56 protein-coding genes and 1 pseudogene (1 of these 57 running past the window's edge) are annotated in these 56666 nt (G+C 68.4%); 24 read left to right on the top strand and 33 right to left on the bottom strand.

The window, feature by feature from the left end; genetic code table 11:
• The 3 genes from M4D77_RS06255 to M4D77_RS06245 form a co-directional block, all read left to right on the top strand.
• Positions 1–24, top strand: the final stretch of a protein-coding gene (locus tag M4D77_RS06255) for a LytR C-terminal domain-containing protein (RefSeq protein ID WP_065630470.1). 462 nt of this gene lie to the left of the window's left edge; only the last 24 of its 486 coding nucleotides appear in the window; the start codon falls outside the window, past its left edge; its stop codon occupies positions 22–24.
• 84 nt (positions 25–108) lie between these two features.
• Positions 109–789 carry a superoxide dismutase family protein gene (locus M4D77_RS06250; RefSeq protein WP_259935783.1) on the top strand — a complete coding sequence of 227 codons (681 nt, stop codon included), beginning with the start codon at positions 109–111 and terminating at the stop codon, positions 787–789.
• Positions 790–822: 33 nt separating this feature from the next.
• Positions 823–1950, top strand: a complete 1128-nt coding sequence (locus M4D77_RS06245) for a glutamate--cysteine ligase (RefSeq protein ID WP_058251353.1) — start codon at positions 823–825, stop codon at positions 1948–1950.
• 38 nt (positions 1951–1988) lie between these two features.
• Here M4D77_RS06245 and M4D77_RS06240 read toward each other — a convergent pair whose 3' ends face one another.
• Positions 1989–2378 (bottom strand): DUF1304 domain-containing protein, encoded by a 390-nt coding sequence (locus M4D77_RS06240; RefSeq protein ID WP_058251352.1) that lies wholly within the window; start codon positions 2376–2378, stop codon positions 1989–1991.
• Between the two features lie 96 nt (positions 2379–2474).
• Between M4D77_RS06240 and M4D77_RS06235 the strand changes: the two genes are divergently transcribed.
• Positions 2475–3119: a TetR/AcrR family transcriptional regulator gene (locus M4D77_RS06235; RefSeq protein ID WP_065630104.1), complete on the top strand. Its 645-nt coding sequence runs from the start codon at positions 2475–2477 to the stop codon at positions 3117–3119.
• Here M4D77_RS06235 and mnhG read toward each other — a convergent pair.
• The 6 genes from mnhG to M4D77_RS06205 are packed head-to-tail and all read right to left on the bottom strand — an operon-like array spanning position 3079 to position 9892.
• Positions 3079–3411, bottom strand: a complete 333-nt coding sequence (gene mnhG, locus M4D77_RS06230) for a monovalent cation/H(+) antiporter subunit G (RefSeq protein WP_068970673.1) — start codon at positions 3409–3411, stop codon at positions 3079–3081. The two genes, M4D77_RS06235 and mnhG, sit on opposite strands and share 41 nt — an antisense overlap.
• A complete protein-coding gene (locus tag M4D77_RS06225; protein ID WP_058251350.1) occupies positions 3408–3671 on the bottom strand; it encodes a monovalent cation/H+ antiporter complex subunit F in 264 nt (87 codons plus the stop codon). Before M4D77_RS06225 ends, mnhG begins: the two co-directional genes overlap by 4 nt.
• A complete protein-coding gene (locus tag M4D77_RS06220; RefSeq protein WP_259935782.1) occupies positions 3668–4525 on the bottom strand; it encodes a Na+/H+ antiporter subunit E in 858 nt (285 codons plus the stop codon). Before M4D77_RS06220 ends, M4D77_RS06225 begins: the two co-directional genes overlap by 4 nt.
• A complete protein-coding gene (locus M4D77_RS06215; RefSeq protein ID WP_137808587.1) occupies positions 4522–6138 on the bottom strand; it encodes a Na+/H+ antiporter subunit D in 1617 nt (538 codons plus the stop codon). The genes M4D77_RS06220 and M4D77_RS06215 overlap by 4 nt, the downstream gene beginning before the upstream one ends.
• On the bottom strand, positions 6135–6950 hold the full coding sequence (locus M4D77_RS06210; protein ID WP_259935781.1) for a Na(+)/H(+) antiporter subunit C: 816 nt from the start codon (positions 6948–6950) through the stop codon (positions 6135–6137). The genes M4D77_RS06215 and M4D77_RS06210 overlap by 4 nt, the downstream gene beginning before the upstream one ends.
• Positions 6947–9892: a Na+/H+ antiporter subunit A gene (locus M4D77_RS06205; protein ID WP_259935780.1), complete on the bottom strand. Its 2946-nt coding sequence runs from the start codon at positions 9890–9892 to the stop codon at positions 6947–6949. Before M4D77_RS06205 ends, M4D77_RS06210 begins: the two co-directional genes overlap by 4 nt.
• 73 nt (positions 9893–9965) lie before the next feature.
• Between M4D77_RS06205 and M4D77_RS06200 the strand changes: the two genes are divergently transcribed.
• On the top strand, positions 9966–10394 hold the full coding sequence (locus tag M4D77_RS06200) for a hypothetical protein (RefSeq protein WP_137808584.1): 429 nt from the start codon (positions 9966–9968) through the stop codon (positions 10392–10394).
• A gap of 8 nt (positions 10395–10402) precedes the next feature.
• Here M4D77_RS06200 and M4D77_RS06195 read toward each other — a convergent pair whose 3' ends face one another.
• The 6 genes from M4D77_RS06195 to glp all read right to left on the bottom strand — a co-directional run bounded on the left by M4D77_RS06195 (position 10403) and on the right by glp (position 18571).
• Positions 10403–11260, bottom strand: a complete 858-nt coding sequence (locus M4D77_RS06195) for a universal stress protein (RefSeq protein ID WP_259935779.1) — start codon at positions 11258–11260, stop codon at positions 10403–10405.
• Complete coding sequence (locus tag M4D77_RS06190) at positions 11257–12936, bottom strand: MDR family MFS transporter (protein WP_259935778.1); 1680 nt, start codon at positions 12934–12936, stop codon at positions 11257–11259. Before M4D77_RS06190 ends, M4D77_RS06195 begins: the two co-directional genes overlap by 4 nt.
• Positions 12937–13129: 193 nt before the next feature.
• A complete protein-coding gene (locus M4D77_RS06185; RefSeq protein WP_259935777.1) occupies positions 13130–15424 on the bottom strand; it encodes an AAA family ATPase in 2295 nt (764 codons plus the stop codon).
• Positions 15421–16467: a phosphatidylcholine/phosphatidylserine synthase gene (locus M4D77_RS06180; protein ID WP_259935776.1), complete on the bottom strand. Its 1047-nt coding sequence runs from the start codon at positions 16465–16467 to the stop codon at positions 15421–15423. The genes M4D77_RS06185 and M4D77_RS06180 overlap by 4 nt, the downstream gene beginning before the upstream one ends.
• A gap of 26 nt (positions 16468–16493) precedes the next feature.
• Entirely contained in the window at positions 16494–17225 is a 732-nt protein-coding gene (locus tag M4D77_RS06175; RefSeq protein ID WP_058251340.1) for a phosphatidylserine decarboxylase, read from the bottom strand.
• A 104-nt stretch (positions 17226–17329) separates the two neighbouring features.
• Complete coding sequence (gene glp, locus M4D77_RS06170) at positions 17330–18571, bottom strand: gephyrin-like molybdotransferase Glp (protein WP_259935775.1); 1242 nt, start codon at positions 18569–18571, stop codon at positions 17330–17332.
• A gap of 99 nt (positions 18572–18670) precedes the next feature.
• Here glp and M4D77_RS06165 point away from each other — a divergent pair, with 99 nt between their 5' ends.
• Positions 18671–19471, top strand: a complete 801-nt coding sequence (locus M4D77_RS06165) for an HAD-IIA family hydrolase (protein WP_259935787.1) — start codon at positions 18671–18673, stop codon at positions 19469–19471.
• A gap of 201 nt (positions 19472–19672) precedes the next feature.
• Here the strand turns inward: M4D77_RS06165 and M4D77_RS06160 are convergent, their stop codons facing one another.
• The 4 genes from M4D77_RS06160 to M4D77_RS06145 form a co-directional block, all read right to left on the bottom strand.
• On the bottom strand, positions 19673–20131 hold the full coding sequence (locus M4D77_RS06160; protein ID WP_058251338.1) for an SRPBCC family protein: 459 nt from the start codon (positions 20129–20131) through the stop codon (positions 19673–19675).
• Positions 20132–20232: 101 nt separating this feature from the next.
• Positions 20233–20718 (bottom strand): DUF350 domain-containing protein, encoded by a 486-nt coding sequence (locus tag M4D77_RS06155; protein ID WP_226512364.1) that lies wholly within the window; start codon positions 20716–20718, stop codon positions 20233–20235.
• A gap of 113 nt (positions 20719–20831) precedes the next feature.
• Entirely contained in the window at positions 20832–21944 is a 1113-nt protein-coding gene (locus M4D77_RS06150) for an acyl-CoA dehydrogenase family protein (protein WP_137808576.1), read from the bottom strand.
• 41 nt (positions 21945–21985) lie between these two features.
• Positions 21986–23179, bottom strand: coding sequence for an acyl-CoA dehydrogenase family protein (locus M4D77_RS06145; RefSeq protein ID WP_058251335.1), 1194 nt, complete (start codon positions 23177–23179; stop codon positions 21986–21988).
• Positions 23180–23386: 207 nt separating this feature from the next.
• Between M4D77_RS06145 and M4D77_RS06140 the strand changes: the two genes are divergently transcribed.
• On the top strand, positions 23387–24013 hold the full coding sequence (locus tag M4D77_RS06140; protein ID WP_226512365.1) for a TetR/AcrR family transcriptional regulator: 627 nt from the start codon (positions 23387–23389) through the stop codon (positions 24011–24013).
• Position 24014: 1 nt separating this feature from the next.
• On the opposite strand, the gene M4D77_RS06135 is transcribed toward M4D77_RS06140, so the two are convergent.
• Complete coding sequence (locus tag M4D77_RS06135; RefSeq protein WP_226512366.1) at positions 24015–25268, bottom strand: MFS transporter; 1254 nt, start codon at positions 25266–25268, stop codon at positions 24015–24017.
• Positions 25269–25355: 87 nt separating this feature from the next.
• Between M4D77_RS06135 and M4D77_RS06130 the strand changes: the two genes are divergently transcribed.
• The 3 genes from M4D77_RS06130 to M4D77_RS06120 all read left to right on the top strand — a co-directional run bounded on the left by M4D77_RS06130 (position 25356) and on the right by M4D77_RS06120 (position 29377).
• Positions 25356–25970 carry a TetR/AcrR family transcriptional regulator gene (locus M4D77_RS06130; RefSeq protein ID WP_259935774.1) on the top strand — a complete coding sequence of 205 codons (615 nt, stop codon included), beginning with the start codon at positions 25356–25358 and terminating at the stop codon, positions 25968–25970.
• Between the two features lie 23 nt (positions 25971–25993).
• Positions 25994–27406, top strand: coding sequence for an amidase (locus M4D77_RS06125; RefSeq protein ID WP_259935773.1), 1413 nt, complete (start codon positions 25994–25996; stop codon positions 27404–27406).
• A 441-nt stretch (positions 27407–27847) separates the two neighbouring features.
• A complete protein-coding gene (locus M4D77_RS06120; protein WP_259935786.1) occupies positions 27848–29377 on the top strand; it encodes a PQQ-like beta-propeller repeat protein in 1530 nt (509 codons plus the stop codon).
• An 89-nt stretch (positions 29378–29466) separates the two neighbouring features.
• Here M4D77_RS06120 and M4D77_RS06115 read toward each other — a convergent pair whose 3' ends face one another.
• From M4D77_RS06115 to M4D77_RS06055, 13 genes are all read right to left on the bottom strand, one after another.
• Positions 29467–31092, bottom strand: coding sequence for a cation acetate symporter (locus M4D77_RS06115; protein WP_065630162.1), 1626 nt, complete (start codon positions 31090–31092; stop codon positions 29467–29469).
• Between the two features lie 26 nt (positions 31093–31118).
• On the bottom strand, positions 31119–31475 hold the full coding sequence (locus tag M4D77_RS06110) for a DUF485 domain-containing protein (RefSeq protein WP_058251329.1): 357 nt from the start codon (positions 31473–31475) through the stop codon (positions 31119–31121).
• Positions 31476–31648: 173 nt separating this feature from the next.
• The gene (locus M4D77_RS06105; protein WP_259935772.1) at positions 31649–33412 is read right to left on the bottom strand and encodes a cation acetate symporter; all 1764 of its coding nucleotides are present in this window, start codon (positions 33410–33412) and stop codon (positions 31649–31651) included.
• Entirely contained in the window at positions 33409–33807 is a 399-nt protein-coding gene (locus M4D77_RS06100; protein ID WP_259935771.1) for a hypothetical protein, read from the bottom strand. The genes M4D77_RS06105 and M4D77_RS06100 overlap by 4 nt, the downstream gene beginning before the upstream one ends.
• Positions 33800–34615: a LytTR family DNA-binding domain-containing protein gene (locus M4D77_RS06095; protein WP_259935770.1), complete on the bottom strand. Its 816-nt coding sequence runs from the start codon at positions 34613–34615 to the stop codon at positions 33800–33802. Before M4D77_RS06095 ends, M4D77_RS06100 begins: the two co-directional genes overlap by 8 nt.
• Positions 34616–34694: 79 nt before the next feature.
• Positions 34695–35885 carry a sensor histidine kinase gene (locus M4D77_RS06090; protein ID WP_165630639.1) on the bottom strand — a complete coding sequence of 397 codons (1191 nt, stop codon included), beginning with the start codon at positions 35883–35885 and terminating at the stop codon, positions 34695–34697.
• A 103-nt stretch (positions 35886–35988) separates the two neighbouring features.
• The gene (locus M4D77_RS06085; protein ID WP_165630638.1) at positions 35989–36126 is read right to left on the bottom strand and encodes a hypothetical protein; all 138 of its coding nucleotides are present in this window, start codon (positions 36124–36126) and stop codon (positions 35989–35991) included.
• 40 nt (positions 36127–36166) lie between these two features.
• Entirely contained in the window at positions 36167–37696 is a 1530-nt protein-coding gene (locus M4D77_RS06080; RefSeq protein WP_159371808.1) for a polyamine aminopropyltransferase, read from the bottom strand.
• Between the two features lie 100 nt (positions 37697–37796).
• Positions 37797–38222 (bottom strand): DUF350 domain-containing protein, encoded by a 426-nt coding sequence (locus M4D77_RS06075; RefSeq protein WP_068970523.1) that lies wholly within the window; start codon positions 38220–38222, stop codon positions 37797–37799.
• 57 nt (positions 38223–38279) lie between these two features.
• Positions 38280–38813 carry a DUF4247 domain-containing protein gene (locus M4D77_RS06070; RefSeq protein WP_065630125.1) on the bottom strand — a complete coding sequence of 178 codons (534 nt, stop codon included), beginning with the start codon at positions 38811–38813 and terminating at the stop codon, positions 38280–38282.
• Positions 38810–39358 (bottom strand): DUF2617 family protein, encoded by a 549-nt coding sequence (locus tag M4D77_RS06065; protein WP_226512373.1) that lies wholly within the window; start codon positions 39356–39358, stop codon positions 38810–38812. Before M4D77_RS06065 ends, M4D77_RS06070 begins: the two co-directional genes overlap by 4 nt.
• 59 nt (positions 39359–39417) lie before the next feature.
• Positions 39418–40053, bottom strand: coding sequence for a DUF4178 domain-containing protein (locus M4D77_RS06060; protein WP_068970516.1), 636 nt, complete (start codon positions 40051–40053; stop codon positions 39418–39420).
• A 70-nt stretch (positions 40054–40123) separates the two neighbouring features.
• Complete coding sequence (locus M4D77_RS06055) at positions 40124–41029, bottom strand: TIGR03621 family F420-dependent LLM class oxidoreductase (RefSeq protein WP_259935769.1); 906 nt, start codon at positions 41027–41029, stop codon at positions 40124–40126.
• A gap of 232 nt (positions 41030–41261) precedes the next feature.
• Here M4D77_RS06055 and groL point away from each other — a divergent pair, with 232 nt between their 5' ends.
• Positions 41262–42887 carry a chaperonin GroEL gene (groL, locus tag M4D77_RS06050; RefSeq protein ID WP_065630128.1) on the top strand — a complete coding sequence of 542 codons (1626 nt, stop codon included), beginning with the start codon at positions 41262–41264 and terminating at the stop codon, positions 42885–42887.
• Between the two features lie 51 nt (positions 42888–42938).
• Here the strand turns inward: groL and M4D77_RS06045 are convergent, their stop codons facing one another.
• A complete protein-coding gene (locus M4D77_RS06045; protein ID WP_259935768.1) occupies positions 42939–43322 on the bottom strand; it encodes a VOC family protein in 384 nt (127 codons plus the stop codon).
• A 111-nt stretch (positions 43323–43433) separates the two neighbouring features.
• Here M4D77_RS06045 and M4D77_RS06040 point away from each other — a divergent pair, with 111 nt between their 5' ends.
• The 7 genes and pseudogenes from M4D77_RS06040 (at position 43434) to M4D77_RS06010 (ending at position 50899) form a co-directional block, all read left to right on the top strand.
• Positions 43434–43745 carry a helix-turn-helix domain-containing protein gene (locus tag M4D77_RS06040; RefSeq protein WP_259935767.1) on the top strand — a complete coding sequence of 104 codons (312 nt, stop codon included), beginning with the start codon at positions 43434–43436 and terminating at the stop codon, positions 43743–43745.
• Between the two features lie 44 nt (positions 43746–43789).
• Positions 43790–44449: pseudogene (locus M4D77_RS06035) on the top strand (DsbA family protein).
• A gap of 401 nt (positions 44450–44850) precedes the next feature.
• The gene (locus M4D77_RS06030) at positions 44851–45777 is read left to right on the top strand and encodes an MSMEG_6728 family protein (protein ID WP_259935766.1); all 927 of its coding nucleotides are present in this window, start codon (positions 44851–44853) and stop codon (positions 45775–45777) included.
• Positions 45778–46139: 362 nt separating this feature from the next.
• Complete coding sequence (locus tag M4D77_RS06025; protein ID WP_259935765.1) at positions 46140–47165, top strand: alpha/beta hydrolase family protein; 1026 nt, start codon at positions 46140–46142, stop codon at positions 47163–47165.
• 28 nt (positions 47166–47193) lie between these two features.
• Positions 47194–47997, top strand: a complete 804-nt coding sequence (locus M4D77_RS06020) for a tyrosine-protein phosphatase (RefSeq protein WP_065630167.1) — start codon at positions 47194–47196, stop codon at positions 47995–47997.
• Positions 47998–48148: 151 nt separating this feature from the next.
• Positions 48149–48670 carry a hypothetical protein gene (locus M4D77_RS06015; RefSeq protein ID WP_259935764.1) on the top strand — a complete coding sequence of 174 codons (522 nt, stop codon included), beginning with the start codon at positions 48149–48151 and terminating at the stop codon, positions 48668–48670.
• A 30-nt stretch (positions 48671–48700) separates the two neighbouring features.
• On the top strand, positions 48701–50899 hold the full coding sequence (locus tag M4D77_RS06010; protein WP_065630133.1) for a glycoside hydrolase family 3 C-terminal domain-containing protein: 2199 nt from the start codon (positions 48701–48703) through the stop codon (positions 50897–50899).
• Positions 50900–50904: 5 nt separating this feature from the next.
• On the opposite strand, the gene M4D77_RS06005 is transcribed toward M4D77_RS06010, so the two are convergent.
• Entirely contained in the window at positions 50905–51387 is a 483-nt protein-coding gene (locus tag M4D77_RS06005) for a PaaI family thioesterase (protein WP_058251304.1), read from the bottom strand.
• 123 nt (positions 51388–51510) lie between these two features.
• Here M4D77_RS06005 and M4D77_RS06000 point away from each other — a divergent pair, with 123 nt between their 5' ends.
• The 6 genes from M4D77_RS06000 to M4D77_RS05975 all read left to right on the top strand — a co-directional run bounded on the left by M4D77_RS06000 (position 51511) and on the right by M4D77_RS05975 (position 56013).
• Entirely contained in the window at positions 51511–52119 is a 609-nt protein-coding gene (locus M4D77_RS06000; RefSeq protein ID WP_058251303.1) for a TetR/AcrR family transcriptional regulator, read from the top strand.
• Positions 52120–52257: 138 nt separating this feature from the next.
• Positions 52258–52935: a DUF4166 domain-containing protein gene (locus M4D77_RS05995; RefSeq protein ID WP_058251302.1), complete on the top strand. Its 678-nt coding sequence runs from the start codon at positions 52258–52260 to the stop codon at positions 52933–52935.
• Positions 52936–53049: 114 nt separating this feature from the next.
• Complete coding sequence (locus tag M4D77_RS05990; protein WP_058251301.1) at positions 53050–53490, top strand: SRPBCC family protein; 441 nt, start codon at positions 53050–53052, stop codon at positions 53488–53490.
• 109 nt (positions 53491–53599) lie between these two features.
• A complete protein-coding gene (locus M4D77_RS05985; RefSeq protein ID WP_058251300.1) occupies positions 53600–54121 on the top strand; it encodes a DUF6764 family protein in 522 nt (173 codons plus the stop codon).
• A gap of 102 nt (positions 54122–54223) precedes the next feature.
• Positions 54224–55174, top strand: a complete 951-nt coding sequence (gene ppk2 / locus M4D77_RS05980) for a polyphosphate kinase 2 (RefSeq protein ID WP_058251299.1) — start codon at positions 54224–54226, stop codon at positions 55172–55174.
• 26 nt (positions 55175–55200) lie between these two features.
• Positions 55201–56013 carry a hypothetical protein gene (locus M4D77_RS05975; RefSeq protein WP_058251298.1) on the top strand — a complete coding sequence of 271 codons (813 nt, stop codon included), beginning with the start codon at positions 55201–55203 and terminating at the stop codon, positions 56011–56013.
• Positions 56014–56666: the final 653 nt, after the last annotated feature.

Genomic DNA, 56666 nt, shown 5'->3' with positions numbered 1-56666 from the left:
GTGACCGCGGTCAGCGGCGCATGACCCGGGCCGAGCCGCGAACCTCTGAATCACGAAACAGCTGAACCGAGAATAACGAAAACCACTGTCCGCCAACCAAGGAGTGACATGTCCGGACGTTCCACACTCGCCGCGCCCCGCGCTCTCGCCGCGTTGTTCTCCGCAGGACTGATCGGCGTGACACTGGCCGGGTGCAGCCCCGACCAGGAGCCCACGGACGTCCCGGGCACGACGCCGCCCGTCGTCAGCGATGCGCCGCTCCCGCCGGGCGCCGAGGACGACGTCGACGGCGAGCCCAGCGGCCAGATCGCCGTCGCCGAGATCAAGGACACCTCCGGCGACGTCGTCGGCCAAGCAACCTTCACCGCGGCCACCGAAACCGCCGAGCCGGTCACCATCAACGTGCGCGTCACCGCCGGTGAGCTGCCGGCCGGGTTCCACGGCATGCACATCCACGAGACCGGCACCTGTGACGCGGGCGCCGGCGGCTCGCAGGCGTTCACCTCGGCGGGCGGACACCTGCAGGTGGACGGCAACACCGACCATCCCTCGAGCGGGGATCTGATCTCGATCAACATCCTCGAGGACCACACCGGCCGGACGGTCACCACGACCGACGCGGTGACGATCCAGCAGCTGATCGGCAAGTCGATCATGATCCATGAGAAGCCCGACAACTTCGGGAACATCCCGGCCGACAAGTACCCGGGCGGACCGAACCCCGACACCCTGCGGACCGGCGACGCCGGCGCACGCATCGCGTGCGGTGTCATCGAAGAGGAGAGCTAGGGGTTCTGGCGCCGTCCGACGCCACCTGAGCACATGACACCGATCGAGTTCGACGGGTCACCGACCCCCACCCTCGGGGTCGAATGGGAGTTCGCCCTGACCGACAAGGGAACCGGCGACCTGTCGAACTCGGCGGCGGCGCTCTTCGCCGCCGTCGGCGAACACCATCCCGACTTCGCGGGCAGAATCCACAAGGAGCTGCTGCGGAACACCGTCGAGTTGGTGACCGGCATCTGCCGGACCGCGGGCGAGGCGATCGCCGACCTCACGGGCACGCTCGGCGTGGTGCGGGGGCTGACCGAGGACCTCGGCGTCGATCTGTACGGCGCCGGTACGCATCCGTTCGCGGAGTACTCGACCCAACTGCTCACCGAGGGGCACCGATACGCGGAGCTGATCGAGCGCACCCAGTGGTGGGGGCGGCAGATGCTGATCTGGGGCGTTCACGTCCACGTCGGGATCAGCCACCGCGACAAGGTGTTACCCGTTCTCGACGCGCTCCTGAACTACTATCCGCACCTGCTCGCGCTGTCTTCGTCGTCGCCGATGTGGGCCGGTCAGGACACCGGATACGCGAGCAATCGAGCCATGATGTTCCAGCAACTCCCGACCGCCGGGCTGCCGTTCCAGTTCGAGACCTGGGAGCAGTTCGAGGCCTTCGTCGCAGACCAGAAGACGACCGGGATCATCGACCATCTCAACGAGATCCGCTGGGACATCCGGCCTTCCCCGCATCTGGGGACCATCGAGGTCCGCGTGTGCGACGGCATGACCAACCTCGGCGAGCTGTCGGCGATCGTCGCGCTCATCCACTGCCTGGTCGTCGACCTGGACCGGCGGTTCTCGGCGGGCGAGAAGCTGCCGACGATGGCGCCCTGGCTCGTCCAGGAGAACAAATGGCGGGCAGCCCGCTACGGACTCGACGCCATCGTCATCCTCGACTCCGACTGCACCGAGAAACTCGTGACCGAGGACCTCACCGCTCTGCTCGAACGACTCGAACCGATTGCGCGCGAACTCGATTGCGTCGACGAGCTGGCCGGCGTCGAGCGCATCATCGCCCAGGGCGCGAGCTATCAGCGGCAGCGTGACGTGCATCGTCGCACCGGTTCGCTACGCGAGGTGGTCGCGTCGGTGGTCGCCGAGCTGGACGCTCCCTGATCTCAGTCGGCGCGAGATCCGGGAGGCAGGGCCCGGGCTCAGAGGGCCAGACCAATGGCGAGCACGACGATTCCGAGAGCGGGAACCACACCCTGCTTCAGTGCGGCCGCGATCTTGTCGGGGCTCGACAGCGCCAGCACAAGTGCCGCGGCCGCCATCGAGGCCGTGCCGGTGATGACGAGTGTTGCACCGATCGCGATGGATCCGCCGATGACAAAGGCGATCCCGACGAACACGGCGATCGCGAGGAACAGGTTGTAGAACCCCTGGTTGAACGCCAGTTCCTTTTGTGCGCTCGCCTGTTCCACCGTTCCGGTGCCGAACGTCGCGCGTGCGCGCGCGCTCGTCCATGCGATGGACTCCAGATAGAAGATGAAGACGTGGACGAGCGCCGCGATCGCGGCGAGCACCAGACCTGCGATGACCATTTCGTACTCCTCGTTGTCGACGGGCCCGTCGGAGAATAGTGTTCCGATCGGTCTAAAATACCGGAGGGCGACGACAGAGAGGTGGGCGGCCGGCGAATGGGACGGATTCAGGAGTTCGACACGACCGAGGTCGTCCGGGCCGCCCGCGGGATCTTCTGGCAGCGGGGATACGAGAGCGCGTCGCTTCCCGACCTGGAACGGGCGACCGGAATCGGGCGATCGAGTCTCTACCATGCCTTCGGATCGAAGCGGGGTCTCTTCGACGCCGCCGTACAGAGCTATCTCGACGAGGTGGTCCGCCCGCGGCTGCGTCCCCTGACCGGCGGCACCGTTGCGCCTGACGCCGTCGAGAACTACCTGAGCGGGCTGCGATCGGCGCTGACCGATGACACCTCCCCGGCGTGCGAGGGCTGTCTGCTCATCAACACCGCCGGTGCCCCCATCGGCCGCGACGCCGCCGTCGCTCGGACCATCGCCGACTATCGCGACGAGCTGCGGGGGGCGGTGGGGTCCGGTGTGCGGGCCAGCTCGCCCGAGCTTGATGACGATCGACAGGCAGTCCTCGCCGACGCCGTGACGGCCCTGGTCATCGCCGCACTTGCGCTCGTGCGGGTCGTTCCCGGGGAAGCCGCCCGGGGCATCGACACCGCGCTCGCGCTGGTCCGTGAGGCGCGAGGGGCGTCGGACGATCGGTCCGCAGTCAGTCCCGGTCCGGTGACTCCATGTCCCGCTGATCCATGAGCCCGTCGCGGGCCCGTTGCTCCTGGTATGCGAGCCGGCCGATCCGATGCGCCACGACGGGCGCGGTGATCAGGGCGAAGAGCCCGGCGAGAATCAGCATCCCGCTGTCGACGTTGTCGCCGAGCCGGAGCACGGCGCCCAGCAGGATGAGGAGCAGGCCGAAGGTCTGCGGTTTGGTGGCCGCGTGCATCCGGCTCAGGGTGTCCGGGAACCGGACGAGTCCGATGGCGGCGGTGACCGCCATCAGGCATCCGAGGAGCAGCAGCGTCGCGCTGACGATGTCGATGATCATGTCTGGTCGTCCCGGACTCGGAACCGCGCGATCGACACCGACCCGACGAAGCTGAGGAGGGCCAGGGCCACGATCGCCGGGACCACCGTCGAATCACGGCTGAACGCCGCCCAGGTCCCCAGGCCGCACATGCACAGCGCGATGAGCACGTCGAGTGCGACGAGTCGGTCGAGCGTCGTCGGGCCGCGCAGGATGCGGATCATCGTCAGCACCGCGGCGACGAGCAGCATGGCGGCGGCGATCGTCCAGACGTAGCTCATGAGTCACCTCGTTCCCGCTCGGGCTCGCCCTGTCGACGTTCCGGTTCGGTGTCGTCGATCGACCGGGCGTTGTCCACCGACCGGTCCACCGTGCGGACGTGGTGGAAGTCCTCGTCGATGCCGTGGAACGGACTCGGATGCCATTCGCTGTCCCGCTCGAACGCCTTGATGAACATCCGCTCGACATAGGCGACCTGATCGTAGAAGGCCCGCACCTTCTTCTCCGAACGGACGTCGAAGACGTGCACGTAGAGCATCCGGCGTCGATGGTCGATCTCCAGGACCATGGTGCCCGGCACCAGGTTGAGGTAGTCGACGGCCAGGGTCAGCACCATGTCGGACTTGATCGCGACGCGCACCCGTACCACGGCGCCCAGCGGTGGCCGGCCGGGACGGATGGCCATCCAGCCGATCTGCACACTCGACACGAAGAAGTCGACGATCAGACGGCCGACGAGCTGCAGTACCGACAGGGGATGGATACGGCCCTCGACCGGGACCCGCGGCAACGGCAGCACCGTCAGCACCAGGATCGCCAGCACGATCCCTGCGATCACATTGGCCCAGGACAGCGTGCCCCACAGCAGGACCCAGACGAACGTCAGCCACGCGATGGTCCACAACCGGACCGCGACCTCGCGGCCGTCGCTGCCCAGCCACCTGGGCACACGGGTGTGCGTGCGCAACCACACCAGCGCGGCGACGAAGTGCCAGAAGACGAACAGCAGCGACACGCGCCACACGTTGATGATCAGGGACAGGACCGGTCCCTTGGTCGAGACGACCGGCGGCCGCCGTTTGGGCGTCGCGGATGCTCCGCGGGCGCGGTCGTCGGCTCGATCCTGCGCGCTCATCGGGTACCACCCACTCCCAGCACGGCGTCGACGTAGACGGCGCGGTCGACGACGTCGGTCGCCGCGTGGTCGGTGAAGTCGAAGATGGGCCCGGCCCAGAGGGTGAGCACGAGTCCCGCGGCCACCATCGCCATCGTCGGCAGCACCATCATCACGGGCATCCGACCGACGTCCTCACGGTCGGAGAACGCGGCGTCGTCGGCGCTCTCGTCGATGAGCGCGGACGGGCCCTTGTCGGCGAGATCGCCTTCGGGGGCGTCGGCGCGCGGTCGCCAGAACCCCTTGGTCCAGATGCGGGCCATGACGTAGAGGGTGAGCAGGCTGGTGACCACCGACCCGGCGACGAGGATCCAGGCCAGCACGGACCCGTCCTGGGTGCCCGCCTCGAGGAGGGCGACCTTGCCGATGAAACCGGAGAACGGTGGGATGCCGCTGAGATTTAGCGCGGGCACCAGGAACAGGACGGCCAGCAGGGGGCTGGCGATGAGCCCGCCCAGGCGGCGGAGCGAGGCCGAACCGGCTTGACGTTCGATCAGGCCGACGACCAGGAACAGCGTCGTCTGCACGAGGATGTGGTGGGCGACGTAGTAGATCGCCGCCGACATCCCGAGGTCCGACGACAGCGCGATGCCGAAGATCATGTAGCCGATGTGGCTGACGAGGGTGAACGACAGCAGTCGCTTGATGTCGGCCTGGGCGATCGCGCCGAAGATGCCCACGAGCATCGTCAACAGGCCGGCGACCAGCAGCACCGCGTCCATCGTGCCGCCGGGGAACAGCAGCGAGTGGGCGCGCACGATCGCGTACACACCGACCTTGGTGAGCAGGCCGGCGAACACCGCCGTGACGGGTGCCGGCGCGGTGGGGTAGGAGTCGGGTAGCCACGTCGACAGCGGGAACACCGCGGCCTTGATGCCGAACGCCACGAGCAGCACCGCGAACAGCGCGTTGCGGGTCCCGTCGGGGACGTCGTCGAGGCGCACGGCCATCTCGGCGAGGTTGAGGGTGCCGGTCGTCGCGTACGCGAACGCGATGCCCGCGAGGAAGATCAGCGACGACACCATCGACACCATCACGTACGACGCACCGGCGCGGACGCGTTCGGCACTGGCCCCCAGGGTGAGCAGCACGTAACTCGCGGTCAGCAGGATCTCGAACGAGACGTACAGGTTGAACAGGTCGCCGGCGAGGAACGCGTTGCAGACACCCGCGGTCAGGATGAGGTAGGTCGGCAGGAAGATCGACGTCGGCTGCTGGGCCGTGCCGTCACGGATACCCTGCCCGATCGCGTACACGACGACGCACAGCAGCACGATCGTCGAGACGACGAGCATCAGGGCCGCGAGCTGGTCGACGACCAGCGTGATCCCGAGCGGTCCGTTCGGGTAGCCCTTGTCTCCCCAGCCGCCGATCGCGACCGCGAAGGTCCCGTGGCGGTCGGTCAGGTACAGCATCAGGCACGACGCGACGAACGCGACGGTGATGGCGACGATCGACACCGCCCGCTGGATCTTGGGGCTGCGGCCGAGCAGCAGCGACACGGCGGCAGCGCCCAGCGGCACCAGCGTCGGCAGCGTGATCAGGACGGGGATCCATGACTCCTGCGGGGTCATCGGTCACCCCCGTCCTCGTCGGCGTGCTTCTTGTCGTGGTCTGCGCGGTTCTTCTTGTCCGGCCCGACCACGTCGCGGTCCGGCATCTCACGCTGGTCGATGACGTCGGGGTCGGCGTCGTCCTCGCCGGACCCGTCGGGAGGTGCGACGGCCGACTTGGGACCGACCTCGTCGGGACCGAGTTCGCCCGGCCCGTACACGTCCGGCCCGTCCTCGCGGGCGGCGGTCTGCGCCGAGGTCTCGGGATCGGGCTCCTCCTCCGCGCCGCCGATCTCGTCGACGACGTCGGAGTCCGTCGGCATGATGTCGGTCTCGTAGAGCGCGGCGTGCCGGGCGGCGGCCTCCTCCGCGGTGAGCGGATTGCCCTTGTCGTCGAAGTGATCGCCGGTCGGGGTGTCGGAGTGGGTCAGTGGATCGTCGCTGCGATCGCGGTCGGGTGCCGTCCCCAGCGATCCGCTCAAGATCTTGACGTCCTCCTCGTCGTCCTCGACGTCGTCGTCGTCCCGATTGATCACGAACAGCCGGTAGACCAGCGCCAGGACGAACGCGGCGACGCCCATCATGATCACGATCGCGGTCAGGACCATGCCCTGCGCGAGGGGATCGGCGTCGGACGCCCGGTTCTCCGACGACCGGCCCATGATCGGCGGGTTCCCCATGCCGCCCGACACGACGATGATCATCAGGTTGAGCGCATTGCCGACGAGCAGGAGCCCGAAGAGCATCCGGACCAGACTGCGTTCCATCAGCAGGTACACGCCGCACGCCGCCATCGCGCCGACGACCAGCATCAGCGAGAGATTCGTGGTCATCGGCTCACCTGCTCGCCGGTGGTACTCGCGGCGTCGTCCGCCGCGGTGTCGCCACGCGAGTTCTCGATGCGCGCCGCGGTGCGGGCGATCGTGGTCTCCACATCGAGACGCGCGCCGAGACTTCGCAGCACGTCCAGGACGAGCCCGACAACGATCAGGTAGATGCCGAGGTCGAAGAACAGGGCGGTCACGAACTTGATGTCGCCGAGGACCGGGACGGTGACCTCGAAGACCGCCGACGAGAGTGCGGGGGCGCCGAGGAACATCGAGACGATCGCCGTGGTCGCCGAGACGGCCAGGCCGGCGCCCAGGATGCGGCCGGGCTCGATCGGCAGCGCCTCACCGAGTTCGTAGCGTCCGCCCGCCAGGTAGCGGAGGACGAGCGCGAGACCCATCGTCAGGCCGCCGGCGAAGCCACCGCCCGGCGCATTGTGGCCGGCGTAGAAGAAGTAGATCGACAGCACGACCATCGTCGGGAACAGCAATCGCGTCGTGGCCTCGAGAACCATCGACCGGTGGCGCGGGTCGCGCAGTCCGGAACCGAGGAGCCACGTGGTGCGGTCCGGTGGGACGTGATCGTCGTCGTCCCCGTTGTCGCCGGCCTGCAGCCGGGCGGCGTCGGCCACGCGTGGTGCCGCACCGAAGCGGCGGTTGCGGAAGACCATCGACGCGACGCCGGTGGCGGCCGCGATGAGCACCGACACCTCGCCGAGGGTGTCCCAGGCGCGGATGTCGACGAGCAGGACGTTGACGGCGTTGGCGCCGTGGCCGTAGTCGTAGGCGGCCTCGGGCAGGTCGACGTGGAGCGGTTCGGTCGAGCGCGCGGACGCCGCGAACAACCCGATCAGGACCAGCATGGCGCCGAAGGCGAGCCCGATGAGGGCGCGCAGCGGCTTGAAGCCGGTTGCGTGCCGCTTCTCCGGTTCGGCGGGCAGCTTGCGCAGCACCAGCACGAAGATGACCAGGGTGAGCGTCTCGACGAGGAACTGGGTGAGCGCGAGGTCGGGGGCGCCGTACAGCGCGAACAGCATCGCGCAGCCGTAACCGGTGATCCCGACGACGAGGGTCGCCGCGAGGCGGTTGCGGAGCAGCACGGCGGCCAACGACGCGGCGACGATGCACCCGCCGATCACTAGCTGGACCGGCTTGGCGTCGTAGTCGATGCTCAGTCGGTCGCGAGCGCCGGCGAACAGCACGATGGTCGGCAGCAGGATCGCGGTGCACAGGATGACGCCCTGCGTCACCGGCAGTGACCCGCGCTGGGTGTTGCGCGTCAGCAGCAGCGACAGGGTGTCGGCTCCGCGCAGCGTCGCGTCGTAGATGCGGTCGGCGTTCACCAGCGGGCGGAAGCCGAAGACGCGGTCGCGGACCCGGCGGATACCGAGGAACAGCAGGGCGCCGCCGACGATGACGATGATCGAGAACACGACGGGAAGGCCGAACCCGTGCCACAGCGCGAGATGCTCGAGTTCGTGCCCGTACCCGTCGAGGGTCTCGGCGTACGGCTCGAAGAGAGCGCCGAGCTGCGGGCTGAACACACCGGCCGCCACACCGGCCGCGGCGAGCGCCACGGGCGAGAAGTAGAAGGGCCACTTCGGCGGGTGCATCTTGGCGACCGCCGGACTCGGGGTGCTGCGCACCTTGCGGCCGAACGCGCCCCACAGGAAGCGGAGCGTGTAGGCACAGGTGATGATCGAGCCGACCAGCAAGATGATGTCGACGGCGTGGGCCTGCCACGAGACGAACGCCCCGGTCTCCCACACCGAGGCGAAAGCTGTTTCCTTGCCGACGAATCCGAGGGTGACGGGGATGCCGGCCATGCTCGCCCCGGCGACCGCGGCGGTGATCGCCAGCCCCGGGAGACGATGGCCGAGCCGGGCGAGTTTGCGGACATCGCGGGTACCGGTGGAGTGGTCGATGATGCCGACGACCATGAACAGCGACGCTTTGAACAACGCGTGCGCGACGAGCATCGCGATGCCCGCCATGGCGACGTTCGCGTCACCGATGCCGACCAGCACGGCCATGAAGCCGAGCTGGGACACCGTGCCGAACGCGAGGATGAGTTTGAGGTCGAGCTCGCGCAGCGAGCGCCATCCGCCGAGCACCATCGTCACCAGGCCGAGCCCCACCACGGCGATCTGCCAACTGATCGTCACCGAGAAAGCAGGGGCCAGACGGGCGATGAGGTAGATGCCGGCCTTGACCATCGCGGCCGCGTGCAGGTACGCGCTGACCGGGGTCGGTGCGGCCATGGCGCCGGGCAGCCAGAAGTGGAACGGGACGATGGCCGATTTGGTGAGCGCGCCGATCAGCAGCAGGACCACCGCGATGTCGACGTACACACCGGTCGGCGGTGCCGAGACGATCTCCGACAGCAGGTAGGTGCCCGACCGCTCGCCCAGCATGATGATGCCGACGAGCATGGCCAGACCGCCGAACGTGGTGACCAGCAGCGCCTGGGTGGCCGACCGTCGAGCCGTCGCGCGCACCCCGTAGAACCCGACCAGCATGAACGAGAGCACGGTCGTGAGCTCCCAGAACACGTACAGCACCAGCATGTTGTCGGAGATGACGAGGCCGAACATGGCCGCGGCGAACGCGACCATCTCGCCGCCGAACACGGCGACGCGGGGACGGGCGTCGTCGAAGTAGTGGGCGCAGTAGCAGAGGACGAGCGCACCGACCCCGAGGATCAGCACCGACAGGATGGCGGTCAGGGTGTCGAAGCGGGTGGCGATGTCCATCTGGAGTGATGGGACCCAGCTGACGGTCTCGACCCGGGCGGCAGCCGCATCGGCCGGCGGCCAGTTGAGCACGACCCAGATCAGCGCGCCGAGGGGCGCCAGTGCGAGAACGTAGAAACCGCGCGTACCCATCCAATGGATGACTGCGGGCGCGACGAGTGCGCACACTGCCAACGCAGCCAACACAGAGATCAAAAGGGCACTCCGTCTTTCTCCCGGCGGGGTGTCACGGGCGAACACCCGCGGTGGCTACTTTACCGTTGCCCGTATGTTCCGGTTCGACTGGCTCCGGCGTACCGCCGTCAGCATCGCCGCTGTCCTGCTGGTGTTCGGCCTCGTGGCGGGTTGTGCGGACGAGGAGCAGGCCGGCCCCGACGGCGTCCCGTTGCCGTCGGATTTCCCGGCTGCGCAGGTCCCGCTCATCGACGGTCACGTGCTCTCGGCGAGCGGCAGTCGCTCCGACGGTTGGGAGGTCGCGGTGCAGGGCCCGGCCAACGCGGGCAATCAGCTCGAGGCCGCGACCGAGACGCTCACCGAGGCCGGCTACGTCGAATCGCACCGTTCGACCGAGGGCGGACAGTCGGTCGTCGTGCTGTCGGCGACCAAGGAGGGTTCGACCTACTGGGTCCAGATCGGCGCGTCCCCGCAGGCCGCGGGCGGTGGGTCGTCGGTCTTCTATCTGGTCAACGTGGAGTAGGCATCGCACTAGCTCGTCGACCCGCGGTCGAGGTGACCGGACCGACTGTGATCGACGATCGCGATCGGGCATCGCGTGTGGTGCTGAGCGGCGCGCGCCACCGACCCCGCCCAGGTCGCGAAGGTGCTCCCGGCCCGGGGGCGGGTCACGACCAGAAGCGAGGCCTGCGGAACCGCCTCGCCGACGGCCCTCGACGGGTTGCCGTTCACCAACTGCAGCGTCGTGTCGCGGTCGGGGAAGCGTCGGCGCCAGGGGTCGAGCAGCGCGTCGGCTCGCGCGTACAGCGCTTCGATCCGAGCGGGCGGGGCGTCGTCGGGGATCGCGCACACGATCGCCACGGGGTTGCCGGTGGCATCGGCGTACTCGAAGGCGGTCGACAGCGCGAGGTCGGACGGGGCGTCGGCATCGATGGCCGCGACGACCGGACCGCCCGTCGCGAGGTTGCCGTACGGAACCGTCACGACCGGGCATCGCGACCGGGCCGAGAGCGCGGAGCTGATGCTCCCGGTGGTGAGGCGTTCGATGAGGCCGGGTCGATGATGGCCGAGGACCATCAGATCGACCTGACCCGACAGCCTGGTGAGCAGGGGTATCGCGAAGTCGTGTTCGACGACGGTCTCGATGCGCAGGCCCGGACGCCGGGTGCCGAGACGGCCGGCCAGCGCGGTCAGGTGGGCGGCCGCTGCCTGCCGCGTGGCGGTGACGTCGAAGTCGAGTTCGAACTCGCTGAGTGGTTGCAGCGCAACGGCTGCCGCGAATCCGTGAATCAGTAGCAGGCGGTCCCCGTCGCGGGCCGAAGCGGCCGCCCAGTGAGCGGCCGCCTCGGATTCGGGACTCAGATCGACCCCGACGGCGATGGTGTTCATCGGGCGCGGGTGGCGTCGCCCGTCCGCGTCTCGCCGGCGATGGCGTCGTCCGCGACGGGACCGACCGCCGACGGTGCCACGGCTGCGGGCACGGCGACGTCGGCGACCGCCGCCTCCTGCGCGCGGCGCTCCTCGTCGCTGCTCATCGTCTTCAGCGCAACCTCCTTGATGAACGCGATGGCGATGAAGCTCAGGGCCGCCATGACCGCCGCGACCAGGAACACCCGGGCGGTGCCGTCGCCGTACGCGCCGCGCACGATGGCCGCGATCGGGGCGGGCAGTTCGTTCAGGTTCGCCAGCCCGGCACTGCCGCCGCTCGACGCACCGGCGCCGATGCCCAGCGCGCCGAGCCCCTTCGCGATGAGGTTGGTGACGTGGTTGGACAGGACCGCGCCGAGCACCGACACACCCGCGGCGCCGCCGAGTGAGCGGAAGAAGGTGACCGTCGAGGTCGCCGCACCGAGGTTGTCCGGGCTGACGTTGTTCTGTACCGCCAGCACGAGGTTCTGCATCGTCATGCCCATGCCGCAGCCCAGGATGAAGAGGAACACGCCGACCACGACCATGTCCGTGTGTGCGTCGATGGTCGCGAGCAGTCCGAAGCCGATCGTCATCATCGCGGCACCGGCCACGAGGAATCGCTTCCACCGCCCGTACCGGGTGATCAGGTTGCCCGACACGGTCGCCGACAGCATCGAACCGATGACCATCGGCAGCGTCAGCAGGCCGGCCGCGGTGGGGGAGTAGCCACGTGCGATCTGGAAGTACTGGCCGAGGAAGACCGCACCGCCGAACAGCGCGACGCCGACGCCGACGCTGGCGAGGGTGGCCAGGGTGGTGGTGCGGTCGCGGAAGATGTGCAGCGGGATGATCGGGCTGGAGACCTTCGACTCGACGAAGATCGCCAGGGCGAGGAGCACGACACCGAGTGCGACGAGTCCGTACGAGGTCAGCGAGGCCCAGTCGAAGTTCTTACCGGCCAGCGTCACCCAGATGAGCAGGGTGCTGACGCCCGAGGCGATGAGGGCGGCACCGAGGTAGTCGATGCTGACCTTCTTGCGGACCACCGGGACGTTCAGCGTGCGCTGGATGACAAGAAGGGCGATGACGGCGAGCGGGACGCAGACGTAGAACGTCCAGCGCCAGCCGAGCCAGCTGGTGTCGACGATGACGCCGCCGATGAGCGGACCGGCGACGGTCGCGACGGACATCACCGCGGCCATCGGGCCCTGGTAGCGGCCGCGTTCGCGCGGGCTGAACATCGTCGCCACGACGATCACCACCAGCGCCTGCAGGCCGCCGAGGCCCAGGCCCTGGATGACGCGGAAGCCGATCAGCATGTCGACCGAGGTGGAGAGCCCGGCGAGGACCGAACCCAGGGTGAACAGGAACAGCGCGCCCTGCACCAGGAGTTTCTTGCTGACCAGGTCGGCGAACTTGCCCCAGATGGGCGTGGTCGCGGTGGACGCGAGCAGGGTCGCGGTGATGACCCAGGTGTACTGGTCCTGGGTGCCGTGCAGGTCGGTGATGATCGTCGGCAGGGCGTTGGACACCACGGTCGACGACAGGAACGCGACGAACATGCCGAGCAGGAGGCCGATGAGGGCCTCGATCTTCTGACGATGCGTCATCGGCACCTCTTCGGCCGGCGCCATCGCGGACGCGGGTGCACTCATATGGCAAACCTCCGAGAAAGAGAGCTGCCCGCGACGAGGAGACGGGCGGGCGGCGAAACGGCGCGCGCGGTGGCGCACCCGATTGGTTGATCGATGCAACTATAAGTCGTGATGGTTGCAACCAACAACTATCGGAGGTTATTCCGGGTGTGTTCCGGGACTCATTCAGACGCAGCGGGGAGCGCGGCGGTGCTCAGTCGAGCCGACGCTCGGCGTAAGCCTTGAGGTCGGCGACCTGCGCGGGATCGAGCGACGGCCGAACCCGCTTGCGGGCCTCCTCGACGTCGGCCACGGTCACCGCGGCGGCGTCGATGTCCCGGCGCATCGCCGACAGGGCGGCCTCGCGCAGCAGGGCCGAACAGTCGGCCGCCGAGTAGCCCTCGAGGTCGCCGGCCAACTCATCGAGGTCGACTCCGTCGAGTGGGACGTCGCGCCCGGTGGCGCGCAGGATGTCCCCGCGGGCGTCGGCGTCCGGCGGCGGCACGAAAACGAGCCGTTCCAGCCGCCCGGGCCGCAGCAGCGCCGGGTCGATGAGGTCGGGTCGGTTCGTCGCACCGAGCACCACGACGTCCTGGAGCGGTTCGACGCCGTCCAGTTCGGTCAGCAGCGCGGCGACCACCCGGTCGCCGACACCGGAGTCGGTGGACTGACCGCGGCGCGGTGCCAGCGCGTCGACCTCGTCGAGGAAGATCAGCGAGGGCGCCGACTCGCGGGCACGGGCGAACAGATCCCGCACCGCCTTCTCCGACGACCCGACCCACTTGTCCATCAGCTCGGCGCCCTTGACCGTGTGCACCGACAACTGACCCGACGCCGCGAGCGCGCGGACGACGAAGGTCTTGCCGCAGCCCGGCGGGCCGAACAGAAGCACTCCACGCGGCGGGTCGACGCCTAGCCGGGCGAAGGTGTCGGGGTGCTGCAGCGGCCACAGGACCGCTTCGGTCAGAGCCTGTTTCGTCTCGACCATGTCGCCGACGTCGGCGAGGGTGATCGAGCCCAGCGCAACTTCGGGGGAATCCGAGCGGGACACCGGCCGGATGACGTCGAGGGCGCCGACGAGATCCTCGGTGCGCAGCGACGGCGCGGACTTCTCGGCACTCGCGCGCGTCGCGGCGCGCAGCGCGGCCTCGCGGGCCAGCGCGGCGAGATCCCCGGCGACGAAACCGGGGGTGCGCGAGGCGACCGACGTGAGGTCGAGGTCGCCGTCGGTCGGGACGTTCGACAGGATCGCCGAGAGCAACCGCGCCCGGGTCGCGGCGTCGGGGAGGCCGATGACCAGTTCCCGGTCGCAGAGCGACGGGTCGCGCAACCGGGCGTCGAGGCGTACCGGTTCGGCGGTGGTCGCGATGAGTGCGATGCGGCCGTCGGCGATGCCGGAACGCAGTTCGTCGAGGATCAGTGCGGCGACGGGCTCGGGTTCGGCGGGTAACAGCGCGTCGACGTCGGTGATCAGCAGGACCCCGGCCGCCGCCCGGGTGCGGGCCACCGCGTCGGCGACCGTCCGCAGGCGGGTGTTGGCCTCCGTCGCGCCGACCGTCGGGCCGTCGATGGTCACCAGCGTGCGCGACGCGCACACCGAACGCACGAAGGTCGCCTTGCCGCCGCCGGCCGGGCCGCTGACCAGGACGCCGAGACGCGGTGTCGCACCGAGGGTGCGCAGCACCTCCGGCTCGTCGAGGGTGATGGTGAGCCACTCGGTGAGCTTGGTGATCTGGGAGTCCACGCCGACCAGCTCCGACACCGGCCGGACCGGGATCTCGGGCTCCCGGGCGGGCTCGCGGACCGGGCTGGGCGCGGCGGCCGGCCGCGGGCGGGAGTCGGACTCCGACACCATGCCGAGGGCGCCGGGGATCCGGGGTGAACCGGGACCGGTCCGATCGCCCAGCGGTGCCACCTCGCCCGCGGTGGTCGACCACAGCACGGCGGTGTTGGTCTGCACGCTGACCGGCGCCGACACCCGGCCACCCGCCGGCGGGCCGGGCTCGGTTGCCGTGACGGTGAGCAATTCGGTGGTCCAGGTGATCCCGACCGACCTGGCCAGCGCACGCGTGGCCTCGGTGGCGGCGAGCTCGGGACCGAGGTCGCGGGGGAGGAGCGAGACGGCGTCACCGACGGACAAGACCTTCCCCAGCAGCGCGCGGCGCAGCGTCGACTCGGTGATCGACTGGGTGGCCAGCGCCGAACCGCTCACCACCACCCGGCTCGCGCCCTGCACCTCAACGGGCGCCAGCACGACCGTCGAGTTCTCGCGGACACCGGCGTTGGAGAAGGCGATCTCGTCGAGGAGGGCGACGCCGGTCGGCGCGGAGGCCTCGGTCGAGGCCACCACGGCCGCCGTGACCCGTGCGCCGGTGATCGACACCGCGTCCCATTCCCGCAGCGAGAGGGCCGTCAACACCTCGGGATGCACGCGGATGATGCCGCGCCGCGCCTCGGCCGCCGAGGGATTGTGCCGCGCGGTCAGCGTGAGGGAGGCCGGTGTGCTCATTCGGGCTCGCTTTCGGTCGTCTCGCCGGGCGCGCCGACCACGGACCGGCCGGGGCCGGTGGGACGGTTCAGGCCCATACGGCCGAGGGAGTTGATGACCGGCCGACGGCGTCGACCTCCGGGCGACGTGGCACGCAGGGCCCGACGCTGTGCCCGACGTTCGGCCGGCTTGTCGTCCCAGTGCTCGGGCCGGGAGGCGACCCAGCGGCGCGCGCGCCACGCATACGGGATGTGCAGGACGTATCCGGCGATGGCGATCATCATCAGCACGTACGGGAAGGTCACCAGCAGTGCCGCGGCCGCGGCGACCAGCACCAGCAGGCCGGCCACCGCGCGTGCCGGGATCGACGCGGTCTTCAGCGAGGACGTCGGGACGCGACTGACGGCCAGGAAGGCGACGAAGATCAGCCACCCGCCGACGGCCGGCAACGACGTCCACCACCCGTCGCCGAACTGTTGCTCCAGCCCGATCGGCAGGAGCGCGCAGATCGCCGCGGCGGGCGCGGGGACACCGACGAAGAAATCCTTGGTGTACGCGGGTGCCTCGTCGTCGTCGAGCAGGGTGTTGAACCTCGCGAGGCGCAGGACGATGGCGCAGCAGTAGATCAGCGCGAGCACCCAGCCGAGGTCATGCCCGTCGATGAAATAGAAGTAGATGATCATCGCCGGGACCACACCGAAGTTGATCGCGTCGGCCAGCGAGTCGATCTCGGCGCCGATCCGGCTCGTGGCTCCCATCAGGCGTGCGACCCGACCGTCGATGCCGTCGAGGAACGCGGCCGCGACCAGGAGAGCCATCGCGGTGTCGACGTCGCCGTTGATCGCTGACCGCATGGCCGTCAGGCCCGCGCAGATCGCGAGGATCGTCAGCGACGACGGGATGACGATGCGGCTGGCCTGTGCCTGGCGCCGCAGACGCCGGCGCTCCGGCTCCCGCGGAACCGGATGTGTCTGTGCGTGCCGGCTGGCCGAGCGCGCGGTCGGGTTGCGCGCGGTGCGCGAGCCGGGGCGTCGCCGGCCGGGGTTCGTGCCGGGTGAGGTCATGTCGGTCGGGTTCACCGGGCCGGAGTTCACTGATCCAGGTACGCGAACGGGGTCTCGCCGCCGACCGCGCGCTGGCCGACCGAGACGCGGGGCCGGGTGCCGGCCGGGAAGTAGACGTCGACGCGCGATCCGAATCGGATGAGCCCGTAGGTCTCGCCGATCGTCAGCGAGTCCCCGACCGACGGCTCGCACACGATCCGACGGGCGACGAGACCGGCGATCTGCACGACCGCCAGCTCAGGGCCGGGCGTGCCGCCTGCGGCGGTGGTGCGGATGGTCATCGTGGTGCGCTCGTTGTCGCGGCTGGCCTCGGGGAGGTCGGCGGAGACGAACGCGCCGGGCGTGTGGGTCACAGTGGTCACCGTGCCCGCGATCGGCACGCGCTGCACGTGGACGTCGAAGATCGACAGGAAGGTCGAGACCCGGGGCAGCGGCTGTGTGCCCAGGCCGGACTCGGCGGGCGGGACAGCCTCGTCGACCAGGGCGATGGTCCCGTCCGCGGGGGCGACCACCACGCCGGGTTCGGTCGGGGTGACCCGCTTCGGATGCCGGAAGAAGGCTGCGCACGCGGCGGCGGTCAGCGTGGCCGGTCGGGCGATCCAGCGGTGTCGACGCCCGAGGAGCGCGACGGCTGCAGGCGCGGCGACGAACGGCACACCCGCCGGATGGATCGGAGGGATGGTCTCTCGGGCCAGATCGAGAAAATGGGCGACACGGCCGGTGTCACCGGAGCCGTCCGGACGCGGACGTCGGGCCACGATCAACCTCCTCTGGCCTGTGTCCAGGCCGGATAAATGGTGCGCACCGCATCGCCGGGTGCATCGGCGTCCACTCTAGAGCGCCGCGCCCGGAGACCTCGTCGTCAGCGCAGGACCAGCACGTCCACCAGGGTGCCCGCCTCGACCGCCTCGACGTCGGCGGGGACGTCGATGAGCGCGTCGGCCTCGGCGAGGTAGCGCAGGTGATGGGACGCCGGCGGGCCGATCGGGTCCACCCCGACCACCCCGTCGCGAGGCCCGGCGTCGAGCACGCCCCGCAGGAACTGTCGTTTGCCGCGGGGTGAGCGGATGTCGGCACCGAGACGGGCTCGGATCCGTTCCCGGTCGGCGGGCAGTGCCATCGCGGCCCGCAGCGCGGGCCGGATGAAGACCTCGAAGGACACGAGTGCACTGACGGGGTTGCCCGGCAGCGTGATGATCGGCACGCGCCGGCCGCGGGAGGAGGGGAAGTGGCCGCACCCCTGGGGCATGCCCGGCTGCATCGCAACCTTCACGAACTCGACGGTCCCGGTCGCCGACAGTGCGTCCTTCACCACCTCGAAGGCGCCGGCGCTGACACCGCCCGAGGTGATGATCAGATCGGCGTCGTCGGCGACCTCGTCGAGCCGCGCGGCGAAGTCCGCGGTGTTGTCGGGCACGAAGTGCAGGTGACGGCCGGCCGCGCCGGCCTCGATGACCGCGGCGGTCAGCATCGCGCCGTTGGACTCATAGATCTGCCCGTGGCGCAACGGTTTTCCGGGTTCGACGAGTTCGGAACCGGTGGACAGCACGACGACCCGCAGCCGTCGGGCGACGGTGATCTCGGCGAGGCCCAGTGCGGCGAGCAGGCCGATCTGCGGTGCGCCGATCACCGTGCCGGCCGGCAGCGCCCGGGTGCCGGCCTCGATGTCGGAGCCGCCGCGCCGGATGTGCCTGCCGCGCTCGGGTGCGGCGGTGAACGTGACGGTCGGCGCCGCGGCGACCGGGCCCACCACGGCGTCGGTCAGTTCGACCGGGACCACCGCGTCGGCGCCCGCGGGCATCGGGGCGCCGGTCATGATGCGGTGCGCGGTGCCCGGCTCGAGAGTGAGGTCGTCGGTGCGGCCGGCGGGGATGTCCGCGGCGACCGGCAGGGTGACCGGGGTGTCGGCGCTCGCGTCCGCGAGATCGTCGGCGCGGACCGCGAATCCGTCCATCGCGGAGTTGTCGAAGCCGGGCAGCGACAGCGGGGCGTCGACGTCGGTGAACGTGGCGAGACCCAGCGATTCGGGTACCGCGACCTCCGACGGTTCGGGTGCGCCGAACAACGCCGCGACGACGCGCTGATGCTCTACGACGGTACGCATGCGCTCAGCATGCCAGGTGTCGACGGGGACGATGCCGCCGTCCCGGCTCGTGGCCGGGCCGTCCTGCGACGCCGCTGGGCGAGGACTACATTCGTGCGCATGGCGCTGGGTCTGCTGTTCGACATCGACGGGGTGATGGTCACCTCGTGGCAGGCGCTGCCCGGCGCGGTCGAGGCGATCGCCGATCTCGCCGACCAGGGCATCCCGCGGATGTTCTTGACCAACACGACGTCCCGCTCGCGTGGCGAGATCGCCGAGGCGCTCAACGAATGCGGTTTCGAGGTGAAGCCGGACGAGATCCTGTCGGCCGCCAAGCTGACCGCCGAACACGTCGCCGCCACCTATCCGGGCAAGCGCGTGTGGGTGCTCAACCAGGGCCCGATCGCCGAGGACATGACCGGCGTGGAGTTGACCGACGACCCGGCGTCGGCCGAGGTGGTGGTACTCGGCGGCGCCGGCTCGGTGTTCACCCACGCGGCATTGTCCAAGGTCCTGGAGATGATGCTCGACGGGATTCCGGTGATCGCGATGCACCGGTCCATGACCTGGTCGACGGCGGACGGCCTGAGCATCGACACCGGGGTCTACCTCGAGGGCCTCGAAAAGGCTTCGGGCGCAAAGATCAAGGCGATCGGCAAACCGTCGCCGGTCGGTTTCCGGGCGGCCACCGAGGTCCTCGGTCTCGAGCCGACCCAGGTGGTGATGGTCGGCGACGACATGCACAACGACGTTCTCGGCGCCCAGGCGGCGGCGCTGATCGGGGTGCTGGTCCGCACCGGCAAGTTCCGCGAGGAGGCGCTGCATGCGTTGCAGCGTGACGAGTTCGGGCCCTACCCCGACCACATCATCGACTCGGTCGCCGACCTCCCCGAGCTCATCGGCAAGCTCAGCGGAACCTGATCCCCGCGCCTAAACCCGAGAGACCGACACAACCATTGCCCCCTGAGGTGCGAGGAGCGAAAGCGACGAGCCACGAAGGGTTGGCGACGCATCGCACAGGACCCTTCGTGACGGCCTCCGCAAGCTCCGGCCTCCTCAGGGAGCAGGGGGGCGAGCGTCTCCCCGCTCCCTGAGGAGCGAGCTTGCGAGCGTCTCGAAGGGTCAGTTGGACTCGGCGGCGCGCTTGATCTTGCCCAGCGTCTCGGCCATCCCGAGCTTGAGCTCCTCTTCGAACGACTCGGCGCCGCCGAAGAGCTTGTCGACGAGTACCGACGACACCTTGGTGGTCGACCCGTTGACCTCGCGCCGCTCGGTGACCGTGACCCCGGCGTCCTTCGGGGTGATGGTGTAGCTCCAGATGGTGTGGTTCTCCGCGACCCGGAAGCCGAGTTCCTGGTTCGGGGTGAACCGGACGACCTTGGAGGTGGTCGGCCACACCAGCGGACCCCGGCGGTTGATGTTGATGGTCTTGGTCCCCAACCCGACGGTGCCGCCGCGGATGATCATCTTCTTGCACTGGGGGCTCCACTCGCCCATGCGCTTCAGATCGGAGATCACCGACCACACCTGCTCGGGCGTGGCGTCGATGTCGATGGATTCCTCGATGAGTGCTGCGGTCATGGTCGCTCACCCTATGGGCTTGTTGGCCGAGGGTCAATAAGCATGTTCGGGCGCCCGAGTCAACCCCGGAAAACGCCTGGACCAGCGATGTCGCTCCGAACTCAGACCAGCAGGGTGATCCCGATGACGGCACCGATGGCCACGAAGACGGCGGCGGTGATCCACCCGGCGGGGTGTTCGTCGGCGGCCCGGCGGCCGGTGGTCACGGCGTCGTCGGGGGTCTCGTCACTGCGCGGCGCGCCGTCGAAGAGCAGCGTGCCGAGCTTCCCGGGTGTGAGCCAGTCGATCAGCACGAACGACCACATCATCACCGCGATCGCCAAGACCGTGTACGCGACGGTGTAGAGCAACGCGCGCCACAGTTCCAGGAGTTCGGTGTCGATGACCGAACAGACCAGCACGATCGCGAGGCCGATGACCATCGATGTGGTCAGCAGCACCGCGTTGCGGTTGTGCTCGATCCACACCAGCTGCCGCAGCCGGCCCGGTGTCACCAGGTCGAGGGCGGCGAAGCCGAGGACGAGCACGGCGATCCCCACCAGGCTGAACGATGCCCCCGCGGCCAGGTTGTCCCGCAGCAGTTCCATCCGGCTCCCTCTCGCCTCGCATCGGCATCAGCGGGCTGCCGCCCGACAACGACTTCAGCGAAGGCCTGCGCGCGAGAACGCGCAGGGCCTTCGCTGAAGGACAGTAGCCGGTATCAGCCGACGCTGAGCATGTCGTAGGTGTCGATGTTCTCCGCCAGGCGGGTCACATGGTCCGACGCGTCGCCCAGGGTGTGGCTGATCGCCGTCAGACGGCTCACGTAATGGGCGATCGGGTACTCGGCGGTCATACCGATGCCGCCGTGCATCTGGATCGCTTCCTGACCGATCAGGCGCGCCGACCGGCAGATCTGCAGCTTGGCCCGCGACGCGATGATCGGATCGGCGATCCCGTCCGCCAGCGCCGACGTCGCGTAGAGGCTCAGGCTGCGGGCGAGTTCGAGCTGGACGTACATGTCGGCGGCCCGGTGGGTGAGGGCCTGGAAGGCCGACAGCGTGACGCCGAACTGCTTGCGCGACTTGAGGTATTCGACGGTCAGGTCCAGGCTCCGCTCCATCGCGCCGACGGCCTCGGCGCACAGTGCGGTCTGGATGCCGACCTCGGCGTCGGCGATGGTCTGCGACGCGTCGCCGCTGCCCAGGCGGGTGGCCTTGACGTCGCGGAACTCGATCTGTGCGCCGCGGCGGCGATCGTGCGTCCGGTACGGGGTCCGGGTGATGCCGTCGGCGTCCGCGTCGACCAGGTAGAGGCCGACGCCGTTGTCGTCGCGCGCCGAAACGATCAGCTTCGCAGCGCAATCGCCGTGTCCGACAAGGCTCTTGGTGCCGTTGAGGACGCCGTCGGCCGACGCGGTGGTTTCCACCCGCGCCTCCGGCCAGCGGTCGCCCGGCTCGGTGTGGGCGAAGGCCATCAGCAGTTCGCCCGACGCCAGTGCGGTCCGCAGCTCGGCGCGGGTCGCGTCGTCGGCGAGGCCGAGGAGCGAGCCGGGGACGAGGACCGAGTCGAGGTAGGGCTCAGGTGCCAGTGCGCGGCCGAGTTCGGTCATGACACTGGTGAATTCGACGGGGCCGGCGTCCATGCCGCCCTCGTCCTCCGGGAAGGTGAGGCCGAGGATGCCTATCTCGGCCAGCGACTTCCACACCTTCTCGCTCCAGCCGAGATCGGTGTCGGTGACCTTGCGCAGCGTCTCGACGTCGTAGGTCTTGGTGAGGACCTCGCGAACGGTGTCGCGCAGCATCCCCTGCTCTTCGGAAAGCTCGAAATCCATGGTGTTCCTTAGTGAAAGGTCGAAAGGTGCGGGGTCGGCGCTCAGAGGCCGAGGACAGCCTTGTCGATGATCTGGCGCTGGACCTCCGACGACCCGCCGTAGATCGTGACCTTGCGGTAGTTGAGATAGGTCGGGGCGGCGAGCTGGGCCCATTCGGGGGCGCTCACCTCGGCGCTGCCGTTCGGAGCCGAGGCGTCGAGCTGGGCGACCGGGAGCGAGTCGGGGCCCGCGATGTCGGCGAGGAGCTCCATGGCGGCCTGCTGCAGCTGGCTGCCGGTCAGCTTGAGCAGCGACGATGCCGGGTTCGGCTTGCCGTCGGCCGACGAGGCGGCGACGCGCAGCTGGGTGAGCTCGAGGGCGAGCAGCTCGTTCTCGACCTCGGCCAGGCGGGCGGCGAACAGCGGATCGTCGAGCAGGGTGCCCTTGGCGGTCCGGGTCTGCTTGGCGAGTTCCTTGGCGCGGGCGAGCTTGGCCTTGGTGTAGCCGACGCGGGCGATGCCGTTGCGCTCGTTGCCGAGCAGGAACTTCGCCTGGGTCCAGCCGCTGTTCTCCTCGCCGACCATGTTCTCGGCGGGCACGCGGACGTCGTTGAAGAAGACCTCGTTGACCTCGTAGCTGCCGTCGATGAGCTGGATCGGGCGGATCTCGACGCCCGGCGTGTCCATCGGGAACAGGAACATGCTGATGCCGGCCTGCTTCTTGACATCGGGGTTGGTGCGCGCGAGGCAGAAGATCCAGTCCGCGAACTGGCCGAGCGTGGTCCAGGTCTTCTGGCCGTTGATCACGTAGTCGTCGCCGTCGCGGACCGCGCGGGTCTTCAGCGAGGCGAGGTCGGAGCCGGCCTCGGGCTCGGAGAAGCCCTGGCACCACCAGATGTCGAGGTTGGCGGTCTTGGCCAGGAAGCGTTCCTTCATCTCGTCGGAACCGAACTGGGCGATGACCGGGCCGATCATGCCGACGTTGAACGGCAGCATGTCGGGGACGAACGCGAGGCTCATCTCCTCGCGGTAGATGTGATGCTGGATCGGGGTCCAGTCCTTGCCGCCGTGCTCCACCGGCCAGCTGGGGGTGGCCACACCGTGCTCGTTGAGGATGCGCGTCGTGGTGACGAGGTCCTCGGGGTACTGGAGCTTGCCCTCTTCGCACCGCTTGCGGACGTCTTCGGGGACCTTGGCGAAGATGCTGCGCAACTCCTCGCGGAAGGCCTCTTCTTCAGGACTGAATTTCAGCTGCATGGGTTCTTCTCTACTCCTGTCGAGGGTGTCCGTACCCCGGGCGGTGTGGTCGAACTGGGGACCTCTGCCGTGTGCACCCAGGCTGGGGAACCAACCGAGCCACGAATGACTAAGCGCTTGCTTAGTGATAGGTTGCACTATGCCGCGCGGGCCGGATGCTGTCAATCACGGGCTCGTCGCGATGACCAGTCCGACCGTTCCGAGAAGGTGACCGTGGGCCCGTCTGCCGATCCGACGTTCGAAGTCCGGCCCGTGGCCGCCCGGGCCCGGCTCCTGCGCGCCGCCGTCGAGGCGTTCGCGGCCAAGGGGTTCAACGGGACGACCACGAGGGACATCGCCAACGGCGCGCAGATGAGTTCGGCGGCGGTCTACGTGCACTTCCGCTCCAAGGAGGAGTTGCTGTTCGAGATCTCCGACGCCGGTCATCGCGCGATTCTCGCGGCGATCGACGACGCCGATGATCCGTCGGCGTCCCCCGGCGACCGGCTGCGGGCGATCTTCCACGCCTTCACCGAGCACCACGCGCGCGAGCACGTGGGGGGCCGGGTGGTGAACTACGAACTCAACGCCCTCGCGCCCGACCATCTGGACACGGTGATGGCCATGCGTCGCGAGATCACCAGACGGGTGCGCGAGATCATCGAAGCCGGGATCGCACGCGGCGACTTCGATGTCGCCGACTCGCTTGCCACCACCAACGCGATGCTGTCCATGGGGATCGATGTCGCGCGCTGGTATCGCGACGGGGGGTCACTCTCGCCCGAGGAGATGGGGGGCTTCTACGCGGAGCTGGCCACGCGGATGGTGGGATGGCGACCGCCCGTCGGCGGGTGACTCAGCCCCTGCATGCCGGTTCCGGTTGCGACGGAGAGACTTCGACTGCGTTCCGGGCTGCGGATGCTGCCCGGCGGCGCACTGTCACCGCGAATGCTGCCGCGATCATCACCATCGCGAGAACGTAGCCGACGTAGCCGATGATGGTGTCGCGCAAACCGATGTGCGAGACGACGATCCCGGCGATCACGGCCGGGACGCTGAATGCGAGGTAGCTCGCCACGAACACCGACGAGAAGACCTGACCGCGCTTCGTGGGAGGTGTCGCGGCGGTGATGTTGTCCATCGCGGAGAGGAAGGTGGCGGCCCAGCCCGAGCCGGCCACGATCGAACCGACGATGTAGAAGGGCAGGGATTCGATGAGGACCCCGGTGAGTGAGATCACCACGCCGGCGGCGAGTGCGGGGAATCCGTACGCAGCCTTGATCGTCGACGAGCGATCGGTGATGAACAGGGACGTGACGGCCGCGCAGGCGAAGAAGACGAACAGGATCGCGCCCGCCGCGCCGTGGTTGCCCACACCGAACACACGGGAGACCACCGACGACCCGAGCGAGAGATACAGGCCGCCGAGGGACCAGGTGGCGACGAGCGCGGGAACTGACGCCAGGAACACCGTGCGGACCTCGCGAGGCACGCGCACCTGCGGCGCGAGCGTGCCGGCCAGGTGCCGTCGAGAATCGAAGCCGATTCGCTCGCGGGTCTCCGGGACGACGAGAAGGGCGATCAGCAGTGCGGCGAACAGGCCGAGGATGATCTCGTAGATCAGGACGCGGGGTGCGGGTGCGTACTCGACCAGCACCCCGGCCACGGCGACGCCGCTCGCCAGGCCGATGGCCGGGGCCGCGCCGACGATCGTCGATCCGGCACGGGCCGAGGGCTGCAGATCGACGGTCGTCGCGGTCAAGGTGCCCATCGCCGCGCCGGTGGCCAGGCCTTGCAGGGCGCGCGCGGCGAGCAGGGTGCCGACGTCCTCGGCTACGACGAACAGCACCATGCTCGCGATGAGCAGGACGAGCGCGACGGCGAGGACAGGCCGCCGGCCGACATGATCGGACAGAGACCCGACCGTCAGGAGGCTCACCAGCATGGTCACCACGTACACCGCGAACACGAGCGTCAATGTGAGCGCGGAGAATCCCCATAGTTCCTGATACACGGGGTACAGCGGCGACGGTGCCGCGGACGCGAACAGGACCATCATGTACGTCGCCGCGATCAGCCAGAACGCGCGATGTGGGTGCAGTGGCGCCACGAGGTCTCCTTAAAGCAAACAGGTTTGCATTCAGAAACTAGCCCGGACTGCGTTCCAAAAGCAATCAGCTTTGCAATAATGGCTTCCATGACGACGGCCCGCACCCCCGACAGCCCGATTTCTGGTGCTCCCGCCTCGCCGACCCGTCGTCCAGGTGGTCGCAGCGCCCGCGTGCAGTCCGCCGTCTACACGGCGGTGGGGCAGCTGGTGGGCGCCGGGCGCCGCGAGACGATGACGATCCCCGAGGTCGCCGACCTCGCGGGGGTCAACCCGACCAGCATCTATCGACGCTGGGGATCGATCGACGCGTTGCTCGGCGAGGTGGCCGTGGCCGCCCTGACCCAGGGTGAGCCGCTGCCCGACACCGGCACTCTCGCCGACGACCTGGTGGAGTGGGCCCAGATCATCGCGGCCGACATCGCGCGCCCGAAGCGCCGGGCCTACCTCCGGGCCATGGTCGCCGCGCGCGAGGGCATCGTCGAGGTCTGTCCCTGCTGGGAGATCCGGCGCGAGCACGCCGAGCAGATGATCGCGCGGGCGCGGGACCGCGGCGAGGCCACACCGCCGGTCCGACAGGTGCTCGACCACGTGATCGCCCCGCTGTATCACCATGCGGTCTTCGGACTCGAGCTCGACGCCGACCACGCCGCCGGACTGGTCGATGACGTCTTGTCGATGATCGGAGCTGCGCCGAGAAGGTAGGCCGAGACGATAAGGTCCCGGGAATGAAACACGTTCACGCGTTCACCGACGACGCACTCGGCGAGCACGACGCGGTCGGCGTCGCCCAGGCCATCGCATCCGGCGAGATCTCCGCCGCAGAGGCGGTCGAGGCCGCGATCGCGCGGATCGATGCCGTCAACCCGCACCTCAACGCCATCGCCTTCGACGATCGCGAGCGTGCGCGCAAACGCGCGGTCGGCAACGACTTCCCGCTGGGATCGTTCATCGGGGTGCCGTCGATCATCAAGAACAACACCGACTTCGCGGGGCTGCCGACCTGTCACGGTTCGGCTGCGGTGCCCCAGCGCCCGGCACAGGCCAACGAGGCCTTCACCAATCAGTTCCTCGCGAGCGGCGTCAATGTGGTCGGCGCGTCGACGATGCCCGCCTTCGGGCTGACCTCGACGACGGAGTTCGTCGACCGCGAGCCGACCCGCAACCCGTGGGACACCGACTACTCGTCGGGCGGCTCGTCCGGTGGTTCCGCGGCGCTCGTAGCGGCCGGTGCACTGCCGATCGCCCACGCCAACGACGGTGGCGGGTCGATCCGCATCCCCGCCGCCATCTGTGGGTTGGTCGGACTGAAGCCGAGTCGCGGGCGCGTCGAGGCGTCGAAAGAGACCCGGGACGCGCCGATCGACCTCGTGTCGAACGGGATCGTCAGCCGTTCGGTGCGCGACACCGCCCGATTCCTCGCCGACACACAGGGTTTCCGGCCCGCGCCCGGGATGCCGCCGGTCGGGCTGGTCGAGGGGCCGGGGACCAAACGGCTCAAGATCGCGCTGATCACCGAGCCGCTGACCGGCTCGCTGCTCGACCGGGACACACAACGGTGTGTCACCGAGGCCGCCGAGCTGGTCGAGTCCCTCGGACATCGCACCGAGATGGTGCCGCTGCCGGTGGACCGGGACTACGTCCGGGACTTCATCGACTACTGGTCACTGCTCGCTCTGGCGCTGGACCGATTCGGAAAACGGGTGGTCGACAAGGGCTTCGACCGTTCCCAGGTGGACTCGTTCACCCGCGGGCTCTCGCGCAGCGCCCTCCGGCACTTCTACCGGCTGCCCGGGGCGGTCCGCGGGCTGCGGAAGTCCACGGCCGCGATCCGCGGACTGCACGACACCTTCGACGTGGTCCTCAACCCGACCGTCGTCCACGCGAACCCGGAGATCGGGTACCTCGATCCCGCACTCGACTTCGACGAGGCGATGGACCGGCTGACGAAGTTCATCGCGTTCACCCCGGCCAACAACACAGCGGGCACACCGGCGATCAGTTTGCCACTCGGACAGACGGAGTCGGGTATGCCGGTGGGCATCCACTTCGCCGCCGACCTCGGCCAGGAGCGCACCCTCCTCGAGTTGGCCTTCGAACTCGAGGCGGCTCGACCGTTTGCGCGGATTCAGGACGCCTGAGATACGTAATTCGTTCCCGCGGTGCCGTTTCCGTCGCGCTTATTGGATCCGATAAGCACGACGGAAACTGCGCCGCCGGAGTGTTGGTCGGCCTGGGGACGCGCGACTGACCGAGATGCCGAACTCCGATAGTCTGCCCGGCAGCACCGAATGAGTTCAGTCGACGGGGGTGGGATGAACGGTCATGGGATGGCGCAAGAGTCCGAGACGATCAGCGCCGGCCATTCCGGCGTCACGGTGGGCGGAAGTTATCGAAGGTCGTCCGCCGCATCCCGCTTCGCCGGCTACGTGACTACTGTTTCCGCGGTTGCCGGAATCGTCCTCTCCGGGCTGGCGTTTGTTCAACGGGTTCCGTCGGGTCGGGTGTCTGATGGATTCTGGACCGGAACACAATGGGCCGCAACAACACTCGTGCTCGGAGTATCGCTCGGGTTGTCGCTCGTGATTGGTGTCGTACTCCTCGGCTTCGTCGGTCGCGGTCCGGCAATCGGGTCGGCCCTGGTCTCGGGGGTCTGCCTCGCCTATTCGGTCCGATCCGAGGCGGTCGATACCATCGCGGCGCTGACGGGAGGCCCGGGCGGACATGACGTGGTACGAACGGTCCTGGCGGCGTGGGCGTGCCTGCTCGTCGCCGCGGTCGCGGCGACGTTTCGACGAGATCGATTGTCTCTAAGAGAGGTCGGCGCAATCGCCGTTGTCGCTCTCGTCGTGACACTGGCGATCGGTCTCACGCCGTTCGAGCGCAGTGGAGCGACGGGGACCGACGCCATTCGGATTCCCGAAGTGCCGCCTTCGGTCACCGGGGAACCAGCCTACCGAGTGGATGATGTCGATCCCTGGTCGATCACCCCGGCCGGCCCGGGCTTCGCCGCAGTCGTCGAAGGCGTCCTGGTCGCCTACGACGGCACGACGGGCCGACCACGGTGGAGCCACACTTCTGATGGCGTCGGTGCGGCGAATTGCGCCGAACGAGGGTTCGATCGCGTCACCAGTACCGGAACGGGAACCGATTCAGTGGTCGTGGTCGGTTGTGACTACACCCGCGCGGGGCGGGTGGGGTATTTCACGACCGGGATCGATGCGATGACCGGACAGGTCCTCTGGACCAACGATTCGCCGTGGATTCTGATTTCCGACGTACCACGCGCCGGACGCGTCGATCAGCCAGTGGCTGTGATCCGTGACGGCGAGATGGCAGTTCTCGAACCTCGGAGCGGAGAGGTCAGATGGCAGCGACGTGTGTCGCCGCCGACCGGACGTGATGAACCGAACCCGCATCCGCGCTCGGTCTTCGCTGCCGGTCATCATGTGGTCTATGTGGCTCCTGACAGGGGTCATGTGAAGGTCGTTGTCTTCGACGCCCTGACCGGAGCGGACCGGACCCATCGCATCGCAATCACGGCGGCGGACGAGCGGTTCGACGTCAGCGTCGGCGAGACAGGCGACTCCGAGTTCGTGGCTCACCTGTGGGACCTCGATGACGTCCCCCGGGCATTGGTGGTCTCCATAGCGAACGGCGGCCACGAGCCGGTGGACAGATGGTGGTGGGGTTCAGATGCTCGAGGGCGCCGGATGACGGGGATCCATGTGAACGCGCAGCCGTCCTGGGGTATGTACTTCGACCAGCCCGGGGCGGTAGTCATCGGACATCTGGATTCTCGCTCGTCGACCCGCGTCACGATCCCGAAAGGTACCGACTGGCCACGCGATCCGATCCCGGAGTCGCAGAGCTGGGTTCTTCTGCACGACTCCGTGGTGACGGCCCAACTGAAGCGACCTCTCGAGAACCAGGGGCGGTACGACCTGACGACGATCCACCCGGACGGTTCGATCGCGTCCGTACCGTCGCCGTGCGGGCAGACGTTGGGTGGCGTCGTACCCGTTCCGGGAGCCGTGCTGGTTACATGCTTCGGCGATCCCGGTGATCTCAGCGCACCGGTGAGTGTGGCGGCACTTCGCCCGGATAGCTGAGCGTGCCCCCACAAATCCACCCCTGTTCCGTACACCCACCGCCTTGCAAGGCAGTGGGTTCACGGAACAGGGGTGGGTTTGCGAATGACCTAGTGCTGCACGGCCTTCTCGGCGCCGATGCCGGTGAGGGAGCGAACCTCCATCTCGGCGTTGCGTTCCGGGGTGCCGTTGTCCGACGGGCTGGTCAGCGTGCCGACGATGCCGAGGACGAAGGCCAGCGGGATCGAGATGATGCCCGGGTTGGCCAGCGGGAACCAGGCGAAGTCGGCGCCGGAGATCATGGCGGTCGACGACCCGGAGACGGCGGGGGAGAAGACGATCAGGACGATCGTGGAGATCAGGCCGCCGTACATGCTCCACAGGGCGCCGCGGGTGTTGAACCGCTTCCAGTAGAGCGAGTAGACGATCGTCGGCAGGTTCGCGGCCGCGGCGATCGCGAAGGCCAGCGCCACCAGGAAGGCGATGTTCTGGCCGTTGGCGAGGATGCCGAGGACGATGCTGACGATGCCGAGGACCACGACGGTGTATCGCGAGACGCGGACCTGGTCGTCCTCACTTGCCTTGTTGCGCTTGATCACCGAGGCGTAGATGTCGTGGGCGAACGACGCCGACGCGGTGATGGCGAGGCCGGCGACCACGGCGAGGATCGTCGCGAAGGCGACCGCCGAGATGATGCCCAGCAGGACCACGCCACCGAGTTCGAACGCGAGCAACGGTGCGGCCGAGTTCTGTCCGCCGGCGGCGTCGAGGATCTTGTCCGGTCCGACCAGGGCGGCCGCTCCGTAACCGAGAACCAGGGTGAACAGGTAGAAGGCGCCGATGAGGGCGATGGCCCAGACCACCGACTTGCGAGCCTCTTTCGCGGTCGGCACGGTGTAGAACCGCATCAGCACGTGCGGGAGGCCCGCGGTGCCGAGGACGAGCGCGATGGCGAGCGAGATGAAGTTGATCTGGCTCGTCAGGGACCCGCCATACTGGGCACCGGGAGCGAGAACGTCACGCGCGGCGACCTTTTCGCTGGTCGAGTCGGTCACCGCGTCCTGTGCCGCACCGAGGATCGACGACAGGTTCATGCCGAACTTGGCCAGCACGATGACGGTCATGATGCCGGCACCCGCGATGAGCAGGACGGCCTTGATGATCTGCACCCAGGTGGTGCCCTTCATGCCGCCGATGAGCACGTAGACGATCATCAGCGCACCGACGACGGCGATGACGATGGACTGGCCGAGGCGCCCCTCGATGTCGAGGAGCAACGCGACCAGGCCGCCGGCGCCGGCCATCTGGGCGAGCAGGTAGAACAGCGACACCGCGAGGGTGGAGATCGCCGCGGCCAGACGCACCGGGCGTTGCTTGAGGCGGAAGCTGAGGACGTCCGCCATCGTGAACTTGCCGGTGTTGCGCAGCAGTTCCGCCACGAGCAGCAGCGCGACCAGCCACGCGACGAGGAACCCGATGGAGTAGAGGAAGCCGTCGTAGCCGTAGACCGCGATGGCGCCCGCGATGCCGAGGAAGCTGGCCGCCGACAGGTAGTCGCCGGCGATGGCGACGCCGTTCTGCGGTCCGGAGAAGCCGCGACCGCCGGTGAAGAAGTCGGCGGCGGTGTTGTTGTTCTTGCTGGCCTTGATGACCACGAACATCGTGACCGCGACGAACGCGGCGAAGATGGCGATGTTGGCGGCCGGGCTGCCGACGGTCGCCGCGAGGACGGTCACGTCGGTGGTGGGTACGGCAGTGGTGTTCACAGTGCGGGCCCGCCTTCCATCTCGTTGCGGATCGCCTCGGCCTTCGGGTCGAGATTGCGATTGGCGAAGCGTACGTACATGCCGGTGATGACGAAGGTGCTGACGAACTGCAACAGACCGAGGATCAGGCCGAGGTTGATGTTGCCCCAGACCTGGGTCGCCATGAAGTCATGCGCGAAGGCGCCGAGCAGCACGTAGAGGGCGTACCAGATCAGGAAGAACGCGGTCAGCGGGAAGACGAACTTCCGCAGCGTCCGCCGCAGCTCCTGGAACTCCGGACTGGCCTGCATCTCGATGAACTCTTCGCCGGTCGGCGCGTGTGGCGCCGGTGGTGGTTGGTCGACGGTCGACACGTTTCCTCCCAGGGTGACGTGGCCACATGTGTGATGGCTCTACGGAAGTCAGCCTGAATGAGGTGCAGATCACAGACAATCGGGTGGCCTGGGTCACACGCCGAAACCCGCGGTCCGTGCGCCGGACGGTCGGTGAGATCCGACGAGCGGCGAACGGTCACCTGTCCGAACGGTCAGGTCGCCCGCTCGTCCGGGGCCCGTCCCGGGGTGCGATCGAGCCCCATCCCGACGCGTTCCGGGACGTGCATCCGGGCAAAGGTCCGTGCGAGGTCGACGGGTACCCGTCCCCGGGTTGCCTTGCTGACCAGCACCATCGTGCCGAACGCGAGTGGGACCGTCACAGCGGCCGGGTAGCCGATCACGACCGCAAGCCACCCGCCCAGCACGTCGTCGTCGACGACCCCGGCGATCGCCAGCATCGTCGCCGACCCCGACGACGCGCCGCCGACGACGAGTCCGGCGATCGCGCCGACGGCCGTGAGTCCGCGCCACCAGATCCCGAGGACCAGCAGCGGGCACAGCGTCGACGCGGCGACGGCGAACACCAACCCGACGGTCCGGGACAGCTCCAGGGACGCGGCGGCCAGCGACAAACCGATCGGGATCAGTCCGCCGATGACCGCGGCCACCCGGAAGTCGCGCACCCGGCCGCGCAGCAGGTCGGTGGCGAGCGCCCCGGCGACCGACACCAGCAGCCCCGACGACGTGGCGAGGAAGGCGGCGATCGCCCCGGCGGCGACGAGCGCGGCCAGGATCTGACCGGCGATCCCGCCGACCGCCGCGCTCGGCAGCAACAGGACCGCGGCGTCGGCGGTGCCGGTGATCAGCAGTTCGGGGACGTAGAGCCGTGCGAACATCCCCAGCAGGATGGGGAAGAGGTAGAACAACGAGAGCAGTGCGATGACCGCCAGCGCGGTTCGCCGCGCCGATCGCCCGTCGGGGTTGGTGTAGAAGCGCACCAGCACGTGGGGCAGACCCATCACGCCGAGGAACGTCGCGATGATGAGCGACAGCACCTGGTACAGCGGGTGACTGCCGCCGAAGCCCCCACCGGGCGCGATCCAGTCCGCGTTTTGTGCCGGCGCGCCCGCGACGACCGGGGTGGCCGCACCGGCGTCGAGGAAGATCGTCGAGCCCGCGGAGATGACGTGGGGTCCGGTGGTGTCCACCGGCGCGTCGTCGACGACGACCCCGTCCAACGTCCCGGTGACCCGCACGCCGGTGGTCTCGGCGACGGTGACCGAGACGTCGGTGGTCACGTCGACGGTCGTCGCGGTGGTGATCCGCGGCGGCGCGGGTTCGCCGACGGGCGTGGGGTCCTGGGCGAAGACGCCGATCAGGACGAGCGCGGGGACCGCGATCGCGGTCAGCTTGAGCCAGTACTGGAAGGCCTGCACGAAGGTGATTGACCGCATGCCGCCGCCCACCACGTTCACGATCACGATCAGTCCGACGCCGACCACGCCGGCCCACACCGGTGCGCCGAGAAGGATGTTGAGGGTGAGTCCCGCGCCCTGGAACTGCGGGATCAGGTACAGCACGCAGACGACGACCACGACGAGCATCGCGGTCTTCCGCGCCGCCGGGGAGGCGAGGCGGAACTCGGCGAAGTCGGGCACCGTGTAGGCCCCGGAACGACGCAGGGGCGCGGCGACGAACAGCAACAGGCCCAGGTAGCCGGCGGTGAACCCGACGGGGTACCAGAGTGCGTCGGCGCCGTACTTCGCGATGAGGCCCGCCACGCCGAGAAACGATGCTGCCGAGAGGTATTCACCGGAGACCGCGGCGGCGTTCCAGCGTGAGCCGACGCTCCGCGACGCCACCAGGAAGTCCGACGTGGTCCGTGAGAAACGGCCGCCCCACGCGCCGACCGCGATTGTGGCGATGGCGGCGGCGAACAGGCCGATCGCGGTGAGGGCGTGGACGTCGGTCGTCACGGCGGGCCCGGTTCGGGTGCGTCGGACAGATCGTCATCCACGAGGCCCATGAAGTCGCGTTCGGCCTGCTCGGCGAAATGGACGTAGAGCCGTCCGGTCAGATACAGGAGTGGGAAGGCGAGTATTCCCAGCATCAGCCAGATGAGTCGAATCCCGAAGACGCCGGCGTCGGCGATCCCCGGAAACATCCAGGCGGCAACGGGTATGGCGGCAGCAACGGCGAGCAGGGCGCCTCCGAGCCGAAGCCCGAGACCGAGTTGGGCGCGCATGAGGCCGCGGACGAGCGCGTCGCCGACCTCGGTCTGTTCCTGGACCTCGACGCGGGTACGGACCATTCGCGCCCCGCGGCGGGAGGCGAGCACCACCCGTTCGCGCTGGGGCGGGTGCTCAGCCATCGTCCCGTGCGGTGGGGGAACGATACTGGCGCAGCGGGTCCCGGATGAGGCGGTCCTTGAGTTCGCGGACCTGTCGGCGGCTCACGGGCAGCTCGACGGCCTCGGACGCGCCGTTCGCGCGGACACACACCACCGTGCCGCCGCCGACCGTCCGCAATCCGGTGACCATCGGCAGCGCGACGAGGTAGGACCTGTGTACCCGGGCGAATCCGGTCTCCTGCCAGCGGGATTCGAGCGTCGACAACGGTATGCGGACGAGGTGTGCGCCCGAGTCGGCGTGCAGTCGGGCGTAATCGCCGACGGCCTCGACCCAGGAGATCGAATCGCGCCGGACGAGCGAGGTCACGCCGCTCATCTCCACGGGGATGACCTCGTCCGATGTGGTGCGACGCTCCGGGCGAACGGTCGGTTGCGCGGGCTCGGGTGCACGCTCCCGACTGTCGAGGCTCGCGCGGACCCGGTCGACCGCCTGGGTGAGACGTTGTTCGCGTAGGGGTTTGAGCAGGTAGTCGACCGCTCCGACCTCGAAGGCGTCGACGGCCCGGTCGTCGTGGGCGGTGACGAACACGATCGCCGGGGGCGAGGCGTATTTCGCGAGGACGCCGGCGAGTTCGAGTCCCGACAGGCCGGGCATGTTGATGTCGAGGAAGATCGCGTCGATGCGGTGCTCGTTGAGTTCGCGGAGGGCGCCGGTGGCGTCGGACGCGGAGCGGACCTCGGCGACGTCGTCCTGCCGGTTCAACAGGTAGCCGAGCTCGTCGAGAGCGGGTGGTTCGTCGTCGACAGCGAGTACCACCAGTGCGGTCATGGAACACCTCCCGCCTCGACGACAGCCCGCAGTTTACCGCCTGGGAGTTCGGGCACCGCCGGAACTCGGGCGTTGCGTTTCACGCCCGGATGCCCGCGCGGAACTTCGGGACACGCATCCCCACCTTGGTGCCGGCGCCGACCGCCGTCTCGACGACGAGTCCGTAGTCGTTGCCGAACGCGGCGCGGAGCCGGTGGTCGACGTTGGTCAGGCCAACGTGGGCACCCTCGCTGTGGTCGAGGGCGTCGAGAGCGCCGCTGCGCAGGAGCTCCGGTTCCATGCCCACGCCGTCGTCCTCGACCGTGATGACACAGTCGGTGCCCTCGTCGGCCGCGACGATGGTGATGGTCCCGCCGCCCTTCGACGCCAGGCCGTGCCGGACGGCGTTCTCGACGAGCGGCTGCAACGCGAGGAACGGCACGACGACGTTCAGGACCTCCGGTGCGACATGCAGTTTGACGTCCAGGGCATTGCCGAAACGGGCTCGTTCGAGGGTGAGATAGCGGTCGATGTTCCGTAGCTCGTCGGCCAGCACGGTGTATTCGCCGGCGGCCCGGAAGGAGTACCGGGTGAAGTCGGCGAAGTCGAGGACGAGATCGCGCGCCCGGTCGGGGTCGGTCCGCACGAACGAGGCGATGGTGTTGAGCGCGTTGTAGATGAAGTGCGGACTGATCTGCGCGCGCAGGGCGAGGACCTCGGCGCGGTTGAGCCGTGCGCGAGAGGCGTCGAGGTCGGCGAGTTCGATCTGGCTCGACGCGTACCGCGCGACTTCGGCGATGGCGCCGAGCATCCCGGGTCCGGGGCGTCGCGTGGTGGCGACCACGAGGACCCCGACCCCGACGTCGTCGGCGAGGAGCGGCTGGGCCACCAGCGCGCGCACAGGCGACTCGGCGCCGCTGGGGTCGGTGAGCAGCACGCGCCGGAGGTCACCCAGCGCGGACGACGCCGCACGGTCGGCGTGGCCGAGCATCTCGGCGTCCCAGATGGCCTCGCCGTCCGGCTCGTGGGCCAGGCGGCTCGGTTCGCCGTCGTACAGTGCGACCGCTTCGGCGCCGGTCAGGGTGTGCAGGTGCGGCAGTGCTTCGCGAGCCGACTCCGCCGACAGTCCGGTGCGCAGTGAGCGGGCGGCGAGCGACGCGGTGTGCAGGGCCAGATGAACCGCCCGCTCGGCAGGGGTGGCCACTCGTCGCCGGGTGCGCACCAGGACGGTGAGTGCCCAGACGACGGTGACGACCAGTATCCCGAACACCACGGCCAGCTCAGCAGACATCGCACCTCCCGCGGCCCATCCTCCCGCATCGGTGGACGCGAACGCCACGCGATCGGTCGACGCCCGGGTCGGGACGGAGGCGTACAACTCCCGGGCGGTTCGATCAGTCGGCGGTTCGCAGGCCGCGCGTGGCCCGGCACAGTGCCGTGATCTGCTCCCACTCCCCGGCGACGGCGACGGCGACCGCCGCCGACCGCACGAGCGCCAGCGGGAAGATGTTGATCGCATTGTCGCCGGACACCGCGGCCGCACTCTGACCTGCCTCCGGCGATCTGCCGACGTCAGTAGGTCGCCCACTCGCCCTGTGCGTACCGGAGAATGCGCGGGTCCATGAGGGTCGACGGCGGCAGATCCAGTCGCTGCCGATCCAGTGGGAAAACCGTTGCTGCTGCCAACTGTTCAGGACTGAGGAACCGGAGGGGTCCGGGCGCCGCCACGGTCGGGGTCACCCTGCCCCCGGCGCCGGCCAGGTGGAATCCCCAGTCGCCGAAGGCCGGCACATCGACGTGGTACGGGGTCGGGTCCAGCCCGGCCGCGCGCATGGTCGAGGCCACGCACCAGAACGACTTCGGCGCGAAGTACGGGGACCCGGCCTGGACCACGGTGCGGCCCGCCTCGGCGAGATGCGCCCGGACCATCGCGTAGAACTCGGTGGAATACAGCTTCGCGGTGGCCGAGTCGTCGGGGTCGGGCATGTCGACGATGATGACGTCGAACCGGCGGTCGGTGCCGCGCAGCCAGGAGAAGGCGTCGGCGGCGATCACCTCGGCTCGGGGGTCGGTCATCGAACCCCGGTTCAACGTGGTGAGACGCTCGTCGGTCCGGGCGAGTCGGATCATCTCCGGGTCGAGTTCGACGAGCGTGACGTCGCGGGCGTCGGGGTAGGTGAGCACCTCGCGGAGCGCGAGTCCGTCACCGCCGCCGAGGATCAGCACGGAGTCGTGGTTCCCGGACATCGCCGGATGCACCAGCGTCTCGTGGTAGCGATGCTCGTCGACCGAGGAGAACTGCAGGTCGCCGTTCAGGTACAGGCGGGTGTCGGCCGTTGCGCCGAAACGGTTCTCGGTGATGACGATGTCCTGGTACGCACTACGTTCGGCGGCGACGATGGGATCGCGGTACAGCGCTTGGCGCGCGGTGATCTCGAAGCGGCCGGACAGCAGCAGGCCGGCGATCAGGACGGCGACGACGGCGACGGCCGACGCGGAGAGGACACCCATCTGGGTGCGCGACAACGACTTGCGGAAGATGACGAAGACGAGGAAGCAGCCGGCCGCGGCGTTGACCAGCCCGACCACCAGAGCACCCCGCAACTGGCCGAAGAACGGCAGCAACAGGAACGGGAAGCACAGGCCGCCGATGAGGGCGCCGATATAGTCGACCGCGAACATGTCGGCGACCGCCGAACCCGCCTCCTGGCGTCGAATCCGTTGCAGCAGAACCATCAGCAGCGGGATCTCGGCACCGATCAGGATGCCGAGCACGAAGGCCACCAGGACGAGGGCGGGCGTGTACAACTCCAGGTAGGCGAACGCCGCGTAGAGCGCCATCACCGACAATCCGCCGATGAGGGCGAGCAGCAGTTCGATGACCGCGAAGGCCGTGACCGATTGTGGCTGGAGCGGTTTCGCGGCGAGTGACCCGATGCCCATCGCGAAGACCATGACCGCGAGGACGATCGACGCCTGCGTCGCGGTGTTGCCGATCAGGAACGAGCCGAGCGAGACCAGCGCGAGCTCGTACACCAACCCGCAGGCGGCGCAGACGAAGACGACGGCCAGCAGTCCGGCGCGGGCGAATCGCGGTCGCATCGCCAGCACGTCCGGAACGGGTTCGGTCGTCACCGGTTCGGCATCGGCGGCAGCGGAGTCGTGACCGGTCACGGACAAACGGGGGAGTGCGGGAACCCGGTCACAGGATGGAGGCGGCCACGATGATCGACACCCCGATGTGTGCGACGCCCTGCACCCACACCGCCGGGTGGCTCTCCGGGTGGACCAGCAACTCGCCGAGATTGCCGGGGGTCAGCAGGTCGATGACGAGGAAGGTCACCGCCATCACGACCAGGCCGATCGCCGAGTACACCGCGGTGTAGGTGAGCCCCTCGAGCAGTCGTCCCTCGCTCGCGACGATGGCGGCGGTGACGATCACGGCGACGGCGAGCATGTTGGAACCCACCAGGATGCCGGCGTTGCGGTTGCGGTCCGTCCACAGCTGCGAACGGAGCTTCCCGGGCGTGAGCAGGTCGAGGATGCCGAACGAGACGATCATCAGGATCACGCCGACACCGGCGTAAGCGCCTGCAGCGTAGGCGTTCTCAGCGATATCAGCGAGCATGGTCTTCTCCGTTGGTTGGTCGGACGAATTCGATGGCACGTGCCGGACGGACGACGATCATTTACCGCCACCACCGCTCCCGCCGCCGCGGTTTCCGCTGCCGCTACCCGCATAGCGGGGGGTCGGGACCCAGAACGCGCCGACGTAGGGGTGGTAGTGGTGATACCCCGACCGGTAATCCCGGCTGAGCATCACCCGGGTGGCGCCGGCCGCCAGCGGGAACAGGCCGACGAGGTAGTCGGGGTATTGGAGGAACTGCGTGCCGGCGATGTTGCCCGTGCCGGTGGCGCCGCTCCGCTGGTCGCTGGGACGTTCGGCGTCGCGGATCTCGGCCGCCACCTGCTCCGGGGTCCCGTCGGCGACATAGGCGTCGACGTCGCCCTCGTCGAGGGAGGTGTCGCGCTCGTAGTTCTGCGTGATGTAGTCGCGCGCCGACCCCCCGATGCCGCCGCCACGGGCAACTCGCGCGGTGCAAGCACCGATCAGCGCGAAGATGGTGAGCACGACGATCACGCCGATGATGATGTTGCGGGTCTTGTTCAGACGGCGGCGCGGGTCCGGTGGGCCGCCGGGCGGTGGTTGCCCGGTCATGGGCGGGCCACCGGACCGCGGTCGATCCTGCTGGAGGTGATCACGACCTCGGCGGCCTTGGGATAGGTGTGCCAGGTGTGCCAGCTGATGGAGTCATCGGTGGACTCCGACACGATCGCGGTGACGGCGTGCGGCTCCCCCGGGAAGCGACCCATCACGCACGGATGTCCGGTGGCCAGCTGTTCGGTGACGCGAACGCTCAGCTGTTCGACGAGTGCGGCGAGCTGGTCGGGATTGACCTGTTCGACACGGGAACTGAAGTAGTAACCGCTCTCCTGGAAACTCTCCGGCAGTGCCGAGGTCACCTCCGGCAGGCAGGCGACGGTCTCGCAGATCCGCTGCACCCCGTCCTCGACGAGTACCTGATGGCTCGCGCCGAGCAGCCGCACCGACACCGTGATGCCGTCGATCTCGCGATCCTCTTGTGCCAGGGGCTCCTGCAAGGGTGCGCTCAGCGAGAAGCCGAGCTGGCTCGCGCTGGTGTCGGCGTAGGCCACCGCGAGTTGTGCGGCGGGGTCGCCGGGGTGTCCGGTGTTCTCGGTCATGCGTGCTGCGATCTCCGTGCTCAGGGCGTCGTGTGGATGGGCGGGCGTCGGGGCCGCCGTCAGGGTGTTTCCGGAGCCGGGTTGGTGGGGTAGATGCGGTAGTCCGCGCGGGACAACAGTTCGCCGCGGGCGCATTCCCAGCCGCTGCCGTAGTCCTCGAAGGACAGGCGGTCGTCGCCGGCCTGATAATCGTGATAGGCCATCCGGCCCGAGGTCGCGACGCCGGTGGTCCCCGCGGAGGTGAAACGCGCCGAGCCCGCCTCCTCCGACTGGTATCGACGCCCCTCGAGCTCCACGGTGTCGGGGCCGGGGGTGACGGCGGCACCGGGTACCTCGTGCCACAGCACGACCTCGAGGTCGGGATCGTCCTCGACCGATATCCAGGCCTTGGACCCGACACCGGTGTCGAGGAAGTTCTCGGTCCAGGTGTAGCCGTCCTGCGTCAGGCGCAGGGTGCCCCGGACCGCGTAGGTCTGACCGCGCAGTTCGACGAGGTCGCCGGGTTTGAGATCGCGGGGGTCGCCGTAGACGGAATCGTCGTCGGCCGACGAGAACGGATCGCCGGGGCGATAGGTCCGCTCACGCAGGGCGTCCTGCTCGGCCTGCCGGGCCCGCCGATTGCCCAGGAAGTTGAAGATGACGACCACCGCGATGATCGCCAGCAGCGCCACGATGATGATCAGCAGGAATTCCACGGTTCAGACCCTAGTCGACCGGCAGCTTGCGGGACGTCGGTCGTCGGGGGTGCGAATGACCGTGACCGCCTCACCGCCCTCCGGCGTCGACGGCGTGCAGCTCCGCGATCACCGGGGCGAACACCTCGAGCGCGGGTTCGAGCACGGTGAGATAGCTGATCCCGGTCCGCTCCCGGAGGTCGACGAGGCGGGCGGCGATGTCGGAGACCGATCCGATGAGCACCGACGGCAGGCCCAGGAACTCCTGAGCGCTCATCGACAGTTCGTGCTTCGCGAGAAGCTCGTCGGCCACCGCCGTCGGATCACCGGTCACGGTGACGATCTGTAGCAGGAGGTTCCACTCCACCTCGACGGCGCGGTCCCCGGCGGCGGCGCGTGCGAAGCCCACCCGTTCGTCGAAATCGCCGGCGGACAGCGGTTCCAGATTGCCGTCGGGTCCCGTTCGGGCCGCGGTGAACCCGACGATGTCGGCGTGTTCGGCGGCCATCGTCAGCACGCGGTCGCCGTTGCCGGCGAGCAGGAGCGGAATCCTCGGCTGCACGGGTCGGGGCTGATGATCCTCGTCGGCGAGCAGCTCTGTCACGCGGGCGGCGGTCGCCGACAGGTGATCGACGCGCCGGCCCGCGGACCGGTATTCGATCCCCGCTGCGTCGAACTCCTCCCGGGCGTAGCCGGTGCCCAGTCCGAGTTCCACGCGGCCGTCGGACAACCGGTCGACGGTGGCGGCGTCCCGGGCGAGCAGCGCGGGGTTGGTGAACGCGGCGTTGAGGACGAACGGGCCGACGCGCAGGCGCTGCGTCGCGGTGGCCGCGACGGCCAGTGCCGGCCACGGGCTCGGGATGCCCAAGTGGTCGGGGACGAGCAGGACGTCGTAGCCGAGTTCCTCGACCGATCGGGCACGCGTCTGCCACGACGACGCGGTGTCGGCCGCGAGCATGTTGACCCCGAACCTGAACTCCCTGAAGGCGAGTGACATGTCCTCAACGTAGTCAGCGTCGCGGCGGCCGACCACGCAGCCGACCGGGACACCTAATCCAGCCTTGCACTCGCACTGGTCGAGTGCTAAAAACGAGGTTGGCACTCGCGAGCTGTGAGTGCCAGGTCGGGACGGTGAGGCCGGTACCGAATGACACACCGGTCGTCCGTCGCGGGCACCGAGTTCCGGCCATACGAACCTAGTGTCACCCCCTTCGGAGGATCACTTACCCATGGCCAAGCAAATTGCGTTCGACGAAGAGGCCCGTCGCGGCCTCGAGCGGGGCCTCAACAGCCTTGCCGACGCCGTCAAGGTGACGTTGGGACCCAAGGGTCGCAACGTCGTCCTGGAGAAGAAGTGGGGCGCCCCCACGATCACCAACGATGGTGTGTCCATCGCCAAGGAGATCGAGCTGGAGGACCCGTACGAGAAGATCGGCGCCGAGCTGGTCAAGGAAGTCGCCAAGAAGACCGACGATGTCGCGGGCGACGGCACCACCACCGCCACCGTTCTCGCCCAGGCTCTCGTCCGTGAGGGTCTGCGCAACGTCGCCGCCGGCGCCAACCCGCTGGGTCTGAAGCGCGGCATCGAGAAGGCCGTCGAGGCCGTCACCGAGTCGCTGCTGAAGAGCGCCAAGGAGGTCGAGACCAAGGAGCAGATCGCTGCCACCGCCGGTATCTCGGCCGGCGACGCCTCGATCGGTGAGCTCATCGCCGAGGCGATGGACAAGGTCGGCAAGGAAGGCGTCATCACGGTCGAGGAGTCCAACACCTTCGGCCTGCAGCTCGAGCTCACCGAGGGCATGCGCTTCGACAAGGGCTACATCTCGGGTTACTTCGTCACCGACGCCGACCGCCAGGAAGCCGTCCTCGACGACCCGTACATCCTGCTGGTCTCAGGCAAGGTCTCGACCATCAAGGACCTGCTGCCGCTGCTGGAGAAGGTCATCCAGGCCGGCAAGCCGCTGCTGATCATCGCCGAGGACGTCGAGGGCGAAGCTCTCTCGACCCTTGTCGTCAACAAGCTCAAGGGCACCTTCAAGTCGGTCGCCGTCAAGGCCCCGGGCTTCGGTGACCGCCGCAAGGCCATGCTGGCCGACATCGCCATCCTCACCGGTGGCGAGGTCATCAGCGAAGAGGTCGGCCTCTCGCTCGAGGGCGCGGGCATCGAGCTGCTCGGTACCGCTCGCAAGGTCGTCGTGACCAAGGACGAGACCACCATCGTCGAGGGCTCGGGCGATCCCGACGCCATCGCCGGTCGTGTCGCCCAGATCCGCGGCGAGATCGAGAACAGCGACTCCGACTACGACCGTGAGAAGCTGCAGGAGCGTCTGGCCAAGCTGGCCGGCGGTGTTGCGGTCATCAAGGCGGGCGCGGCCACCGAGGTCGAGCTCAAGGAGCGCAAGCACCGCATCGAGGACGCCGTCCGCAACGCGAAGGCTGCCGTCGAAGAGGGCATCGTCGCCGGCGGTGGCGTGGCCCTGCTGCAGTCGGAGCCGGCCATCGACGCACTCTCGCTCGAGGGTGACGAGGCCACCGGCGCCAACATCGTCAAGGTCGCCCTGTCGGCTCCGGCCAAGCAGATCGCGATCAACGCCGGCCTCGAGCCGGGCGTCGTCGCCGACAAGGTCCTCAACTCGCCCACCGGCACCGGCCTCAACGCCGCCACCGGTGTGTACGAGGACCTGCTCAAGGCCGGCATCAACGACCCGGTGAAGGTCACCCGCTCGGCGCTGCAGAACGCAGCCTCGATCGCGGCTCTGTTCCTCACCACCGAGGCCGTCGTCGCCGACAAGCCCGAGAAGAACGCCGCACCGGCCATGCCGGGTGGCGACGAGATGGGCGGGATGGGCTTCTGATCTCCTGATCAGATCCCTGCGTCCACTCACGCAGCACCAACCGAAGGCCGGTCACCCGAGCGGGGGGCCGGCCTTCGGCGTTCCGAGCACGGCTTCGGCGACTTCCCGCGACCACTGGACATACTCGAGGACCGCACCGTCGGGATGGCGAAGGTAGGCGAATCGTCCAGTCGCGCTCTCGGATCCGGCTCCGCCGCTGACCTGCGAGATCAAGGCGTCGAGATCGTCGACGATGACCGGTCCGACGGTCGACCGGTAGGCCTCGACGTCGTCGTCGGCTCCCGCGATGAGGAGGAAGTCGCCGACGGCGGCGAGTTCGGCCCTCTCGAAAGCGAATCGGAGATCGGCCGATGCACCGACGATCGTCTCGTACAGCGGAAGCGACTCGTCGAGGTCGGCGACGAATATCCTGGCGTAGGTCTTCAGCACTCGCATCGACCCCACGCTAGGAGCGCAGGCGGATGAGCGGCAGTACGCACTTCGATGTGAGCGGGGACGCCGCGCCGTCGTCCGAGGCCGAAGAGCGCGCCCGGCACCTCGCGGTCGGTGTTCACCGTCGTGTCGACGAAATGGGGTCTGACCGTCCTCGAGGAGGTCCGGCAGCGTCCCCGCCGGTTCCGCGAGTTGAAGCGGTCGATCGGGACGATCAGCGACAAGGTGCTCACCCAGACGCTGCGCGATCTCGAGGCGCACGGCCTGATCCATCGGCACGACCATCGCAGCGCGAATCCGCGGGTGGACTACACCCTGACGGATGCCGGCCGCGACCTCGTCTCGACGGTCCACGGCCTGTGCGACTGGTCGCGAACGCATCTCGACGACCTGCTCGACGCGCCTGGGGCGGCTGATCGGGTGTGACGCACTCCGGGAACGTTCTCGATCCGCGAGGTGTTGAGAGGGCAATGAGCGCTCCCATCACCGTCGACATCTGGTCCGACATCGCCTGCCCCTGGTGCTACATCGGCAAACGCAAGTTCGAGGCGGGCCTCGCCGAGTTCGACGGACGCGACGACGTCGAGGTGACCTACCACAGCTTCGAGCTCGCACCGGATACGCCGGTCGACTTCGACGGTTCAGAGGTCGACTTCCTCGTCCGGCACAAGGGCATGCCGGCCGATCAGGTCCGGGGGATGCTCGACCAGGTCCGCGGGATCGCCGCCGAGGTCGGTCTCGACTACGACTTCGACCGGCTGCAGCACACCAAGACCCTGAAAGCGCATGAGGCCCTGCACTTCGCGAAAGCGCATGGCCGACAGGCGGATCTGGCCGAGCGTCTGTTCCAGGCGTACTTCGAGCAGGGGCGCCACGTCGGCCGCGCCGACGAACTCGCCGATCTGGCGGCCGATGTCGGTCTCGATCGCGACGCCGTGCTGGCCGCGCTCGAGTCGGGCGAGTACGCTGCGGCCGTCGAGGCCGACATCGACCAGGCCCGTGCATACGGGATCAGCGGGGTTCCCTTCTTCGTGCTCAACGGCAAGTAGGGTATCTCCGGAGCCCAGGCGCCGGAAACCTTCGCGCAGGCCCTCGACAAGGTCCGCGCCGAGGAGTCCGATCGTGTCTGACCCGGTGGTGCCCTTCGAGATGATCGGCGACGACGACGCGGCCGTCTGCGTCGACGGCGTGTGTGCGGTGCCGGAGGTCGGGACCGACGCGTCGGACTCCGCATCCGACTGAGCCCCGAAGTCCGAGCGTCGATCACCTCCTCGAGGCCATCGCGGGCTTCGGCTGACGCTGCGCGGCAGAAGATCGCACCCACCGCTGGTTGAGCCGAGTCGAAGCCACCGAGGTGACCTCGGTCCACGCTGCGCGGCAGTAGGTCGCACCCGCCGCTGGTTGAGCCGGTCCTGGTGTGACGCCGGGGCCGGGATCGCCGATCTTCGGTAGCAGCTGACAACTCTGAGTTCGGCGCCGCGCGGAGCTCCCCCGGGTGTGAGCGCCCGTCCGAAGTGGGTAAGCGGGCGCCATGCAGACGTTCCTTCCCTACCCGGACTTTCGACGCTCTGCCGAGGTCCTGGACCCCGCGCGCCTCGGTAAGCAGCGCGTGGAGACGTTGCAGATCCTGCGGGCGCTCGAACTCTTCGATTACGGCTGGGCCAGCCATCCCGCGGTCACGATGTGGCGCGGGCACACCCCGGCGCTGGTCGCCTACGGACTCGCTTTCGTCGACGTGTGGACCGGCGGCGGTCGTGCAGACACCACTGCTCCGATGATCGCCGAGTTTGCGCCCGAGGTGGTGGGTGCGTCCCAAGCCGAGCTGACCGCGCAGGGTCTGATGCCCGCGTGGCTCGGCGACGACCGGCTCCATCGCAGTCACCGTTCGGCGCTGCTCCGCAAAGCGCCGGACTTCTACGGCTCCGTGTTCGACGACGTCGACATCGACGACGAGATGCCCTACTTCTGGCCGGAGCCGCCGGCCACCGACGCGCACGATCTGGACGAACCGACCCGCGCCGTGTGGATCATCCGGGCCGGATCCGACGAACAGTTCGCTCAGTTCCGACGGCGGCAGATCGTCGGATTGGGCGTCGAATCCGGCATCGACACCGACGCGTCGGTGGGCACCGAGGCCGGCCTGCGCGTGTTGCTGAAGGAGCGAAGTCCCGGGCGGCGGCCGGGCAAGGACCTCCGCGTGCTCGCGTCGTTCGTCTCCGATCTGCGGGTGGGGGACGAGGTCGCCGTCGTCGACCCCACCGATCCGAACGTGCTGCCACTGGGGACGTTGATCGGCGAGTACGAGTTCTCCCGTCGAGGCAGGGTGCTCACCCCGCATCGGCGTCGGGTCCGCTGGACCGGCACGCTCGAGCGGTCGGCCGTCGCCCCGCCGGCGCTGCTCCAGAATCCACGAATGCTGTTTCCGGTGTCGGTGCGATCAGAGGCGGTCCGGTTGTAGTCCGATCGGCCGAATCTGGCACCGGGTGGTCGGTGAAAGCGTTCCCTGCGCCTTTCGAAGTGGCCGGTCGTTTTTCGACGGCAGAGACGATCACGGCCGGCGCACTCGCACGAGATCAGCTGCTCAGGAGCACGACGTCTCGACCGGCCGGGATTAGTCATCGTGAAATCGCCTCCAATAATGACCATGGTGTGCGCAATCGCGAGGTGAACAGCGATGGCCCCGGCCGTGGTAATCCGGACGGGGCCGTCTCCGGTGCGTATGGTGAAACGTATTCGGATCGATATCTGCGTGTGTGAATTCCGTTGTCGAGACGGCGGCGCGGTAGTGATGTGAGCATGTAGTGATGTGAAGGGACTGTGATGTCCGCAGTGGGTGGTCAGTTCCGCCGACGCCTGGTCGCCACAACGGTATCGATCGCTGTACTCGTTGTCGCGCTTGCGGTTCCGTCGTTCGCCGGCGCCGAGCCGGGAGATTCCTCGTCCCGGGCGAAGGCGCTGGCCCGCGCTGTCGCCGATGGCCGGGTCTTGGAGCTGTCGGTGTATTCGCCGTCGATGAAACGTCACGTACCGGTCCGGGTTCTCGTGCCCGCCGACCGCTCGATGCCCCGACCGACGCTGTATCTGCTGAATGGCGCGGGTGGCGGAGAGGGCACCGGACACTGGTTCGAGCAAACCGACATCGTCGATTTCGTCGCCGACAAGAATGTGAATGTCGTCGTGCCGATGCGCGGCGCGTACAGCTATTACACCGACTGGGTGAAAGTCGACCCGGTGCTGGGGCGAAACAAATGGACAACGTTTCTGACCAGCGAATTACCGCCGCTCATCGATCGGAAGCTGAACACCACCGGCGTGAACGCGATCGCGGGGATCTCCATGGCGGGAACGTCGTCGTTGAGTCTTGCCGAAGCCGCCCCTCAGCTCTACCGCGCGGTCGCCTCCTACAGCGGTTGTGCCGAGACAAGCACGAATCTCGGCCGACTCGCCATCCGCGCGGTCGTCGAAGGACGCGGCGGTGGCGACATCGCCAACATCTGGGGCCCGGTCGGCTCCCCGGGGTGGCGGGCGCACGACCCGGTCGTCAACGCCTACAAGCTGCGCGGCAAGGCGATCTACATCAGCACCGGCACGGGGGTCCCCGGACCGCACGACCAGTTGCAGGGCCAGGGAATCGACGGGAAGACCACGATCTACATCGACCAGATCGCGGTCGGCGGCGCCATCGAGGCCGCCACCCACCAGTGCACGCTCAATCTCGATCGTCGACTCAAGCAACTCGGCATCCCCGCGACCGTCGACTACGCACCGGGGACGCACGCCTGGCCCTACTGGCAGGACCAGCTCGTGAAGTCGTGGCCGATGCTCGAAAGCGCGCTCACCGACTGACCGGCGCACAATCTGTCACGATGTGACCGTGACTGCGACCCCCGGCGCGCCCAGCCCCATCTCCAGCCTGCCCAATCTCCGCGATCTCGGCGGCTGGCGGACCGGGGACGGGCAGACGGTTCGATCCGGCGTCCTGTACCGGTCCACGGATTTCTCCGCGCTCGACACCGCCGACGTCTCCGCGTTCGAGTCGCTCGGTCTGAAGGCCGTCTACGACCTGAGGTCGGCGCACGAGAGCGAGGCCATTCCCGACCCCGTCCTGTCCGGTGCGTCGAACATCGCACTCGATGTCCTCGCCGATGCGCAGATGTCGATTCCCGCCAATATCGGTGCTGTCCTCGCCGACCCCGCCGTCGTCGCGCAGGCCGACGAGATGCTGTCCGGCGGCAAGGCGCGCGAGATGATCTGCGGGACCTATCGCGAGATGATCACCCTGCCCAGTGCGACGGCGTCGTACACGCAGTTGTTTCGTGGACTGATCGACGGCTCGACGCCGGCCCTCATGCACTGCACCACCGGCAAGGACCGAACAGGTTGGGCCGCAGCATCTCTGCTGACACTGCTCGGGGTGCCGAAGGACGACGTCTATCGCGACTACCTGCTCACCAATGAACGTCTGATCCCGTCGCTCACACCCATCTTCGACGGGTTCGCCGCCGCCGGGGGCGATCCCGAGCTCCTCGTCGGCGTGCTGGGCGTCGACTCCGGCTACCTCGACGCCGCGTTCGACGAGGTGGACAAGCGGTACGGCGGAATCGAGGGTTACTTCGGCGAGGCGCTGGGTCTGGGTGCCGCCGACCAGAAGGCCCTCCGGGACCGGTATCTGACGTAGGGCGCCGCCCGAGACGCTGTGGCAGCGAGGTGTCACCCACACGGGTGTCATCTGGTCGTCGTGCTTTCACCCGATGAGGGGATATCCGTGGTTGGCGGGTCGCATTAGCGTCGGAACCACCCCCAAAACGACTCGACTGCCGGAGAACTCAATGCGCACAACCACTTTCGCAAGAGCTGCCCTCATCCTGGCCACGACGGCGACCGCTGCGGTCGTCCCGGCCGCGATCGCCGATGCCGCGCCACTCGAGTCCGGGAGCCTCGACGGCGGAAGCATCGACGGGGGCAGTCTCGAGGAATACGGTCTGGGCGGCCTCGACTACTTCGGGAGTCTCGGGGGCAATCAGGCTCCGCCGTCGACCCAGCGGTGCAACTCCGAGACCAAGTCCGGCGGCTACGGAGTCACCGAGACCCGGCACATCCTCGGCCTGCGAGGCCCGACGAGCTTCACGCTGAACTACGACACCTACGACATCCCGGACGAGATCCGCGTGTTCTACGGTGGCCGGCAGATCTACAACACCGGCTACGTCGGAGACGACATCAACCAGGGAACCGGCAGTGTCCGGATCACGGTGCCACCCGGTGGCGACACCTCGGTCGTGGTGCGAGTGACCGGGCCGGACCGGAACACGGAGTGGGACTACACCGTGTACTGTCCCGGGGCCAGCTGATCGCCCGACGACCGTCGGTAGTGTCTTGGGGTGAGTGAATTCAGCTTGATCGAGAAGGCCGCGTTGGGCAGCGGCGCCGATTTCTGGACCACCAAATCGGTCGGTTCCGTTCCCGCGCTGACACTCACCGACGGTCCGCACGGGGTCCGGAAACAGACCGGCGCCACCGACCACCTCGGCCTCGCCGGCAGCGAACCCGCCACCTGCTTCCCGCCCGCGGTCGGACTCGGCCAGAGTTGGGACACCGGGCTGATCCGTCGTGTCGGCGAAGCGCTCGGCCGCGAGGCACGCGGTCTCGACGTCGACGTACTGCTCGGCCCGGGCGTGAACATCAAGCGAGATCCCCGGTGCGGCCGCAACTTCGAGTACTTCTCCGAGGATCCGTTCGTCACGGGCCGGCTCGGCGCGGCGTGGGTGAGCGGCGTACAGAGCATCGGGGTCTGCACGTCGCTCAAACACTTCGCGCTGAACAACGCCGAGGACGACCGGATGCGGTCGAGTTCGGACGTCGACCCGCGCCCGATGCGGGAGATCTACCTCCGCGCCTTCGCGCGTATCATCCGCACGGCGAACCCGTGGACCGTGATGTGCTCCTACAACCGCATCAACGGCACGTACGCGGCGGAGAACCGGTGGCTCCTCACCGACTTGTTGCGGGGCGAGTGGGGCTACGACGGCGTGGTGGTCTCCGACTGGGGTGCGGTCGCCGACCGCGTTCGGGCGGTCGCCGCCGGCCTGGATCTCGAGATGCCCGGCCCGGGGGACCGCACCGACGCGCAGGTCGTGGACGCGGTCCGGAACGGAACCCTCGACGAGGCGGCGCTGGACCGGTCGGCCCGGGCGGTCCGGGAACTCGCGGAGCGGGCCGCCACGGGCCGGACGAACCGGACCGTCGTCGACTTCGATCTCCACCATCGCCTCGCGCGCGAGGCCGCATCACGGTCCATCGTCCTGCTCAAGAACGACGGCGATCTCCTCCCGTTGAGCCCCGGACGCTCCGTCGCGGTCATCGGCTCGTTCGCGCACGACCCCCGCTATCAGGGCGGCGGCAGTTCGCACGTGAACCCGACGCGCCTCGACGTACCGGTGGACGAGATCCGGGCAGCCGGCGGCACGGTGACCTACGCCCCGGGTTTCAGCACCGACGGCTCGCGGGCGGATACGGCGGGCGCGATCGCCGCGGCGACGGACGCCGAGGCCGCCGTGCTGTTCCTGGGACTGGCGGCCGCGCAGGAGTCGGAGGGCTTCGACCGCGACGACATCGAACTGCCGGCGGACCAGGTCGAGTTGCTGACCGCGATCCTGGCGGTGCAACCGCGAACGGTGGTCGTGCTCGCTCACGGAGGCGTCCTGCGCCTCGGGTCGATCGCCGCGGCCCCGGCAATCCTCGACGGCGCGCTCCTCGGCCAGGCCGGGGGTGGTGCCGTCGCCGACGTGCTCTTCGGGGTCGTCAACCCGTCGGGTCGGCTCACCGAGACCGTGCCGGTCAGGTTGCAGGACACCCCGGCATACCTGAATTTCCCGAACGAGAACTCGCACATCCGCTACGGCGAGGGCATCTTCGTCGGCTACCGCTGGTACGACGCCCGCGACATCGAGGTCGCCTATCCTTTCGGACACGGATTGTCCTACACGACTTTCGAGTACTCGGATCTGTCCGTCGCATCGGATGATCCGGGCGTCACCGGTGTGGTCGTCGGATTGACGGTGACCAACACCGGTTCTCGGACCGGGCGTGACATCGTCCAGGTCTACACGTCGAAGTCGGACTCCCGAGTCGGACGACCGCCGCGCGAGCTGACGGGCTTCGCGACCACCCGAGACCTCGAACCCGGTGAGTCGCAGACTATCTCGATCACAATCGACCGGAGCGATCTCGCCTACTGGGACATCCGCGTCGACCGCTGGATCGTCGAACCGGGTGAGTACGGCGTCGAGGTCGGCGCGTCGAGCCGGGACATCCGGCTGACCACCACCGTCGAGATCGCGGGCGACGAGGTTCGCCTCGCGATCGACGAGAACTCGACCCTCGGCGAGGTCCTGGCGAATCCTGCTGCGGCGCAAGCGCTCGCGTCCCGGTTCGAGGACAACCCGCTGACGAGCTCCGACGACGCCCTGGGCGTCGACATGGCACGGATGATGGCGTCTATACCGCTCGGACGCCTCGCCGGGTTCGGGATGCGCGACGAGGACATCGCCGCGATCATCGCGGCGGCACGCACGGACTGATCGCGCTACCGGAACACGATGCAGGTGGTGGTCCCGTGGGCGACGAGCTTGCCGTCGGCGGAGAACACCTTGCCCTCGGCGGTCGCGGTGGTGCGGCCGGCGTGGATGACGGTACCCACGCCGGTCAGCTCCCCGGCGTCCACGGCGACCGAGCGGATGTAGTTCACCTTCAGCTCCAGCGTCGTGTAGCCGACCCCGGCGGGCAGGGTGGTGTGGACGGCGCACCCCATCACCGAGTCCAGCAGCGTGGCGCAGATGCCGCCGTGAACGGTGCCGAGAGGGTTGGCGAAGTCGGGCTGCGGAGTCACGGCGAAGGTGACCGCGCCCTCGTCGATCTGCTTGGGCACCATGCCCAGGAGGCGGCCGATGCTCGGGCGGTCGGAGCCGGCGCCGCCCGCCTGCCAAGCTCGCAGCAGTTCGAGTCCGGACATGGCGGTGGGGTCGGTGGGTGCGTCGGTCGTGGTAGTCATGACTATGCATGGTTGCATACTCCGCCGCGATTATGAAGGTCTGCATATCGGCGTGGCCTCGCGTACGGGATGACCTCGGCCGATGCTATGTATGCTGGCCACAATCGGTTGTATGAGGGTCGGCATAGGAGTTGTTGCTGCATGGCGTCACATCCCGCCGAGTCCGTGATCACCGGCGCGGACGACCGCGGCCCCCGCGAACGCATGGTCGTGCACGCGGCCGATCTGATCGGCCGCGACGGGGTCGCCGCCACCTCCATCGGCGACGTGATCTCGGCGAGTTCCGCACCACGGGGATCGATCTACCACCATTTCCCCGGCGGTAAGACCCAACTGATGACCGAAGCCGTCCGGTACGCCGGTGAGTTCATCGCCGAACGCATCGGGCGTCCGACCACGATGACCCCGGCTGACACGGTGCGCGAGATCGGCGGGGTGTGGCGGCGACTGCTGGTCAACACCGACTTCCAGTTCGGCTGTCCCGTGCTGGCCGGCGGCCTCGCCCGACGCAGCGAACCCGCGGTGGCGGACGCATCCGCCGAGATCCTGCAGCGCTGGGCCGACCTGGTCACCGCGCGGCTGGTGGTCGACGGCGTCGACAGCGACCGTGCCGACTCACTGGCCAACCTCATCATCGCGGCGGTCGAGGGAGCGGTTGGACTGTGCCAGACACGGCGCAGCGTCGAACCCCTCGATCGCGTCATCGCCGAACTGGCGAGCCTCTGCGACGCGGCCGTCGATCGGGTCTGATCCGGGGCGAGACGTTGGACACAGGTGTGCTCCGTTAGTAGGTTCACCATGTCGTCACCGCCGTGGTGGCGTCTGGCCTGTATCCGTTCATCGTCGGGACGGGCTCGAATCGGTGGGTGAGCTCGGGGAGGTTGCGCCATGACGCCGGTCTTCCGGCATGCGCTGGGTTCGGACTTCGACCGTCTGCATCCCAACGTCGCATGGCGCTACGGCATCGACTCGACTTCCGGTGTCGCGCAGGTCTGTAGCGGGATCTACGAGTCGGTCTACGTGTCGTCGGCGCTGCCGCCGCCCGCCCTGTGGCATTACGCCAAGCGCAATGCGCTGCCCTCGAAGACCAGTCGCATGGTTCCGTTCACCCAGGGTTACTACTGCTACTCCGACGAGCTGGGGCGCGAGTCGCTCGCGGTGCTGCGGAACTTCCAGTACACGACCGGCCCGCGCAAGCTGAATTCCCTGCTGGTGGCCGGGCGCACGGGTCTGGTCGACTATTTCGGCGACGGCCCCGAGTTCCTGTATCCGATCGAACCGTCGGTGACGCGATCCGGCGAACTGCTGCTCGAGAGCGGACCGATGCGCTGGCTCGGACGCGGACCCAAGGTCGGGATGAAGGGGCTGTTCACCGCTCAGATGAAGTACATCGAGGGGTGGGACGAGAAACGGGATCGATTCCGCTGCGACGCGACCGTCCGCAACCCGGTCATCGGCGAGATCATGCACTTCCGCGGCTGGTTCACCGCCGTCGACCAGGCGTGCTCGTTGCGTGACATCCCGGACGAGGCGTGGCCGGTCAACCTGGTCGACCGAGAGAGCTGAACGGTTCGATCCAGGGCGACTCCGTCGCGGCAATCCAGGGCGACTCCGTCGCGGCTCGACACAGCCTCGACAGTTCGTTGCATCGGCGGCCAGGGCGCGCGGTAGGTTCAACGCATGGCTGTCTCAGCGAACATCGAATTCGACGTCGCCGCCCCCGTCTCGGTGGTGATGGAAGTGCTCATGGACATCGAGTCCCTACCGGACTGGTCGGGACCGCACAAGGAAGCCGAGATCCTGTCCAGTTACGACGACGGCACGCCGCAGAAGGTGCGGATGGTCGTCACCGCCGCGGGTATCTCCGACGAGCAGACCTGCACCTATGACTGGACCGAGAACTCGTGCGAATGGCACCTCATCGAGTCGAATCAGTTGAGCGAGCAGCACGGCAAGTACACCGTCACCGAATCCGACAAGGGTGCCCATGTCCGCTTCGACCTGGCCGTCGAGCTGAAGATCAAGCTGCCCGGACTCATCGTGAAACGCGCCCAGAAGATGGCCGTGGACACCGCGCGCAAGGGACTCACCGCGGAAGTGGAGAAGCGCGCGGCGGCCTGAGGACGATCGTGACCGGGACGTGACGAGTCGATCGTCTCCTCCACGGCGCCGGCCCCTGTACGCTGAGGGCGTTCCTTACCGGGCGCCCGAGCTATGGAGGCCAAAGCAGTTGAGAATCAAGAAGTTTGCCGTTCGCGGCCTGGTCCTGGCCGCGGGGCTCGCCGGATGTGTTGGTTTCGCCGGGTTGTCGGGCGAAGGGGTCGCCGCGGCGGACACGCGTTGCTCGGTGTCGAACGGTCATCAGGTCGAGCGTGTCGAGGGGCGCAGCGGTTGCGGCGCCAAGGCCGGAGTCGGCAGTCGCGCGAGTGCCGATGAATACAGCGGTCGCGGCACCGCGGTCTCGGTCTCGGACAACGGCGGCAACGCCGCGGCCTACAACCTGCAGCCCGGTTCGACGGCGCTCGCCGGCGCCAACAGCCGGGGCAACGCCTACTCGGTCACGACCGGCCCGAGCGCACTGTCCGTCGCCCAGGCGCGTCGCGGTGGTACGACGGTGGCGATCGGCGGCTGGGGCGGCGAGGCCTACGCCGGTCCCGAAGGTGCCCGCTGCAGTGGCGGTTTCGCGACCGCGTTCGACACCAGCACGGGTAAGGCATGTCTGCACGCCGGTTCGATCGACCTGCGGAACTGAGCGGCTCCACCTCACGACACCTGAGAGACAGAACACGCCCGGCGCGACGGTAGTTCACCGGAGCGTCGGGCGTCGTTCGCCGCTTCGACCTATCGTTGTGGAGTGACCGACCTCCACGATCCCGAGACCCAGATCGGCCCCGACTTCAGCGTGCTCAACGGCCGCGAAGCACTTCAGCAACTCGTCGACCTCCACGACACCACGCACTTCACGGTCAACGACGACGATGACGACGACCCGGTCCTGCTGACCCTGCCCGAGCGGAATGTCGTCGACACCTGGCGCGAGGACTACCCGTACGAGGAGCGCATGAGCCGCCGCGAGTACGAGGTCACCAAGCGGCGGCTGCAGATCGAACTGCTGAAGCTGCAGAAGTGGTCCAAGCAGACCGGGCAGCGGCATCTGCTGGTCTTCGAGGGCCGAGACGCGGCGGGCAAGGGCGGCACCATCAAACGATTCAACGAGCACCTCAACCCGCGCGGCGCACGCACGATCGCCCTGGAGAAGCCCAGCGAACGCGAGGCCACCGAGTGGTACTTCCAGCGGTATGTGCAGCACCTGCCCGCCGGCGGGGAGATGGTGTTCTTCGATCGCTCCTGGTACAACCGCGCCGGCGTCGAACGGGTCATGGGGTTCTGCAGTCCGCAGCAGTACACGCAGTTCGTCGCCCAGGTCCCGGCGTTCGAGAAGATGCTCGTCGACGACGGGATCAACCTGGTCAAGTTCTGGTTCTCGGTCACCCCGCTCGAGCAGCGGACCCGGTTCGCGATCCGTCAGATCGACCCGGTGCGCCAGTGGAAGCTGTCGCCCATGGACCTGGCGTCGCTGGACAAGTGGGATGCCTACACCGAGGCGAAAGAGGCGATGTTCGCCACCACCGACACCGACCACGCACCCTGGACGGTGGTGAAGTCCAACGACAAGAAGCGGGCGCGCATCAACGCCATGCGTCACGTGCTGAGTCTCTTCGACTACGACGGCAAGAACGAGTCCTTCGTGGGCACACCCGACCCGCTGATCGTCGGCCGCGCCGCGGATGTGATCGGGGAGTAGTTCCCCGGCTCGGTAGCCTCGTGGCTGTGCGTAGCTTCCTGAGTGCCCTGTTGACACTAGTCGCGATCGCGGCGACCGTTCTCGCCGTACCGTCTTTCTGGCTGGATCAACGCATCGTCGACCAGGCGGGGTTCGTCGCCACGGTCGCGCCGATGGCCGAGAACCAGCAGGTCAAGGACTACCTCGCAGATGAGATCGCCGCGCAGGCGACCGCGCGGACAGACCTGCCGATCGCCGGCGTCCTGGTGCGGCCGCTGGCGGGCCGCTACACCGAGAGTGAACAGTTCCAGCAGGACTTCGCCGATGTCGTCGGCCAGCAGCACGCGTTCCTGTTCGAGGAGCCGGCGCCCGGTTCGGACACCTCGGTGATGCAACTCGACATCACGAACATGATCAACCGCTCCCTGAACCTGACCGGTGGCAACGCGATCCAGGGGCCGGTGGTCGTCGAGTTGACCAACGGCTCCTCGGGCCTCGAGGCGGGCCGGTACGCGGAGGTGGGTAGCCAGATCACGCTGCTCGCCTGGGGCTCGGCGGCGGTGGCCGTGATCGCAGCCGTGCTCGCGCTGCTGATCGCCCGACGACGCGGAACCGTCTTCGCGTGGCTCGGGCTCGGCGTGCTTGCAGCCGGCGTCTCGACCTGGGCCATGGGCCTGTTCTTCGCCGACCGCGCCAAGCAGGAGGTGGCCGGCGCAGAGCGCTCGGGCCGCCAGGTCGCCGAGCTCATCATCGACGGCGCCTACGACGACGTCACCCGGGTCGCACTGATCGTCGGCGGCGTGGGCGTCGCGATGTTCGCCGTCGGGATCCTGGGACGGCTGATCATCGGGCGGCGCTGAGGGAGGGTGCGTCAACCCTGCCCCCTGATCCGAAAGAACGACATGACCATTGGTCCCTGAGGTGCGAGAGCGCAGGCGATGCCTTCCCTCTGCTCCCTGCGGTGCGAGGAGCGCAGGCGATGCCTTCCCTCTGCTCCCTGAGGTGCGAGGAGCGATAGCGACGAGCCTCGAAGGGTTGGCGACGCATCTCGCCAGGACCCTTCGAGACGGCCTCCGCAGGCTCCGGCCTCCTCAGGGAGCAGAGTTCTTTCGTCTCCACGACGGGTCGCCAGGCCTCGGATACTGAGGATTGCCCGGAGTGTGCGTCACGCCCGTTCCCTGAGGAGTGCCCGGAGCTTGCGGAGGGCGTGTCACGCAGGGTCCGCCGAGCACCCCCGACTGATGGACCTCAACTCGACCGATGGACTTCGATCGAAGTGCATCCGTCGAGTTCGAGTTCATCGGTCGGAGCCGGATGCAGTGCGAGGTCGGGCCGGCTCGCTGAAGCAGTTCGTCTGAGCTCTACCACGGTGGTTGTTGGGTCGTAGACGCTGACGCTATGTGACTGGTGGGGTTTTTGTTCACCACAGTTCACCACCGTTCACCGCTGAGGCCTGAGTGACAGAGACTGCGGTGCAACAGGATTCGATGACTATGAGGCCTGTGGAGAAGTC

It is taken from the genome of Gordonia sp. p3-SID1431 (genome assembly GCF_025143765.1).
GTDB classification, from domain to species: domain Bacteria; phylum Actinomycetota; class Actinomycetes; order Mycobacteriales; family Mycobacteriaceae; genus Gordonia; species Gordonia hongkongensis.
Note: the sequence above shows the minus strand (reverse complement) of the source record. Positions and strands in the feature narration are given on the sequence as shown.

What these genes read in the sequence shown, in the direction of transcription:
- M4D77_RS06220 (WP_259935782.1), bottom strand. Translation starts at nt 4,525, where the DNA reads ATGAGCGCGCAGGATCGAGCCGACGACCGCGCCCGCGGAGCATCCGCG.
- M4D77_RS06095 (WP_259935770.1), bottom strand. Translation starts at nt 34,615, where the DNA reads ATGACCGCACTGGTGGTACTCGCTGTCGACGACGAACCACCCGCTCTC.
- M4D77_RS06250 (WP_259935783.1), top strand. Translation starts at nt 109, where the DNA reads ATGTCCGGACGTTCCACACTCGCCGCGCCCCGCGCTCTCGCCGCGTTG.
- M4D77_RS06055 (WP_259935769.1), bottom strand. Translation starts at nt 41,029, where the DNA reads ATGTCACTCGCCTTCAGGGAGTTCAGGTTCGGGGTCAACATGCTCGCG.
- glp (WP_259935775.1), bottom strand. Translation starts at nt 18,571, where the DNA reads ATGCGTACCGTCGTAGAGCATCAGCGCGTCGTCGCGGCGTTGTTCGGC.
- M4D77_RS06045 (WP_259935768.1), bottom strand. Translation starts at nt 43,322, where the DNA reads ATGCGAGTGCTGAAGACCTACGCCAGGATATTCGTCGCCGACCTCGAC.
- M4D77_RS06210 (WP_259935781.1), bottom strand. Translation starts at nt 6,950, where the DNA reads ATGACCACGAATCTCTCGCTGATGCTGGTCGTCGGCGCGATGGCGGCG.
- M4D77_RS06190 (WP_259935778.1), bottom strand. Translation starts at nt 12,936, where the DNA reads ATGAGTGCACCCGCGTCCGCGATGGCGCCGGCCGAAGAGGTGCCGATG.
- mnhG (WP_068970673.1), bottom strand. Translation starts at nt 3,411, where the DNA reads ATGATCATCGACATCGTCAGCGCGACGCTGCTGCTCCTCGGATGCCTG.
- M4D77_RS06080 (WP_159371808.1), bottom strand. Translation starts at nt 37,696, where the DNA reads ATGCGACCGCGATTCGCCCGCGCCGGACTGCTGGCCGTCGTCTTCGTC.
- groL (WP_065630128.1), top strand. Translation starts at nt 41,262, where the DNA reads ATGGCCAAGCAAATTGCGTTCGACGAAGAGGCCCGTCGCGGCCTCGAG.
- M4D77_RS06030 (WP_259935766.1), top strand. Translation starts at nt 44,851, where the DNA reads ATGCAGACGTTCCTTCCCTACCCGGACTTTCGACGCTCTGCCGAGGTC.
- M4D77_RS06130 (WP_259935774.1), top strand. Translation starts at nt 25,356, where the DNA reads ATGACGACGGCCCGCACCCCCGACAGCCCGATTTCTGGTGCTCCCGCC.
- M4D77_RS06145 (WP_058251335.1), bottom strand. Translation starts at nt 23,179, where the DNA reads ATGCAGCTGAAATTCAGTCCTGAAGAAGAGGCCTTCCGCGAGGAGTTG.
- M4D77_RS06165 (WP_259935787.1), top strand. Translation starts at nt 18,671, where the DNA reads ATGGCGCTGGGTCTGCTGTTCGACATCGACGGGGTGATGGTCACCTCG.
- M4D77_RS06070 (WP_065630125.1), bottom strand. Translation starts at nt 38,813, where the DNA reads ATGACCGGGCAACCACCGCCCGGCGGCCCACCGGACCCGCGCCGCCGT.
- M4D77_RS06000 (WP_058251303.1), top strand. Translation starts at nt 51,511, where the DNA reads ATGGCGTCACATCCCGCCGAGTCCGTGATCACCGGCGCGGACGACCGC.
- M4D77_RS06240 (WP_058251352.1), bottom strand. Translation starts at nt 2,378, where the DNA reads ATGGTCATCGCAGGTCTGGTGCTCGCCGCGATCGCGGCGCTCGTCCAC.
- M4D77_RS06225 (WP_058251350.1), bottom strand. Translation starts at nt 3,671, where the DNA reads ATGAGCTACGTCTGGACGATCGCCGCCGCCATGCTGCTCGTCGCCGCG.
- M4D77_RS06215 (WP_137808587.1), bottom strand. Translation starts at nt 6,138, where the DNA reads ATGACCCCGCAGGAGTCATGGATCCCCGTCCTGATCACGCTGCCGACG.
- M4D77_RS06235 (WP_065630104.1), top strand. Translation starts at nt 2,475, where the DNA reads ATGGGACGGATTCAGGAGTTCGACACGACCGAGGTCGTCCGGGCCGCC.
- M4D77_RS06160 (WP_058251338.1), bottom strand. Translation starts at nt 20,131, where the DNA reads ATGACCGCAGCACTCATCGAGGAATCCATCGACATCGACGCCACGCCC.
- M4D77_RS06005 (WP_058251304.1), bottom strand. Translation starts at nt 51,387, where the DNA reads ATGCAACCATGCATAGTCATGACTACCACGACCGACGCACCCACCGAC.
- M4D77_RS06200 (WP_137808584.1), top strand. Translation starts at nt 9,966, where the DNA reads ATGTTCCGGTTCGACTGGCTCCGGCGTACCGCCGTCAGCATCGCCGCT.
- M4D77_RS06150 (WP_137808576.1), bottom strand. Translation starts at nt 21,944, where the DNA reads ATGGATTTCGAGCTTTCCGAAGAGCAGGGGATGCTGCGCGACACCGTT.
- M4D77_RS06180 (WP_259935776.1), bottom strand. Translation starts at nt 16,467, where the DNA reads ATGACCTCACCCGGCACGAACCCCGGCCGGCGACGCCCCGGCTCGCGC.
- M4D77_RS06125 (WP_259935773.1), top strand. Translation starts at nt 25,994, where the DNA reads ATGAAACACGTTCACGCGTTCACCGACGACGCACTCGGCGAGCACGAC.
- M4D77_RS06025 (WP_259935765.1), top strand. Translation starts at nt 46,140, where the DNA reads ATGTCCGCAGTGGGTGGTCAGTTCCGCCGACGCCTGGTCGCCACAACG.
- M4D77_RS06245 (WP_058251353.1), top strand. Translation starts at nt 823, where the DNA reads ATGACACCGATCGAGTTCGACGGGTCACCGACCCCCACCCTCGGGGTC.
- M4D77_RS06065 (WP_226512373.1), bottom strand. Translation starts at nt 39,358, where the DNA reads ATGACCGAGAACACCGGACACCCCGGCGACCCCGCCGCACAACTCGCG.
- M4D77_RS06195 (WP_259935779.1), bottom strand. Translation starts at nt 11,260, where the DNA reads ATGAACACCATCGCCGTCGGGGTCGATCTGAGTCCCGAATCCGAGGCG.
- M4D77_RS06090 (WP_165630639.1), bottom strand. Translation starts at nt 35,885, where the DNA reads ATGTCTGCTGAGCTGGCCGTGGTGTTCGGGATACTGGTCGTCACCGTC.
- M4D77_RS06100 (WP_259935771.1), bottom strand. Translation starts at nt 33,807, where the DNA reads ATGGCTGAGCACCCGCCCCAGCGCGAACGGGTGGTGCTCGCCTCCCGC.
- M4D77_RS06155 (WP_226512364.1), bottom strand. Translation starts at nt 20,718, where the DNA reads ATGGAACTGCTGCGGGACAACCTGGCCGCGGGGGCATCGTTCAGCCTG.
- M4D77_RS05990 (WP_058251301.1), top strand. Translation starts at nt 53,050, where the DNA reads ATGGCTGTCTCAGCGAACATCGAATTCGACGTCGCCGCCCCCGTCTCG.
- M4D77_RS06185 (WP_259935777.1), bottom strand. Translation starts at nt 15,424, where the DNA reads ATGAGCACACCGGCCTCCCTCACGCTGACCGCGCGGCACAATCCCTCG.
- M4D77_RS06015 (WP_259935764.1), top strand. Translation starts at nt 48,149, where the DNA reads ATGCGCACAACCACTTTCGCAAGAGCTGCCCTCATCCTGGCCACGACG.
- M4D77_RS05995 (WP_058251302.1), top strand. Translation starts at nt 52,258, where the DNA reads ATGACGCCGGTCTTCCGGCATGCGCTGGGTTCGGACTTCGACCGTCTG.
- M4D77_RS06075 (WP_068970523.1), bottom strand. Translation starts at nt 38,222, where the DNA reads ATGCTCGCTGATATCGCTGAGAACGCCTACGCTGCAGGCGCTTACGCC.